This window comes from Gloeomargarita sp. SRBZ-1_bins_9 (assembly GCA_039794565.1).
In the GTDB taxonomy this organism is placed as follows: Bacteria; Cyanobacteriota; Cyanobacteriia; order Gloeomargaritales; family Gloeomargaritaceae; genus Gloeomargarita.
On sequence record JAUQVX010000002.1, the window covers coordinates 192,126 to 246,659 of the forward strand.

Here is a 54,534-nt window from a genome sequence, read left to right on the forward strand (position 1 = left end):
AGCTAGGGGGGAAAATCCATGAAATTGCCCTATTGGCGCTTGCTATTGCCCTTACTGGTTCAAGTGGCTATCCCTTTGTCTTTGGTCGCTCCCTACTACGCGGTTATCACCAGTGGTCGGACGGTTTATTTGCGGGCTATACCTGTTGATCCCTACGACCCGTTGCGGGGTTATTCCCAGATTCTGGGCTATGAATTTGGGCAACGCCGTTACCTGGAATCTCTCCCTGGCGGAAAGAATCTTACAGCCGGTGAAACAGTTTACGTTGTTTTTAGCGCTCCTGTACAGCAAGAACGATCCTTGCCCTGGCAACCGGTACGGGTAAGTGCCACTTTGCCCCAGGATTTAGCTCCCCAGGAAGTTGTACTCAAGGGCCGTCTCAAAAACGGCAGGATTGACTATGGAATTGAGGAAATATACATCCCCGAAAACCAAAGGGACCGCATGAATGCCCAGATTGCTGAGGCCAGCCAAAGAGAGCAACTGCTGGTGGAGGTCAAGGTGGATGCAGGCGGTCGTGCTCTGGTGCGCGCGATCTGGCTCCAGGGTCAAAGGTATCAATTTTAGAGGGATTAGCAGTAGGGCTTCCCGGTGGCGCAGGGTGTTCATGGCCATTGCCCAGGTAAACACAAAAAGTTGATGGACACGGGGAAAGACGGTCTTGGTCGAGGTCCTCAATGACCCGGCGAAAGATGGTGAGCGACCAGGGGCAGGCGCCCTCCAATTTCTAAGGAGCGCACCCCGACGGTGGGTAAATCCTGGGGTGGCACCGGCGGACTGGCCTTGTACGTGCCCCTGGGGATCACGTTGGGTTCGGTTGCCGGATGGAAGATTCGAATGGCAGCGGCCTGGTCAATGGGCACAAGTCTGCCTTGGCTTTGGACGGCTATCCGCCCTGTCCCGACCGTTCCCCTGACCTACCATAGAAATAGGGCAGTACAGGGCAAAAAGCATATGTTCTACTGGGACCCGTTGTATTTTCTCTTGGCGTTGCCAGCGCTGGTACTGGGATTGTGGGCGCAAATGCGGGTGCAGTCGGCCTTTCAACGCTACTCCCAGGTGGCCACTCGCTTGACCGGTGCCCAGGCGGCGCGTTTGTTGCTGGACCGCTACGGACTGAAAGAGGTGCGGGTGGAACGGGCGCAAGGGTTTCTCACGGACCACTACAATCCCCTGACCCGGGAGTTGTGCCTGAGTCCGGCGGTGTATGACGCGCCCACGGTGGCAGCGGTTGGGGTGGCGGCCCACGAAGCGGGTCATGCCTTGCAACACGCCGAGGGCTATGCCCCCTTGCAATTTCGGTCGGCGATTGTGCCGGTGGTGGCCTTTGGCAGTTGGTTGGGGCCGATTCTGTTTATGGTGGGGTTTTTCTTTAGCGCCCTGCGGATACTGGCCTGGATCGGGGTGCTGGTCTTTGCCGCCTCGGCGGTGTTTGCCCTGGTGACCCTGCCGGTGGAGTTTGACGCCAGCCAGCGCGCTAAGAAGTTGTTGGTGGCCGAAGGGATTTTGGCGCCCCAGGAAATGGTGGGGGTGAATGCTGTTCTGGATGCAGCAGCTTTGACTTACGTGGCGGCGGCGATTCAAGCGATTGCTAACCTGCTGTACTACGTGCTGTTACTGCTGGGCAGCGACCGGCGACGCTAAAAGCCAGAGCAGCACCTGGGCAATGCCAGCCGCGCCCTCACCCCTGGCCACCCGCTCACTACCGTTTTCCCGGCAACGCTGGTGATAGGTTTCGTCGTCGAGAATCCGATCCACCCATTGGGCAGCTTGCTGGAGTTCCCGGTTACCCGCCGGCCCCCGCCCCACCGTCTGCACCGAGCACCCCAGCAGGCGCATTTGGGCTTCGGCAAAGCGATAGGTGAATTGGGGACCGCGCCCCGGAATCTGAATGACAGGTTTGCCCAGCCCTACAGCCTGCTCAATGGCGGTGCCGGCCATGCCCACAACCACCCGACTGGCGCTGACAATGTCGGCAAACCGCGACTGGCTGTAGTAAACCGTGCCCCTATCGCTTCGGAGTTGACCGTCCTGGTGTCCCCAGCCTGCCTGGTGGGCCAGTTCATCAAGGAGTGGCTTTGTGAATCCGGGTACTAGGGCTGCCCAGATGTGGACCTGGGGGCGCAGAGCAAACAGGCTATAACAAAAGCGCAGGAGCAACCGGAGGTTTTCGGCGGCCTCCGGGAAACGACTCCCCGGTAGGAGGGCAACGACGGGGTGGGGGTTCAGGGGTTGGCCACTGGGTTCCAGCCCGTCCAGGATGGGATAGCCAGCAAACCGGGCCTTGCTCATACCCCGCTGCTGGAGATGCTGGGCGGTGAGGGCATCGCGGGTGAACACCTGAAGACACCGGGGCGACTGCAATCCCCACCAGGTCAGGGCCGGGAGCTTCAACACGCCTTCGTAGTAACTGGAGGTGGAAACGATAAACGCCGCGTAGGGCCGCCCCGATAACCGCGCCAAGGTCAAGGGCACCCCATCTCCCACCGCCATGATGAGATCACAACTAGGAGCCACCCGCCGCACCGTTTGCCACTGTTGCCAGGTCAAGTGGGGCAATCCCGCCAGGACATCCCGCACCAGCAGCCAAGGATTCATGTACACCATACCCCCCGACGGCAGCGCCCGGGTCGGTCCAATGATGGGAATATCCAGCCGCCGGTAAGCCTGTCCCGTTCCCACCAAGGGCAGTGCCCACACCTCCACGCCCCCCAACCGACGACAGGCCGCCGCAATCAAGCTGGCGTTCAGGTCTTCCCCGTGTCCATTGCTGAGAAACAACAACCGCCCCATTTACTCCCAACCCGCCCAATCCGTCTGCATCCAGGTTTGCAGAATTTGCCACCAGGTCAGCACCTGCACCCGCCGGGTCTCAAAGGTGGCTGCAATCCACAGAAACAGGACTCCTGTTGCCAGCCCCAGCGCCCAGAGAAAAAAGCTGTAGGTCGTCACCAGAACCACCACCTGCACCAGCATTTGCCCCAGAAAAATCAACGTTCCCACCCACCAGTAGGCCCGCACCCGCCGCCCCAGCCCCCATCCCACCAGCCCTAACCCCAGGGCCATCACCAACAAGCCCGGCCCCCAGGCCCCCTGAGTTTCCCAAATGGCCGTTGCCCCTACTAATCCCGTCGCCCAACAGCGCAACCAATGCCGTTGCTGGCGGGTGTGGGTTTGCTGCCAGTAGTGGTCCACCTGCGCTATATACAGCAGCGACAGCCCCCCGATCAACCCATAGGCCAGAAACGACGACCAATTTTGCTCCCGCAGAAATTTCCACAGCCCCCAGTCCAGCAGTAATAAACTGACATAGCTCCAGCGCAGGTTATCCCGGGCTGCCCAGGCGTAAAACGCGGCGGTGACCAAAAGATTGGGCCATGTTACCCAGGCGCCACCCGCCACCCCGGCCAGCAGGAGTATCGTTCCCCCCGGCACCGTTAACCCCACCGCTCGCCAGGGGGCGTTTTCCGGCCATCCCCAGCGGTCCCAGGGCGCCCAGACCAGAAACCAACCCAGTCCACTGCCGATGACTCCAGCCCAAGCCGCCAACGTCGTCTCCGGCAAGACCACCATGAGCACATCCCCGACCGCCGCCAACCAGGTCGCCATCCCAGCCCACACCCAAACTCCCTGGCGCCGCCCATACCCCAGGGCGTAGCCGCTGCACAGGAGCAGGACCACCCCATGGCCCAGCACCCCGTTCCGACTAGTGGCAAAGCCGAAGCGCAGGGTCGCCAGCAACACCGCCAGACCCCAGTGACCATGCCCCAAGCCGCGAGCTACGGGGGAAGGAATGATATGCTGCCCCCAGCGCCCTAAACCGACATAAACAAAACTCAACAGCACCGCCAACCCCGCCAGGGTCGTCCAGCCATCCCCCGTCGGCAGCCGTTGTTGTTGGAGCTGATAGATCAGGAATTGGTACAAGCCCAGGGAAATAGCTCCCCAGCCGCCATAGGCCAACCAGGTTTCTAGGGACCGCCAGCGCTGCACCGTCAACACCACCAGGCCAAAGCCCACCGCCGTCCAGCCCGTCATCTCCATCAGCGGCACCCCCAGCCCGACTATCAGCCCCAGCGTGGCGTAGAACAGGGGAATAGCCATCACCCAACGCACCTGCAAATACCGCCGGAGCAACGCCAGCGCCCCCAGCCCCAACACCGTATTGCCCAACGCCAATACTAGCCAGCGGTCCTCTCCCGTCAGGACAGCCCCGGCGCCCAGAGCCACCTCCAGCCCAAAAACCAGTAGCCAACCCAACCAGCCCTGCACCCCTTGCCCCAACCGGTAGACCAGCCCCAGAAGCACCACCCCCAGGCTTGCCAAGATGTGCTTGACCGTTATTTCTGCCGGCAAAACACTCACTGTATAGGCTGGAGCAACCCGATAGGCCGCCATCAACACCAACCCCCCACTGATCCCCACCGCCCAATCATGGGCTATCCAGGCATAGAGGGGGCTGCGCCGGGCCAAGTAGTGGTAAGTCGCCCACACCAGGAGTAAAAAAGCCGTTTCCAGAACCGTCGTAGTGACACCTAGTCCATCCGGCATGAACCGCAGCCAGAGCCACCCCCCCAGGGACAGGGCCACCCACCCCGTTAATCCATTGGGCCAGCGCCCCGTGCCTACTGCCCCTACGACCACCGCTCCCCCCAGCGCCAACGTCCGCCAGGCCTCCGGTATCAACAACACCACCAACGCCGCCTTGACCGTCGCCAGCCCCACCCACCAGCGCGGTAACGGACACAGGGGTTGCCAGGCCAAAAGACTCAACGCCAAGGGGGGCAACAACCCACTCAAGGACCAGGCATTCTCCCCAGCGACCAGCCACTGCCCATAACCTAAGACGGCCAGCACCAGGCCCACCGGCCAGCCAGTCATCCGCCAGGGATGCGCCGTACAGCACCAACACCATTCCCCCGCCGCCGCCGTGAAGAGAAGCAGCGCCCAGATTTCTCTCGGCAGGTCGGGAGCGATGCGGTCAACGGCAAACAGCAGCGTACTCCAGACCAGCCCTTGCTCTAGGTAAACCCAACCCAGAGATATTCGTGATTGCCCCCGTCCCCACAGCCACCCATACAGCGCGCACCCCCCCCCCCCCCACCCCCCCCCCCCCCGACCCCCCCGGCCACCCACACAGCAGCCCCGCGCCCAGCCCCGAGAAAACCCACAACCCCCCATACAGCGCGCACCCCCCCCAGACCAACCCCCACCAGGTGGGATTGGCCAGGCTACCTAGGCATAAGCCCGTCCCCAGCGCCAGAGCAAACCAGCGACCATCCCGGGCTAAATCCCCATCCCCCCGGCGCTCCCACCAGCGGCTCACGGCTAAGGTCACCCCCACCGCCGGCAACCACAGCACATTCAGCAACACCGTCGGCATCCCCAGGGACCCCCCCACCCGTTGGGCCAGAGTCAGCAGGGCCTCACGCCCGGTTGCCGGTATCCCCGTCCACAGCAGCCACCAGGCTTGCAGTTGCAACAATCCCAATCCCCAAACCCCCAGCCGTTTCCGGGTTTGTCGTACCCAGCGATAGACTAATCCCCCCAGCACCAGCACCATACCGGCTGCCGACCAGGCCCAGGTCCAGCCCGCACTCGCCCATAGCCAACCAGCCACCACCAACGGCCATCCCACCCAAGCCGGCCCCAGCAGCACCAGCAACCCGCCACTTACCCCCACCGCCAGGGCCAACTCCCGGGCCGACCAGCCCAGCGTCCAGACCGCCCGCACCAGCAGGAAGCCCACCCCCCCCGCCACCGCCAGTTGGGGCCATTGCCAACGCCGTTGCCCCAGGAGCACCCCCGTCGCCAAGGCCCCACCCAAATACACCGCCCCGTAAATCAGCACCGGTTGTTGCCAGCCCAGGTGCAGCCAGGCCAAGGCCACCCCCGCCAGTCCATCACGCCCCAGGAGCCACAGCCCCACCCCACTCAACGTCACCCCGGCGCCGCTGACCAGCAACCAGGATTCCTGCTCCACCCCTAGCGCCGCCATCGCCCAGAAATTCAGGGGAATCAGCAGCACCGTCAATCCTTGGAGTAATCCCGCCGTCAGGGGCACCCGCTGGCTTTGCCGCAACCAACCCGCCAGCCCACCAAACGCCAGGGTATAGAGCCACAACAGTCCGTATTGCCCAACCCGACCCAGGGCATCCCAGGCGCTAAGGGCCAGTACCGCTGACGACACCACCACCAAAAACACCCCAACCAACCCCAGCCAGAGAATGCTCAACTCCGCCTGCAAGGATTGCACCAACACAGGTGGTTGGGTTGTCCCTGTTTCCGGTTCAGCCGGTATAGGCACCACACCCCGCTGCTGATTGGCTCTTGTTGTCAAGTAGGGAATCAGCAACCCATCCACCAACTGCCCAACGCCACACAAACCAAACGTGAACAACCACAGCCATCCCCAGACCCCTTGGCCCAGATACAGCCGGTGCAGGCCACATAAACCCACCCAACCCAGCGTCCACCACAGATAGGCCGTCCCTACCGACAGCGGTCGAGCACCCAGCGGGGATAGCACCGGCGCCGTTTTTTTGAGGGGTTGGCTGAGATACTCCTGGCAAAACAGGGCGACTGGTTGAGGGGACAACAACCCCAGTTCCACCCACCGGTCCAAGCCCGCCAGCAACGGTTCCGTTAGCCGGGAAAGCACCACCTTACCTTGAATGGGTGCAATGATTAAACCTAACTGTGCCCAGGTCTGTATCCCTTGGATCAACTGGGGAATCTGAGCGGCAGTGGTGATATTCAGCGTGAAATCCGTCGTTCCCGTTTTTTGTTGAGTAATCGTCAGGGTCAAGGTCGCCCCATCCCACAGTCCCCGCGCCTGCCAGTCCTGCAATCCCGCCACCAGAGCTGTTGCCGATGGACTAGAAAAACGCAACACATACCCTCGGGCTGAGGCCATGTCGCAGGGGGGAAACTGTTCTTACATATACCACATCGCTTCAGGTGAGGGGTTGATGCCGCTTCCAGGTCAATGGCTACCAATGTGGACCAGGTTCCTGTCCAGGTTAAGATGGATAGCCAGATGGCGTAAGGAATCTTTAGGCTTATGGAGTGGTTTAACCGCTGGGTAATGCCCCTGTTGCTGATTCTGGCCTTTGGCATGGCCCTGGTAGCCGTAACCGCCCGGTCATTTTTGCCGGGAGATATGGCTGCGCCAGCGCCCACAGGTACCATGCCTTTCTATGTTCAGCCTAGATTGACCACTTAAGCCTATCCAGCCGGCCGAATGACCTCAAATCTGACCCGCCCCTGCTGTACTGCTTGAGCAATTTTCTGCTGATGTTCTGAGAGGTCAGCACGACCGGTTTTAATGTCAACGAAAATGATTTCTAAATTTGCCCCATCATCCTGTCCATCCTTGACTGCTGTGTAGCCGTTGAACACAATATAGTCCACCGGGTTACCCAGGAAACGAGCATCGGATGGCAGGTAGGGAAAACCGGGCAGAAACGGGGCAAATTGTTCGGCAAGATGGCCCTTAATTACGGAACGGCTAGTGGCTAGGCTTTTAGTTTTTGCCTGCTTTATTTTTTCTTGATACTCCCGTTGCATGGAACGAATTTGGTCTTCATAACTTTTGATGTCGTTTTTATGCTGCTGTTCCAGAGACTGAATTCTCCGCTCATAACTGTTAATAATGTTTTGTATCTCCTTCTTTCGCAATAGCAGATAGGTTGTCCCTGCACCAACAATAATCCCCGCTAGGAAGCCCAAGAAGAATGATATCATGGCCTACCCCTTCACCACCTTAACTTGCCCACGGTCCTAGCCCGAACCTAGCAGATCAACATAAACCGCTCCCCCAGATGATGATTATGGTAGGGTGAAGGGAGTCTTCCAGTCAAGAAAAAGGCAGTGCCATGCAAGCAATGATTCATAAGTACTGATAGATTTCTCCTCACCAAGCGACCAATTTATTTAAGCGTATTATGGAATCGCTCAATCTAGCCCTCGTTTCGTTCCCCTGCCCAGGGACAATCTGGGTGCACAACTATGCTGTCTTCGGGAAAAACAAAATAGGGGCAGCTCAACTGACTACCCCCTCTGGCTAAACCGATACTTAACCTAGCTCAGCGCACTCGGACCATGGTCGTAATCAATCCGAAACGTGGGCTGTACCTTCCCTTGAATGTGGCCGAAGTAACCAGGCAGTTGATGTACCCCGGCTTCCGCCGCCGTCCGACCCAGCAGGCTTTGTTGCCGATTGCGAATCTGGGCCGTGCGCTGCACCATCAGTAACCGTGCCCGTTGTTGCGTATCCATGGTTCCTGTCCCTCCTTCTGACGTCGTCGGTGTGGTCGCCGCTCACCCAGACCCTCTGGGTAAACTCCTTGGCTTTCTGTATCTAATGATACAGAAATTTTCGGGGATTTGTCCATGAGTCTGGTCAAAAAACGTTACAAAGGGTGAGGGGGCCGGATTTCCCCACTCCAGGTGGCTACTGGCAGGGGTTAAGGTGAAAGAAGAGGGTGTTGACAAGGGTTCTAGGGTATGAGCTTTTTTGATTCGGAGATTGTGCAAGCGGAAGCCCGGCAAATTTTCCAGGACTATCAGAACCTCTTGCAACTGGGCAGTAACTACGGCAAGTTCGACCGGGAAGGGAAACGTTTGTATATCGAGCAGATGGAGGGGCTGCTGGAGCGCTACCGCATTTTTATGAAGCGGGTGGAGTTGTCGGACGACTTTATGGCCAAGCTAACCTACAAGCAGTTAGAGACGTTTTTGGAACGCTTTGGCCTGACCCCCCAGCAGATGTTTGACCAGATGGAACAGGCCCTGGAGCGGATGAAGCGGGAAATTGAGCCGTAGGGTGGTCATTGGTGTCATGGGGCCCGGGGAAGCAGCCAGTCCCGAGGTGTGTGTGGTGGCTATGGCCCTGGGGGAAAAAATCGCCCGAGCCGGTTGGGTGTTGCTCACCGGTGGTCGGAATGTGGGGGTCATGCGGGCGGCTACCTTAGGGGCGCGGCAGGCTGGAGGACTCACCATTGGTATCCTGCCGGAGGCAACCGACACCGCTGCCATCCCTGAACTGGACCTTGTGATTCCCACTGGTCTGGGGCAGGCCCGCAATGTGGTCAATGTGTTAGCCAGTCATGTGGTGGTGGGCTGCGGCTGGGGGGCTGGTACTACATCCGAAATTGCCCTGGCCATCAAATACGGTAAACCTGTGGTCCTGCTAGAGATGCCCCTGGTGGCTCAAACCTTTTTCCAACACCTGTCGCCGGCGGTACGCATCGCCCAAACGCCTGATGAAGCGATTAGCCTTGTGGGTCAGCTTCTCACTATGGGCCACCAAGCAACCTAAGCTAGTACCCCTCGCTGCCGGCATGGTATCGCTACAGACGGCAAAGAATGACTTAGGCGCATACCCAAGGTATGGCTTCGCTCCTACTTTACCCAGCGGGTCTGCTATTGGTCGTGAAAGCCAAAGAAAATTTCCCGGCGCCGGGGGTATTGGTTGAGGTAGCGGCGGAACTTTTGCCAATCGAAACTGCGGGGGTCTATGCGCGTGCCGGAGGTGTCCACCGCTTTATGGGTGGTGATGCGTTCCCAGGGCACACAGGTTTTGGCAATGAGCCAGGCCAGCGACCGATACTGAGCGTCGGTGTAACCGCTGTGAACCGTGGGATTGGCTGGAGGTGGGGGTGTAGGCACAGGTTTGGATACCGGCGTTGCGGTTGTCTCCCCGGCGGGTTGCGGCGGGCGATAGTAACCATCCACCGGCGATTCCAGGGAAATGTGATAGGCAAAGTTGTTGACGGAAAACACGCCTTTGGGGTTGGTTTTGACCGCTTCCCCCCGAAAGGACGAAGGTGCCGCGCCAAATGCCCGCAGATGGGGAGGGACCAGATACACCACCGTTCCGTCGCGCCGGATGATTACGTGGTAGCTGACTTGCAGCTCATCCCGACCTGTATGGTCTTTTTGAAACAAACTAATTGCGGCATCGGCAGGGCCGGCAGTTTCATGCAGGACAATCAGCGGCGCATAGTCAATCGGTTGCCCCCACACATCCACCTGGTGCCGTAAGCCGTAGTTGCTGGGGTGGACAAAGACTGTTTCTTCCCGGGGTTGATACTTAGGCCAGGATTGGGCTGCGGATAAACCCTCGGGACACAAGCCAGGCCCTGCCGGTAAGGGAGACAACTGGCTAATCACAATTGTTTCCGCCGGTCGTCGCCACCATCCCCAGGCTTGCGTCGTGGCCAAGCAGACCATAACCAGAATTGCCCATAGCAGCCAACGCCACCACCGCCGCATCACGGTGCCACCTCACACGCCGTTTTATAACATTTTGTAGCGATTGAACTGGCTGTAACCCACTTCTCCTAAAATGACTGGGTGTTTGTCTGGGAGGGAGCTTATGTCTGCGCTGCTGGAGAACTGGGAAACCTTGGTACAGCTACTGGTCGTGGCGCTGGTAATTCTGGCCGGGCCGGCGGTGATTTTCCTACTGGTGGCGCGCAACGGCAACCTGTGAAAACCACATCTCCGGGGGCAATTCCGGCTGATCCGGGCGGGTAATGATTTCAAAAATGCCATTGCGGGCCGCCGGTTGAGACAGGGCCTCGACACAGACCTGGGCTACCCGTTGTCGGGGAATCCGCCCCTCGAATAACGTATCCGGCCCCTGAATCACCAACCCCCCTGGGACATTCTCATTCAATAATCCCCCCGGTCGCACAATCGTATAGGTCAAGCCGCTGTTTTGCAAATACAATTCCGCCTGCTTTTTCCAGTACAAAATAAACCAAAACAGGTTGAGGGGGTGGAAAAGCTGGGAAACACACAGGGACGACACCAGTACAAAATGCTGTACCCGGTGCAACTTGGCTACATCCACCAGGTTTTGCGTGCCGCAGCAGTCCACCGCCCAGGGTTCGGTGACCTTCCAGGACGGTCGTGCCCCTGTCGCACATAGCACCACATCACAGTTGGCCACCGCTGCCGGTAAGGTGGCTGGTTCGGTAACATTCAGGGTCACCAGTTCAACATCCTGGGGCAGGATTTGCCGCGCCCGCTCCCAATCCCGTACCCCTGCCCGCACGGTAACCCCCCGCCGAATCAGCTCCTGGACAATCCGCCGACCCGTCTGCCCCGTCGCTCCTGCAACTAAGGCTCGCATGGGAACCCCGCTCGGTACTTTCTCCAGTTTACAGCTCAGCCGCAGGGGGTGACTGGTCTCCCTACTCCGAAGGACCCACCGGCAGATATCCGCTGACTAGAGCAAGGATGCAATGCCTTTGCCAGCTCCGTTCAACTCAGGGTCAACGGTAACGAATACCCGCCTGCCGCATCCGTTCGATGGCCAATTGCATCCGTTGTTCCGGCACCGTGAGGGCAATGCGGAAAAAGCCTTCGCCGGCAGCGCCATAGCCATTCCCCGGCGGCACAATGATCCCGCACTTTTCCAACAACAAAGTGGCGAATTCGGTGGAGGTATAGCCCGCCGGCACCGGTGCCCACACATACAAGGTGGCTTTCGGGGCAGTAATGGGCCAGCCCAGGGACTGCAACCCCGCCACAATTAAATCCCGTCGCCGCTGGTAGACCTGCATCAGGGCCTGTAACTGCGCTTCCGTAGTCTGGAAAGCGGCCATAGCGGCCCGTTGGATGGCCTTGAACACCCCCGAATCCACATTGGTCTTCACCTGCCCCAGGGCCTTTACCCCCTCCGCCGCGCCGCAGACAAAGCCCACCCGCCAGCCGGTCATGTTGTAGGACTTGGAAAGGCTGTGAAACTCAATGGTGATTTCCTTCGCGCCCGGTACCTGCAGCGCGCTGGGGGGCTTGTAGCCATCGTAGGCCATTTCCGAATAGGCGTGGTCATGGCACAGCAGAATATCAAACTCCCGGCAGAAGGCCACCGCCTCCGCAAAAAAGTCCAGGTCGGCAATCGCCCCCGTAGGATTGTTGGGGTAATTCAGCCAGAGCAACTTGGCCCGCCGCGCCACCTCCGTGGGAATCGCCGTAAAATCCGGCAAAAACCCCCGTTCGGGCTTAAGAGGCATGGTGTAGGGTTCCCCACCGGCAAACAGCGTCGAGGTGCGATAGACCGGATAGGCCGGATCCGGAATTAACGCCACATCGCCAGGGTCCACAAAAGCCAAAAACGTGTTGTGGATCGCTTCTTTTGAGCCAATAGATGACACCACCTCCCGGTCCGGGTCCAGAGTTACCCCAAACCGCCGTTGCATCCAAGCCGCCGCCGCTTGCCGGTATTCCTTTGTGCCCTGGTAGGGGGGGTAATTGTGGGTGCTGGGGTCATCAATCGCCCGGTGCATCGCCTGGACCACATGGTCCGGGGTGGGCTGGTCCGGGTCCCCAATGCCCATATTGATCACATCCACCCCCTGGGCCACCAGAGCGTCCCGCTTGCGGTCAATTTCGGCAAACAAATAAGGGGGAATCTGCTGCAAACGACGGGCCGGTCGCATCACTGCCTCACGCAAACGTATGTTGTTCCATCATAAGGCATCAGCGCTTAGGCAAAAACCACACCGCCAGTCCAATCCCCCCCAGATACAAACCCGCCATGGCACCCGCCAGTAGGATTTGGGTCAGGGGGTCAGTTGAGGGCGTCAAAATGGCCGCCACCACCACTGCAATCAGCACCACATAGCGCCAGCCTGAGAGCATCTGCCGGGGGGACACCAGTCCTAGGGCGCTCAGGACAAACTGCACCACCGGAATTTGAAACGCCAGCCCCGTGCCCAACAGCAGGAGCAACACGAACTCGAAATAGCGCTCGATGGACCACAGGGGTTCAACGACCTCCGCCCCGTAGTTTAGGAAAAACCGCAGGGCCGCCGGAATCAACACCCCATAGGCAAAGGCCATCCCGGCCACAAACAGCACACTCGACCCCAGCACCACCGGCCCCAGCAACCGCCGCTCCCGCCGCGTCAACCCCGGCAGTACAAAGGCAATGATCTGGTACAGAATCAGGGGGCTACTGAGGATCAAGCCGCTGTAGGCCGCCACCTTCAGGGAAACGAAAAAAAACTCTCCCGGCGCCATCTGCAAGAATTTCACTTCCCCCGCCGGTGCCTCTAAAAACTGTACGATGGGTTTGACGCCGATAAAACACAGTACCGTGGCCACGGCAAAGGAACCAATGGCCCACCATAGCCGCTGTCGCAACTCCTCCAAGTGGTCAAACAGCGACATTTCCACATCATCAGGCGTTTCATCCAGAGGGTCGCGCTCCGGCGTCAAAACAGGGGTGGGTGGCTCCGCCGTCATAGCAACCGCAAATCAGGTTTTTACGATTCTACCAACCAGGGTCGGGTCGCCGGTTGCCAGGAAACCAGTTCATCCGGGGCAAACCACAGGGCAATTTCCCGTTGGGCCGTTTCAATGGCGTCTGAGCCGTGGATGAGGTTCCGCCCGATACTGATGCCAAAATCGCCGCGAATCGTTCCCGGTTCGGCATTCAGGGGGTTCGTCGCTCCAATAATTTTACGGGCAGCGGCCACCACCCCCTCCCCTTCCCAGACCATGGCCACCACCGGCCCGGAGGTAATGAATTCCACCAGGGACGGAAAAAAAGGGCGCTCCCGGTGCACGTCGTAATGTTTTTCCGCCAGCTCCCGGGAAACCCACAGCATTTTCAACCCCACCAGCGTAAAGCCTTTGGCCTCAAAGCGGCGGATGATTTCCCCCACCAGGCCCCGCTGCACCCCGTCCGGTTTAATAGCAATAAACGTCCGTTCCATCGGTTCCCTACCCAAACTCCTACTGAATTGTAGCCAAGCCTGCGCTAGATTAAGACAGATGAGGTCAAGGCCATGAACCCGAAAACCCTCCTGCAAGCAATCGACGTGCCAGCGGACTGGGTTGGGCTGCGGCTGGTGCGGGAAAAAGCCACCCACTACCACTACCGTGATGGTCACCCGGAACACCAGGGGCGCACGGACACCTGGGGCGCAATGGTGGAGGTGAGTGTCCAGGGTCGGCACTACTACAGCGCTACGAATGATATCACTCCCAGTGGCCTGCAACGGGCTGCCCAATGCGCCTATGCCTACGCCGCCAACCCACAGCTCCCCCGCACCCATGCCTTCCCCACACCGCCAGCGGTGACGGGTCGTTACAGTAGCCCGCTACGCCAGCCCTGGTGGGAACTCCAGCCCAGTGACCTAGCAGAACTTCTGGTTAAGGTGTGTCACACGCTCAAAGTCAGCGAGGCCATTATCTGTAGCCGGGCGGCCCTCTCCCTGACGGAAACGGAAACCTGGTGGGTAACCAGCAACGGGGCGGAAGTGTATCAGCACTTCTACTACACGGCCAATCATTTTGCGGCGACGGCCCAGCGGGGCACGGAAACCCAAACCCGCACGGACCACGGCACCCTGGCGCGGTGTTACCAAGGGGGGCTGGAATGGCTACTCACTGATGACCTGTGGGCGCGGGTAGAGCGCATCGGCCGGCAGGCGGTAGAACTGGTGGAGGCCGAAAACTGTCCCACCCTGCGCACCCACCTGGTGTTGGCCCCCGACCAGATGCTGTTGCAAATCCACGAGAGCGTGGGCCATCCCTTGGAGCTGGACCGGATTTTGGGGGACGAGCGCAACTATGCCGGCTGGAGCTTTGTGCGGTTGGCGGACTTTGGCCAGTTGCAGTACGGGTCGCCTTTGATGAACATCACTTTTGACCCCACCGTGCCGGGGGAATTTGCCACCTATGCCTATGACGACACCGGGGAACCGGCCCAGCGGGAGTATCTGATTAAAGAAGGCAAACTCCTGCGGGGGTTAGGCAGTCGCGAAAGCCAAGGGCGTTCAGGGGTTTCCGGTGTGGCCTGTGGACGCGCTTGTTCCTGGAACCGTCCCCCCATTGACCGCATGGCCAATCTCAACCTAGAACCCGGCAGCGGCGACCTGCAAGCCGTCATCAGTGACATCGAGCAGGGGATTTATATGGAATCCAACCGTTCCTGGTCCATTGACGACTACCGGCGCAAGTTTCAGTTTGGGTGCGAATACGCCCGGCTGATCGAAAACGGTCAGTTCACCAAAACCCTGAAAAACCCCAACTACCGCGGTGTAACGTTGGATTTCTGGCGGAATTTGGTGCGAGTAGGCGGCCCAGAGACCTGGGAAATGTACGGCTCGCCCTACTGCGGCAAAGGGGAACCCAACCAGGCAATTCGGGTAGGGCATGGGTCGCCGGTAGCCGTGTTTGCCGATGTGGAGGTTTTTGGGGGCGGCTGACCCATGTGGCAAGGGGTAATTCACCATTTTGGGGAATACTTACCCGTCAGTGACCGGACGCCCGTGGTCACCTTGTATGAGGGCAACACCCCCTTGATTCCCGTCCCCCGCATCAGCAGTTACCTGGGCAAAAAAAACGTGCAGGTCTGGGTGAAATTTGACGGTCTCAATCCCACCGGCAGTTTTAAAGACCGGGGCATGACGGTAGCCATTAGCAAGGCCAAGGAGCAGGGGGCGGAAGCGGTGATCTGCGCCAGTACGGGAAATACCTCCGCCTCTGCCGCTGCCTATGCCCGCCGGGCCGGCATGAAAGCCTTTGTCCTCATTCCCGATGGCTATGTGGCCCTGGGGAAATTGGCCCAAGCGTTGATGTACGGGGCGCAGGTGTTGGCGATTCAGGGCAACTTTGACCAGGCCTTAGCCCTGGTGCGGGAGCTGGCGGAGCACTACCCTATTACCCTGGTGAATTCCCTCAACCCCTATCGCCTGGAGGGGCAGAAAACAGCGGCCTTTGAGGTGGTGGACCAACTAGGACGGGCACCGGACTGGCTGTGTATTCCAGTGGGCAACGCCGGCAACATCACCGCCTACTGGATGGGCTTTTGCCAATACCTGCAACGGGGCAAGTGTCATCATTTACCCCGGATGTTGGGGTTTCAGGCCGCTGGGTCAGCGCCCCTGGTGCAAGGAGCGCCAGTGGACCATCCCGAAACCATTGCCACTGCCATTCGCATCGGCAACCCCGTCAACTGGCAGAGTGCCTTAGCCGTACGGGACGCCAGCCAAGGAGGGTTTTACGCCGTTAGCGACCAAGAAATTTTGCAAGCTTACCACCTGTTAGCCCGGGAGGAGGGCATCTTTTGTGAACCGGCCAGCGCCGCCGCCGTCGCCGGTTTATTTCATCTACAGGACCAAATTCCCGAGGACGCTACCATTGTCTGTGTATTAACGGGCAACGGCCTCAAGGACCCGGACAACGCCCTGCAGGGTCACCCGTTCACCCAGGGGATTCCCCCACAGCGGGAGGCGCTGGCGCGGGCGATGGGATTTTAGTCAAACAACCGCAGATAGGGATAGCGCACCGGCGTCCCCGGCTCCTTATCCAGGACAAAATTAATCACTTCCCAACAGGGGTCTTCGCTGGGGTGGGGGCTAAAGGCCACCGGCAACCCGTACAGGCGATAGCGGCAGCCATCTTCACCGGGGCGGCTGGTTTTTTCCAGATAGCCCGTCATCAAGTCCTGATAGCGCTGGGCAATCGTGACCTTGGTTGCTCGGTAACCCTGGCTGTAGAGCTGGTCCAGAGCCTCGTGAATCTCAAAGCGAATCCCATCCGGGTGCGTGTGTTGGCGGTACCACTGTTGTTGCCAACGGCGCCAGCGGCGTCCCGACTGCAAATGCACCAACTCCCCCGTCTCCGGGTTGGCTTCAAAGGCCCCGTGGCGGGGACACAGATAGGTATCCGTCAATGTCAAGGCCGGAATCATCTGCCGGCAATGGGGACAGGGAATCTCCGGGCCGAAGATCGGATACTGCCAGCTCGGTGACACCAAGGGAAGCACTCCCACGCATCTACTGCCATTGTAACGGCCTATGGGGGTGGGATGGTGATCAACTGGCGGGCAATCCCCAGGGTGCGATAGCGGTTACCAAACAAATCCGTCGTGTAAATGCTGAACACCAGGTAATTCTGTACCTTGGTGTTGCGCCGGAGAAATTCCTTGGTGGGTTCCTTCAGCGCCAGCAGCAGTTCACTACAGGATTGTTGGAGATAGGGCGCCAGCATCCTCAAAAAATCGTCCGTCTGCTGGGTTTCCCTGAGCAACTCCGGCAGGCGCGGGCAAAGTTCCTGGCGCAGGGTGCTGTAGGCATACTCCAGATACTGCCGCTCAGGGGGATTCGTAACCGTCAACCCCACCACCGCCACACCCACCACCGCTGCTAGACCCCAACCCAGCTTCATGTCCCTTGCCTGACCCCATCCTCCAGTATGATAGAGACGCCGCGTGGAGGTCACAAGTGCCTTTAGTTGGGATCATCATGGGCAGTGATTCGGATTTGCCGGTGATGCAGCAGGCGGCCCAGGTGTGCGCCGAATTCGCTGTGCCCTACGAACTGGCCATTGTCTCGGCCCATCGCACCCCCCATCGCATGGTCAGCTACGCCGAATCGGCCCACCAACGGGGACTGCGGGTGATCATTGCGGGCGCCGGTGGGGCAGCTCATTTGCCTGGCATGGTGGCCTCCCTGACCCCTTTACCGGTCATTGGCGTGCCCATTCCCACCGCTCATCTCCAGGGGTTGGACTCCCTCTACTCTATCGTGCAAATGCCCAAAGGGATTCCCGTTGCCACCGTCGCCATCGGCAATGCCACCAATGCCGGTTTACTCGCCGTACAGATCCTGGCCAGCCACGACCCCGAACTCCTACAGCGGGTGCAGGCCTATCGGCAAAACCTGAGTCAACAGGTACTGGCTAAACAGGCGCAACTGGAGCAACAGGGCTGGCCGTAACCCCCTTGATGGCCAAGATTTTCTCGATCACATCCGCCACCACCTTATCCGGCGTTGACGCCCCTGACGTGACCCCTACCGTGATCGGCCCCTCCGGCAGCCAGGGTTCGGCGATGGCCAGGTGGTGCAAATCAGGGCTTAGGGGTTTGTGCTGCACCCGGTTGCCCGGCCCGATCCGGTCAGCGCTGTCAATGTGGTAGGAGGGAATCCCATGTTCGACGGCAATCTCCTGTAGGTGGGTGGTGTTGGAGGAGTTAAACCCACCGATGACCACCATTAAATCCAGGGGGTGTTTCACCAGTTCAAACATGGCGTCTTGCCGTTCCTGGGTGGCATCGCAAATGGTGTTAAAACTCAGAAAATGCTCGTGCAATTTGACCGGCCCGTATTTCTGTAACATGGTGTGTTCAAAGAGCTTGCCGATGGCTTCCGTTTCCCCCTTGAGCATGGTGGTCTGGTTGGCAATGCCGATCCGCTCCAGGTGCCGATCGGGGTCAAAGCCCGGCGAACAGGCGCTGCGGAATTTGGCTAAAAATTCCTCCTTGTCTCCCCCATGCAGAATGTAGTTGGCCACATAGCGAGCCTCCTCCAGGTTCAACACCACCAGGTAACGTTCGGCGTGAGAGCTGGTAGCGATGGTTTCTTCATGTTTATATTTGCCGTGAATGATAGAAGTATAGCCGCCTTTGCGGTGCTTGCCCACCCGGTTCCAAACCTTGGAGACCCAGGGACAGGTGGTATCCACAATGATGCACTCCCGCGCATACAACAGTTCCATTTCCTGGACGCTAGCCCCAAAGGCCGGCAGGATGACCACCGCCCCCCGTTCGATAACGCTGAAGTCCTTTTTGCCGTCAGGCCCCACCGGCACGAATTCGATCTGCATCTGGCGCAGGTTTTCGTTCACCGAGGGGTTGTGGATGATTTCGTTGGTAATCCAGATGTGGGCGTCGGGAAACTGGCGGCGGGTTTCGTAGGCCATGGCAATCGCCCGTTCCACCCCCCAGCAAAATCCAAAGGCCTCCGCCAGGCGAATGGTCACGTTCCCCAGGGTCAAGACGTTGTTATGGCTGCGGATGCGCTGGATCAGGGTACTCTGGTATTCCTTCTGGAGGACGGGTTCCACTTCCGCTTCCCGCCCAAAGCCCATGCGATAGTAGCGGTCGGAGTTGCGCAACGTCTGCCGGAGGGTGCGGGGGTCCATGGATCCAGGCCAACAACTACACTCTGCATGATAATGGAGTTCTTCTGCTTTGGGTAGGCTATAATGATTTATTGCCTGCCGGGATAGCTCAGTCGGTAGAGCAGGGGACTGAAAATCCCCGTGTCGCCAGTTCAAGTCTGGCTCCTGGCACTTCAGCGCGTCTGCCGTCTCCAAAAGTTCAGCGTCTCACCAGGGCTGGACCGCTGTTCTTCGGCCTCCTGCTCCCGACGCCAGGCGTTGCGTGGTGCGGCGCTGAATTTGACAAGTACCGGCTGCTGGCGAATAGCAAACCAGTTGGGGGTCTAGGCCGACCAAGGTTAACCGGTTAAGGGGTCCCCGAGCGCAGCCCCGCTGTGATAATCAGCTCGTTTCCCCCCGCAACAACTGACCCGGCACAAAGAACTCACAGGGGAGCAACACCGGTTTGCGGGAGAAGATCAAGGTGGTGTGGTAGGTGTCGCAGTTAACCGCTACGCCCACCAGGGGCCTGTGCCGATAGCGGGCCTGGTAGTCCCGATAGACGCTGCGGGCAGCTTTGAGGGCCTCTGGTTCCAGTAAAACCGGCGGTTCCGTGGTGTCTGGAGACATGGGCCAACCTCCTGCAGCGCGTACCTCCAGTTTAGCCATCCGTATCAATTCCAGGCTAAGCCGGGGTTAAATTTTTGTAAAAGTCTGGTCCATCAGGCCAAGGCCGCGGCTACTTGCGCCCCCATTTCCCGGCAGCCTACCCGCTTTGTCCCCTCGGTGTAAATATCGCCGGTGCGGTACCCCTGTTGCAACACCTGGGACACCGCAGCCTCCAGGGCATCGGCCGCCTCCAGCTCGTTGAGTCCGTAGCGCAACAGCATGGCCGCACTCAGGATTTGCGCCAGGGGATTGGCCACATCTTTGCCGGCAATATCCGGGGCGCTGCCATGCACCGGCTCAAACACCCCTGGCCCCCCCTCCCCCAAACTGGCCGACGGCAACATGCCAATACTGCCGGTCAACATGGCCGCCTCGTCCGACAGAATATCGCCAAACAAGTTGCTGGTGACGATCACATCAAATTGTTTGGGCCAGCGAATCAGTTGCATGGCGGCGTTGTCCACATACAAGTGGGTTAAGGTCACGTCGGGGTAATCCTGGGCTAGGGCATTCATGCGCTGGCGCCAAAGTTGGGAGACCTCCAGGACGTTGGCTTTGTCCACCGAGCAGAGCTGTTGGCGGCGCTTTTGGGCAGCCTGAAACGCCACCCGTCCGATGCGGTCAATTTCACTGGCCCGATAGGTCATGGTGTTGACCGCCCGTTGCTCCCCGGTTTCGGTGGTGAAAATGCCCTTGGGTTGGCCAAAATAAATCCCGCCGGTGAGTTCCCGCACCACCAGAATATCTACACCGCTGACGATGTCGGGTTTCAGGGGCGAGGCCGCCACCAGTTCGGGAAACACCTTGGCCGGACGTAGGTTGGCAAAAAGACCCAATCCCGCGCGCAACCCCAACAGAGCCTGTTCCGGGCGCAGATGGCTGGGCAACTCATCCCACTGGGGTCCCCCCACCGCCCCCAATAGCACCCCATCGCTGGTGCGGCACAACTCTAGGGTCTCCGGCGGCAAAGGTTGGCCCGTTTGGTCAAGGGCAGCACCCCCGATCAGCGCCTCCTGGAACACAAAATCCAAGCCAAACTTTTGCCCCACCTTTTCCAGCACCGTCAAAGTCACGGCCATGATTTCCGGCCCGATGCCATCCCCCGGCAGTACAGCAATCCTATAGCAACGACGGGTCATGCCCCCTCCGGCAATACCAGCACAGGGATTGTATCAGAAAACTAGCGATAGTCCCGCACGGTGGGTTGGACCGCCGTAAACGTTAGGGGTTCGGTATGGCGCACCGGTGGACCATCTGGTCGCCATTCCCACAACGCCACATGGCTAAAGCGCTCATCATCCCGCAGCGGTTCCCCTGCCGGTGTCTGGTACTCCTCCCGGAAATGGGCGCCGCAGGATTCCTCCCGCGTCAGGGCATCCCACACCATCACTTCCGCCAACTCCAGGTAATCTGCCACCCGTCCGGCGTACTCCAGCGCCTGGTTCCAGCCCTCTAGGGTCCCCGGCACCCGCACCTCCTGCCAAAACCGTTGACGCAAATCCCGGATTTGTGCCAAGGCCGTTTTCAACCCCTGGGCCGAGCGGCTCATGCCCACCTGGTCCCACAACAGTAGCCCCAACTCCCGGTGAAACGTGCGGGCCGACGTGGGTCCTTGGATGGCCAGCAAGGTGGTCAGCTGCTCCCGCACCTGCTGTTCCGCCTGGACAAACTCGGGGGTGTCGGTGCGCAACGGTTCCGGTGGCCTCCCCGCCAAAAAATGCCCCAGGGTATAAGGCAGGATGAAATAGCCGTCCGCCAAGCCCTGCAGCAAAGCGCTGGCCCCCAACCGATTGGCCCCGTGATCGGCAAAATTGGCCTCCCCCAGGACAAACAGCCCCGGTAGGTTGCTCATCAGGCCGTAGTCCACCCACAGCCCCCCCATGACGTAATGCACCGCCGGGTAGATGCGCATGGGGGTCCGGTAGGGGTCTTCCCCCGTAATCCGCTGGTACATGGCAAAGATATTGCCGTACTTGCGCTCGATGTCTGCCCGGTCCTGGGCTACTTTGTCCTGGAAATCCAAATACACCGCCTGCCCCACCCCATAGCCGGCATCGCACAGGCGTTTAATCGCCCGCGCCCCAATGTCCCGAGGGACCAAATTCCCGTAGCGGGGATACAGCCGCTCCAAAAAGTAGTCCCGTTCCTCCGGGGGAATCAGGTGCGGCGGACGGGGATCACCGGGCATTTTCGGCACCCACACCCGCCCGTCGTTGCGCAAGCTCTCGCTCATTAGCGTCAGCTTGGATTGCCCCTCCCCAGCAGCGGGAATGCAGGTTGGGTGAATTTGTACAAAGCTGGGATTGGCCAAGAAAGCCCCCCGTTTGTGGCAGCGCCAGAGGGCGGACGCATTGGCACTTTTGGCATTGGTGGACAGGTAATAAATGTTGCCATAGCCCCCCGTGGCCAGAACCACCGCATGCCCGGCGTAGCGCTCCAAATCACCCGTCAGCAAATTGCGCACCAAAATACCCCGCGCCTGGCCCCCTATCACCACCAAATCCAGCATTTCCCGGCGCGGCAACAGGGTCACCGTTCCCCGCTGCACCTGGCGCAACAAGGCCCCGTAGGCCGCCAGCAACAACTGCTGCCCCGTTTGTCCCCGGGCGTAAAAGGTGCGGGACACCTGGGTACCCCCAAAGGAACGATTGGCCAGCAATCCCCCATACTCCCGGGCAAATGGCACCCCCTGGGCCACACAGTGGTCAATGATCTGGGTGCTGACTTGGGCCAGGCGATAGACATTGGCCTCCCGCGCCCGAAAATCTCCCCCCTTGAGCGTCTCGTAAAACAAACGCCAGACGCTGTCCCCGTCGTTTTGGTAGTTTTTGGCGGCGTTAATTCCCCCCTGGGCAGCAATGCTATGGGCGCGGCGGGGACTATCCTGCAAGCAAAACACCAGCACCCGATAGCCCAGTTCCCCTAGGGTTGCTGCCGCCGAAGCCCCCGCCAGTCCCGTCCCCACCACCAAAACCGTGTACTGGCCCCGGTTGGCTGGACTTACCAGGCGACAGTAGCTTTTGAAGGTCTCCCACTTTTGGGGCAATGGGTCGCTGGGGATAGGAATGCTCTGGGGAAACATCAGCGGGATTGCAAATAGAGCGCCAAGGGAATCAGGGCATAACCGGCCATCAGCAATAGGCTCAAGGCGGCGCTCCAGGTCGGCAGATGGGGCGTCCACCGAGGATGACCCACCCCCAGCGATTGCAAACTGCTGCCGATGCCGTGGGCCAAATGCAACCCCAACGGAATGAGCGCCAGCTCATAAAACCCTAGCCAGACCGGCGATTGAAACTGGTGTTTCACCAAAAACTCCAAATCCCGGTTAGGCTGCAGGCGAAAATTTTGCAGATGCACCGCCAAAAACACCAGCACCAGAGGACCCGTCACCACCATCCAACGGGATGTCCAGGAGACCAACCAGCGGCGGTGGTGAGGACGGTGAAAACGCCGTTGCGACCGAGCAATCGCCATTGCCAAAGCCCCATGCACCACCAGCGCCGCCAATAACAGGATTTCGACGGCATGGAACAGCCAGCCCCAGCCCGTCAGGGTCGCCGCCAAACGGTTATATTTCCCCGGCGTATCCAACAGCAGCCAGTTCCCCGCCAAATGAAACAGCAAAAACCCCACCCACAGCAGCCCCGCCAGGGCGATTACCCCCTTTTGTACCAGCGTGTTGAAGGGGAGCTTCAGCGTGACCATGCCCTCATTCCGGCGCGTACCCACCAGCCGACAGCCACCACCGCCAGAGCAAACGCCCATCCCACCACCGCCAACCATCGCCGGTAAGGAAAGCCGGACGGTCGCTGCGGTTTGGGGCGCATGGGCCAAGCGGCTAGGGTTTCCAAGAGCATTTTAGCCCGATCGGCTTGCTCCTGGTGGTGTCGCTAGGGCACAATAACTTGCCGAGTCGGATGGGTAAAGTTCTATGCAGGATCACCGGACAGGAATTGTCACGGAGCTGGTCAAGGCTTGGCGATGGGTGGTATTCATGGTGCAATTGCTGGGGCAGATGGGGGGGCCTGGCGGTATCCTCCGTGCCCTCGCTCGGACCATCACCATCCTACTGGAGCGGGCGCTGCGGGGATAGGGGGTCATGTTCAAGAACAAGGAAGATTTTCCCTTTACGGCTGTGTTGGAAACCCACTGGCAGGTGATTCGTGATGAAGCCCTGGCGGTGGAGCAAAAACGCTTCTTGGCCTGGCCGGAAAAGCATCTCTACGACCAAGGGTGGGAGGTGTTTGGCCTGTTTGCTTTTGGGGTGGAAATTGCCGGCAATACGCGCCTGTGTCCCCAGACCACCCGCCTGGTGCGGGACATCCCCGGTTTAGTGACTGCGGGTTTTTCGGCCCTGCAACCCGGCACCCATATTGCTCCCCACCGGGGTCATGAGGATGGCGTTTTGCGATGTCACCTGGCTTTGGCCGGTTGTGCCGGTTGCACGATTCGGGTGGGGGACCAGGTGCGCGCCTGGCAGGAGGGGCAGTGTCTGGTCTTTGACGATACAACCGAGCATGAGGTCTGGCACCGGGGGAGCGAACGGCGTCTGGTGCTGTTGTTGGATTTTTATCCCCAACCCCGGCCACCCCAGCGGCTAAGCTGGTGGAAATGGTGGCAACGGTGAGAAAATAAAGCCTATGGACTTTGATTTGGTGATTATTGGCGCCGGTGTGGGTGGACATGGGGCGGCCCTGCGGGCGGTGGAATTGGGCCTGAGGACGGCCGTTGTGGAAGCAGCGGACATGGGGGGCACCTGCGTCAACCGGGGTTGCATCCCTTCTAAGGCGTTGCTGGCGGCAGCGGGCCGTCTCCGGCAGTTGCAGGATACCCAAACGCTCCAGGCCTTGGGGATTTCCGTACCCCCAGCGCAGGCCGACCGAGCTGCTATGGCCCAACACGCCCAGACCATCGTGACCAAAATTCGCGGGGATTTGACCCGGTCCCTGGAGCGACTGGGGGTGACCATCCTGCAGGGGTGGGGGAAAGTTTTAGAGCCGCAAAAAGTGAGCATTACCCGGGACGGTCAAGAGACGGTGGTGATGGCTCGCCATATCCTGCTGGCCACGGGTTCCTACCCTTGGGTGCCCCCCGGCATTGAGATTGACCACGAAACGGTTTTCACCAGCGATGATGCCCTGAAGCTGCAGTGGTTGCCCCCCTGGGTGGCCATCATCGGCAGTGGTTACATTGGCTTGGAATTCAGCGACATCTACACGGCCCTGGGGTGCGAAGTGACCATGATTGAGGCCCTGGATCGGTTGATGCCCACCTTTGACCCGGACATTGCCCGACTGGCGCAACGGGTGCTACTGGAGGCGCGGGATGTGGAAACCAAGGTGGGGCTGATTGCCCAAAAAATCACGCCCGGCCGTCCGGTGGTGGTGGAACTGGCCGACGCCCAGACCAAGGAACTGAAGGAGGTGCTGGAGGTGGATGCGGCCTTGGTGGCGACGGGACGTTTGCCGGCAACGGATAACCTGGGGCTGGAAAACCTGGGGGTGGAGCGGCACCGGCGGGGCTTTATTCCGGTGGATGACTACTTCCGTGTGCTGAAAAATGGGGAGCCGATTCCCACCCTGTGGGCCATTGGGGATGCCATTGGCACGATGATGCTGGCCCATGCGGCGGCGGCCCAAGGACGGGTGGCGGTGGAGAATATGCTGGGGGCCAACAAAACCGTGAACTATCGGGCGATTCCGGCGGCGGCCTTTACCCATCCGGAAATCAGTTTTGTGGGTTTGACGGAACCCCAGGCCCAAGAGCTCGGGCAACGGGAGCAGTTTCCGGTGGCAGCGGTGCGCAGCTATTTCAAGGCCAATTCCAAGGCCATTGCCGAGGGGGAAGCGGAGGGCTTGGCGAAGGTGATTTACCGGCCGGATACGGGGGAGCTGTTGGGTGTGCACATCATCGGCCCCCACGCGGCGGATTTGATCCAGGAGGCGGCAGCGGCTATCGCCACCCATACGCCGGTGCAGCAATTGGCCGAGGTGGTCCACACCCATCCCACCCTGACGGAGGTATTAGACGAGGCGTTCAAGCGTGCCCGTTTACAGGTACAGTTATGACTCAGGTTCGTCGGAATGCCCCCTTTTCCCAACAATTGGCTCGCCTGGGGTATCAGTTGAACGATCCAACGGCCCGCGCCCAAAACCTTCTCGAGAGCATTCTCTGGGCCAAGGAGGCCGAGGTTGATAAGCTGCGGGAGCAAATGCCCCTGCCGGAGTTGCAAAAGCAGGTGCTGACGGCGCCTCCACCTCGGGATTTTCTGGCTGCCCTGAAAGCCCCTCCCCATCCGGCCCTGATTGCGGAGGTGAAAAAGGCGTCCCCCAGCAAAGGGGTGATCCGCCCGGATTTTGACCCGGTGGCCATTGCCCAGGCCTATGCCCGCGCCGGTGCCCGTTGCCTGTCGGTGCTGACGGACCAGGAGTTTTTCCAGGGCAGTTGGGAGTATTTGCGCCAAATTCGCCAGGCGGTGTCGTTGCCCCTGTTGTGCAAGGAGTTCATTCTTTACCCCTATCAGATCTATTTGGCTCGCTGGTACGGGGCGGATGCGGTGCTGTTGATTGCTGCTATCCTGTCCCACCAGGATTTGCCGTATTTCCTGCGGATTGTGCAGGGTTTGGGGATGACGGCGCTGGTGGAGGTGCATACCTTGGGGGAACTGGAGCGGGTGTTGCAAATCCCTAATGTGCGCCTGGTGGGGATCAACAACCGCAACCTGCAGGATTTCCACACGGATGTGCAGGTAACAGAAAGGCTGCTGGCCCAGAAGTTGCCGGAGCTACAGCAGCGGGAAATTGTCATTGTCAGTGAGTCGGGGATTGCCACGCCGGCGGATGTGCAGCGGGTCCGACAAGCGGGTGCCCACGCCATCTTGGTGGGGGAGTCGTTGATGCGCCAACCGGATGTGGAACAGGGGGTGTGGGATTTATTAGCGGGTGTCTATCCGGCGGAGGCATCTTGAGGGGGAGACCCATGCCATCGGTGGAAACCCGGCTGCGGCAGGTTTCGGAGGCGGTTTGGCGGCAGTTACAGCGGGCGGAACGGGCCTGGGGGGCCTTGCGCCAAGGACAGGGGTTACCGGTCACGCCGGTTGGGGGAGCGGGCCGGGGCATTTGGCAGGAAGGGGGGACGGGGATGCAGGTCACCCGGACGACTCAGGCCCTGGGGCCGGTGGATTGGGATGTGGTAGTCGCCGGGGGGACGCTGGGGCTGCTGTTGGCCTGGGGATTGCGGCGGCGGGGCTATCGGGTGCTGGTGCTGGAGCGGGGACCCGTGCAGGGCCGACGGCAGGAATGGAATACGTCCCGGGCGGAGTTGCAGGTGCTGCTGGAGGAGGAGTTGCTCACACCGGCGGAATTGGCCCAGGTGGTGGTGACGGAATACAACCCGGTACGGATCGCCCTGCACCAAGTGGGGGAGTGGTGGACGCGGGATGTGCTCAATGTGGGGGTGCGACCGGATGTGCTGCTGGCGCTTTGTAAGCAGAAGTTTTTAGAAAGTGGGGGGGTTATCGGCGAGCAGCAGGCGATGCAGGGGATAGTCATTGGCCCTGATGGGCTGCAAATCCGCACCACCCAAGCCCACTACACCAGCCGGCTGTTGCTGGACGCTATGGGTCACTTTTCGCCCCTGACTCAACTGGCACGCCAGGGGGAAAAACCGGAGGGCGTTTGTCTGGTGGTGGGCGGCTGTGCCCAGGGATTTCCCCCCAGCGAACACGGAGATTTGCTCGCCACCACCCTGCCCATCCGGGACCATTGCCAGTATTTTTGGGAGGCGTTTCCGGCCCAGGACGGTCGCACCACCTATTTGTTTACCTATGTGGATACCCATCCCCGGCGCCCGACTCTGACGGATTTGTTTGCCACTTACTTTGCCGAGCTGCCGGCCTATCAGGGGGTGGCTGTCGAACAACTGACCTGGCAGCGGTTCGTCTTCGGGTTTTTCCCCAGTTACCGCCGCAGTCCCTTGGGGAGCCATTGGCCGCGCCTGTTACCGGTGGGGGATAGCAGTGGCCTGCAGTCGCCCTTGAGCTTTGGGGGATTTGGCACCTTTTTGCGCCATTTGCCCCGGTTGCTGACCGGCATCAGCGAGGCCCTGGCCTGGGACGCCCTCGACCGCCAGAGTTTGTCCCTGCTCCAGCCCTATCAACCCAACCTGTCGGTGACGTGGCTGTTTCAGCAGGTAATGCGGGTGCCAGTGGATAGGGATATTCCCCCTAACGAAGTCAATGAAATCTTGGGGGCGGCGTTGGCGGCGATGGCTGCTGCTGGCGATGGGGTCATGCAACCTTTTTTGCAGGATGTGGTGCAGTGGGAGGGGTTGAACCAGATGCTCTGGGGGATGGTGCGGCAAAATCCCGGTCTTGTCCTCCGGGTGATGGGTCGGTTGGGGTTGGATTCCCTGCTAGCCTGGGCCGGACACTACGGGATGCTGGCGCTGTATACCTTCCTGGCGCAACGGTCACTCCCGAATAAACCCAGCAACTACTGGCAGGCGCGACGACAGGAGCAATATCGCTACGGCAGTGGGTTGGATAGGCGGCCTTAGCCATGCCCGTGTATTACTACTGGGGGGAGGACGAGTACCAGCTCAAGCGGGCCGTCGAGCGCCTTCGACAAACCGTAGTGGACCCGGCTTGGGCAAGTTTCAATTACCAAAAGCTGGCGGGGGATGCCCTCGAGGCGGTGGAAAATGCCTTGGCGGAAAGTCGTACTTTGCCCTTTGGCAGTGGGGGTCGGCTCACCTGGATTACCGACGCGCCCATCGGCAAGCAATGCCCAGAAGAGTGGATGGAACTACTGTTGGCGACGATTCCCCAGTTGCCGGAAAGCTCCCATGTGCTGTTTACTGGGACGGAGCGGCTTGCGGCTTCATCGCCCCTGGGTCAGTTGTTCCAAAAGTACGGTGTGATTAGGGAGTTCAACCCAATTCCCCCTTGGCGGACGGAGGAACTGGCAGCGCTGGTGCGGGAGATGGCCCAAGAGATTCCGGTGGCCTTGAGCCAGGAGGCGGTGGCGTATCTGGTGGCGGCCATCGGCAACGACCGCTATCGCCTAGAGCAGGAGTTGCACAAAATCGCCCTGTTGCGCCCCGAGGACCCCCGTCCTTTGCAAGTGGCGGAAATTCAACCCCTGGTGCCCCCTACTACCCAAACCAGCCTGGCGCTGGCCCAAGCCATTCGGCAAGGTCAGGTGGACCAGGCGTTGCACCTATGGCAGGACTTACTGGGGATGGGCGAACCGCCATTGCGCATCACGGCGACGTTGGTGAGCCAATTTCGCCTGTGGTTGTGGGTAAAACTGGCGCAAATGGACCGCCAGGTGACACCGGAAAAGGTGGTGGCCATGACGAACCTGGGCAACCCTAAACGGCTGTATTTTTTGAGCAAGGAGGTGCAAGGCATTCCCCTGGCGGCTCTGGCTGAGACTCTAGAGCGGCTTTTGGCGCTGGAATGGGGTCTCAAGCAGGGGGCGCCGGCGACGGTGATTGGGCCGAGCACACTCATTTCCCTGAGTCGGCTGTACAGTCGGGGGCGTTTCCCGGCACAATAGAAGCAGTGGCATCGTATGCAAATACAGGAGGTTGGTGCGATGGCTGGTAGCACGGGAGAGCGTCCCTTTGCGGACATTCTCACCAGCGTCCGTTATTGGGTGATCCACAGCATTACAATTCCGGCGCTGTTTATTGCTGGCTGGTTGTTTGTGAGTACGGGGTTGGCCTATGACGTGTTTGGGACGCCGCGCCCGAACAGTTACTTTGCCCCCGACCAGGACAAACCGCCGGTGATCACCCAACGGTACGAAGCGCGGCAGCAGATCGAAGCCTTTGAGCAGAAAGTAGGAGTGCAGTGATGACGACCAATCGCCAAAACGAGCCGGTCACCTACCCTGTGTTTACGGTGCGGTGGTTAGCTGTGCATACCCTAGCTATCCCCACGGTGTTTTTCCTGGGGGCCATCGCTGCCATGCAATTTATCCGCCGCTAGCGAGGTGACACCATGACCGGCAAAAATCCCAATACCCAACCGGTAGAACTGAACCGCACGTCCCTGTTTTTAGGACTGCTGCTGATTTTTGTGCTGGCGATTCTGTTCTCGAGTTACTTCTTCAATTAAGCCGTTGACGCTGTTGTTGGGAGGTGAAGATAGGATGAACATGTCGTCGGGCCGCATTCCCCTGTGGCTGGTAGGAACGGTCGTCGGTATCGCAGTGATTGCCCTGGTGGGCCTATTCTTCTGGGGGTCCTACGTGGGGGTGGGTTCATCCCTGTAGCTCCCCTAAAACTTGCACCAGGCGGGTGAGTTCCTCCTGGCTGGTCAAATAGTGGATGGAGGCCCGCACACAATGACCTGCGGCTACCGAACGCACCAAAATGTTGTGGTGCTCCAGTTCCTGGGCCAGGGTCTCCGGCGCTAGGGTGGTATGACGAAAACTCACCAGACCGCATTGGGGCGGTTCGGGGAGGAGACGGGTGATTTGGGGAAATTGGCCCAATTGCCGCCAGAGTTCTTGGGCTAAGTGTACGAGGCGGGTGTAACGCTGTTGGGTTGTTCCCCAGGCGTCGTGAAGCGCCAGGCTGGCCCGTAATCCGGCACCCAATTCCCAGGCGGTGGTGGCGATTTCATGGCGTTGACCATCGGAGGACCAGCGGGGATGTTGATCGTGGAACCCCTGTAAACCTCGCCAGCCGCAGTGGGTGGGTTGAACCACATCGCGGTACTGGGGGTGGATGTATAGAACACCGAGGCCCGCCGGTCCACACAGCCACTTATGCCCGGTGGCGGCATAGAAATCAACCCCGGTCAAATCCAAGGGCAACACCCCCAGGGATTGGGCGCCGTCCACTAGCAGGCGCAGGTTGTGTTCTTGGCAAAAACGGGCAATTGCCGGCAAGGGCAACACCTGTCCTGTATGCCAGAGGACATGACTGAGTACCAGCATCTGCGTCTGGGGTTGCAGGTGGCGTTCGAGTATCTCTAGGGGGTCGGCGGTGGGGTTGCTCAGGGGACAGGTGCTCCAGGTGAGGCCAAAGCGGCGGGCCAGTTGGGCAACCGTGGCCACTACTCCTGGGTGCTCCCCATCGCTGAGCAATAGGTGTTCGCCCCCGCGCCAGGGCCATCCCCACAGGACAATGGCACAGCCTTGGGTAGTGGAACTGGTCAGGGTAATGTCAGCGACAGAAACTCCTAGCCAACGGGCAAAGGCTTGGCGCGTCAGATGTTCCTGTTCTTCTACCCAGACCAAGGCTTGTCGGCTGAAAGGTCCCTTGCGCTGCTCCTGTTCGTACACCTCCCACATAGCCCTCAAGGCGGGGGTGGGCAAGGGTCCCTGTCCCCCGTAGTTGAGATAGGTTTTGTGGGCCAGAGCTGGAAAATGTTGCCGTTGCTCCTGAATGTCCATGCACCCCATTGGTTTAACCCTTTCTATCCTGCGGCAAACGAAGACGGCTTAACCACCAACCACCACCGATGCCCAGCAGTACCGGTGTTAACCAATCCCCGTAGCGCCCGTAGAGGGTTTGGGAACGGCGACGGTAGAGCCGCACAAGCTGGATATGGTCTTGCTGGGGCGGTGCCTGCCAAAGGATGCGACCCCGGGGACTGATCAGGCCCGAAATGCCCGTGTTGGTAGCCCGTACCAGCCAGCGGTCGGTTTCGATTGCCCGCAATACATCCTGGGCCTGGTGTTGGCGCATCATGCGGGGAGGGTAGGGGTCGTTGTTGGCCGCCGTGATAATCCATTCCCCCCCTCGGCGCGCTTGCTCCCGAAACACCGCCGCAAACGCCGAGTCATAACAAATGCCTGCGATCACTGGCCCCCAAGGCGTTTGCACGGATTGGGTGAGGGAACCCGGCGTTTGGGACTCGGGTAGGGCAGAAATCCGCCGTACCCATGGCCCCAGCCAGCGCTCCAGCGGGATAAACTCCCCCAAGGGCACCAAGCTCACCTTGTCGTAGCGGCTGACCACCTGCCCCTGCCCGTCTAGGACAAACAAGCTGTTGGTCAAACGGCCTGTCCGTCGCCCGTAGGCCCCTAAAACCACCGGTGTGCGCCAGCGTTGGATGAACGTGGCCAGGGGATGGTCAGGCGTCCATTCTTGTCCCAACGCCCCCTCCGGTGTGATCACGATATCGGCTCCCTGTTGGACCAAGGCGATGTAACCAGCCTGTAAGCGAGCGCTCATCTGTGCCCGCCCCTGGGGGGTAAACCGGACAGGGTTGGGGACATTCGGTTGGATCACCCCCACCGATAACGACGCCAAAATGGATTCCCCAGGTGCTGTGATCTGCAAAAACCATCCCAGACTTTGCCCCAGCACCCACAACCCCAGCGCCAACGGCAGGACAAGGCGCCCCGGATAAGACCTAGCCAAAGCCAGCACGCCATTGACAAGCAACAGCCAGGCCACCGGCGTCACCGGCCCAGCCAGTTGCCCCAGGTGTAACAAAGTCGGGTTACCGGGACTTTGGGTCAACGCCAGGGTGCTCCACCACAGGGACGTGTGATGGGCAAGGGTTTCGCCGGCGCACCACAGAGCAATCCCCACCGGCAGCCGTCGCCACGCTGGTTTGACTTGACTGGTCAGGGCTGCCCATATCCCCACCCCTAATGCGCCCCACAGGGTAACAAACAACCAAATGGCCAAAGCCACGGCCAGGCTGAGGCCCCAAGGAATACCCAGCCAGGTCAAAGGATGCAGATGGAGCAGCCAGGACAGGGCGGCGCCGTGATAGCAGGCCCCCCAGAGAGCACCTCCCCACCCGGCCTGGCGTTGTTCTGTGACCCACCACAGAGGGACCAAGGCCACCCACGCCAGGGGCCATGCCCAACTTTCCCCCAGGCTGCCCCCCAGTACTAGACCCGACAGTACCACCAGCAGCCATAGTCCTAGCCGACCCATCCCTGGTTGACATCCTCACCGAACCTGTCTATTGTAAAGGTGTCGGACTGGCGGGATTCTTCGCTCCTTGTAGGTAAAACTAGTTTGCGGTGCAACAGTTGCCGGTCTTCTTAACCAGCTATTACGGCAAGACACGCTCAGACCTTTTTCCCCATAGCGCGCTGAGGAGTTAGGTTTATGCGGCACACACTAAGCAGTTTGGGTTTGCTGGTGACCCTGTGGAGCACACCGGCTTTGGCCCAGTTGGGTACCCAACTCCCGCCCCCTGCTGATTGGCAGCAACGCCGACAACAGCGCGCGATTCCTGCCCCCCAGCGCCTGCCCGTGCCTGGTCCTGCCCCCATCGGCCAAGGGAGTCCCTTACCTCCCGCCCCCGGCCCCCTGGTTAACCCTGAACAGTCCTATCAGGTTCTGGTAGTTGGCCTGCACCCGGTGCGGTTGCCGGTGTTGCGGCAGTTAGTACCCCAGGCGTTTCCGGTACAGCACCAGGGACAAATTGCCATGCAAACCGGGGTATTTTCTTCCCTGGCGGAAGCAGAAAAGTTTGCTTTACAACTGCGGCAGCAGGGGTTGCCGGCGCAGGTCGTCGGACCCGTGAACCCCCAGCGGGAGGCGCGCGCCGAAATTGTGTTGAGTCCCCCAAGCCAGGGCAGTGATTTAGAACGCTTGGCCACCTGGCAACAACTGCGTCCAAGCCCCTTGCCCAGCCAGCGGCCTACGGTGCGGGTTTTGGTGCGACCGGCAACCCCCACCCAGCTTGAGGAGGTGTTGAAACTGATTCCCGAGGCCTTTCGTGCCAATTATCGGGGGCAAATCCTGTGGCAGGTGGGGCGTTTTCAGGACCAGAGCCGCGCTGAACAACTGGTCCAATACCTGCGTTCCCGGGGTTTCCAGGTGGTAGTGGAGTCCCAGTGATGCACGAATTGGATACGGGCTTGCCTAGTGTACGGCAGGTACAGATGTTTATCAAAGACAAGACCGGGGTGGAGGTGAAATTGACCACCGGAGACCTCCTACACGGTCAGATTGTTTGGCAAGACCCCTACTACTTCCGTCTGGTCACGGGTCAGCAGGAGGGCTTTTTACTGCACCGCTCCCACGTGGTCTATATCAAGGGCTAAACCTTTTCCTGGCGCCGGGGGGCTGATCACGGTACAACGGAAAGGGAAACCCCGTTAGGACAGCGGCATGACGTCCCCCGGTTTTGACCACCACCATCCCCCGTCCCAAGCCATCATTGACACCTGTGTTCACTGCGGGTTTTGTTTGACTACCTGCCCCAGTTACCGGGTGCTGGGGACGGAGATGGATTCCCCGCGGGGGCGCATTTACCAGATGAACGCCATCCTTCAGGGGGACATCGGTTTGGCAGCCACGACGGTCCGTCATTTCGACAGTTGTCTGGGGTGTTTAGCCTGTGTAACGGCCTGTCCCTCGGGAGTGCGCTACGACCAATTAATTGCGGCCACCCGCGCCCAAATCCAGCGGCAGTACCGGCGGCCCTGGGCGGAACAACTGGTGCGCACTGTGCTCTTTCAACTGCTGCCTTATCCGGAACGGCTACGGTTGGTGGCCCCGGTCCTGTGGTTGTACCAACGCGCGGGACTCAACCGTTGGCTGCTGCCGATGTTGCGGCGGTTTTTCCCTTCCCTGGCGGCGATGGCCGAACTTCTGCCCCCCCTAACGCTCCAGCAACTGTTGCCTCGCCCCTGGCCCACCGTATTACCGGCGCAGGGGGAACGGCGTTACCGGGTGGGGGTGATCCTGGGGTGCGTCCAGCGCCTGTTCAACCCCGATGTGAATGCCGCGACGGTGCGGGTGCTGCGGGCGGTGGGGTGTGAGGTGGTGATTCCGCCCCAACAGGGGTGTTGTGGGGCCTTGCCCTGTCACCAGGGGGAAACCCACCAAGCCCAGGCCCTAGCCCGCTGGATGATTGACTGCTTCCGGTTTACTGAACTGGACGCCATTGTCATCAACGCCTCCGGGTGCGGCCATACCCTCAAGGAGTACGGGCACCTGCTGGCCGAGGACGCAGAATATCGGGACCTGGCCGTTGCTTTCAGTCAGCGGGTCCGAGATGTCCAAGAATTTCTAGCGGCTATCGAATTTCCGGTACCCCTGCACCCCCTGCGGGACCGGCCCCTTACCCTGGTCTATCAGGACGCCTGTCACCTACTCCATGGTCAAAACATCAGTTGGCAGCCCCGGCAATTGCTGCGCCGGATTCCGGGGGTGGAACTGCGCGACCCGATCGATGCCGCCCTGTGTTGTGGCAGCGCCGGCGTGTACAACTTCTTGCAACCGGAAACGGCGGCGGAACTGGGCCGGCAGAAAGTGACCCATTTACTCAATACCGGTGCCCAGGTGATTGCCTCCGCCAACATCGGCTGTACGGTACAAATCCAGCACTACCTGCGGGAGCGGGGGACCGCCGTCCCTGTCTATCATCCGGTACAGTTGCTGGACCGTTCCCTGCGCCACCTACCGCTGGAGGATGTCCCGGGGCCGTGCCAGGGTGATCTGGTTCGACGGTAGTTGGAGGGAATAACCCAGTTGTCTGGCTTTGCGGGCCAAATCCGGTTCCCGCTGGGGGTTCACCCCATGGCAGACCTGCCAGTACAGGTTATGGGAAGCCTGGTTGTAGCCAAAGGTGGCACCGCCAGGGTTCAGCAGATGGGCAATGTAACCCTTACCGCCAGGGTCGGCAAAGATATAGGCTGGGCGCGTGCGCGAGCAATAGACATAGTCTTGGGTGCGTTCCGAAAAACCGGCGGGGGGTTGGCTACCCTCCATCCAGGACCGCCGGCCCATCGTGAGCCGATAGAGCTGTCCCTGGCGAGTTTGTTGCTCCAAACGTTTGGCCAGCACCCGCGCTTCCCAGCATTCCCCCTGGCGACACCCGGAGATGATAATGGGCTGGCCACCACCCCCCTGGACTTGCGCAAGGACAGGTGCAACATAACCCAACACACCAGCTATTACCATTGCTGTACTCCCTATTCCTTCCGGTTTGATTATCGCCGATTTGGACCAGGGTAGATGCTAGGGCCGGTAGGTCCTGACCGAAAAATGACGAAATTAAAGCAATTAAAAACCCTCTGCCCGCACGTGACCAGCCGAGAAGTTCCCCAAGTAATTTTGAGAGTACCAATCCTGCTGGGTGAGGACTCCGCGGTGCCGTTTTACCTCAGTTTTGGACCGCAACAACAATAGGTGGGTACCTCTAGCCTCTGACTTAAAGTTTCTGGGTACAACGCCCAGTCTACTGCCGCCAGAGTTTCGGTTCCCTCATGCGTTGGGTGTAGATCGCAAAACATTATTGGCAGTCACCAACACCGCAGAAGAACCTCTGGATTTACTGTACCAAATTTAGGGCAGGCCGACCACCGGACCACACCTCCTCCACCCGTTCCACCCACTGGGCAATGGCCGTTGGCGCCACATCTAACAGGGTTATATGCCCCAATTTCCGCCCCGGTCGCGCCTGGCTTTTCCCGTACCAATAAACCCGACCCCATTGGGCCAGTTGTTCCCGTTGCTGCCGATAATCACAGGTGGCCGTTTCATAGCCCAGCAGGTTGACCATCAACGCCCCAGCTGTCTGCATTGCCGTACTGCCCAGGGGTTGTCCGGTAATCGCCCGCAGGTGTTGGTGGAATTGGGACGTCACACAGGCCTCCAGCGTATAATGCCCTGAGTTGTGGGTGCGGGGAGCAATTTCATTAAGCAGCACACGCCCATCCGCCAGATAAAACCACTCCGTCGCCAACACCCCCTGATAGTCCAAGGCCGTAAGCAGGGTTTGGGTGTAGTGGGCAATGGCCGTGGTCACCGCAGCGGGCACCGGCGCCGGCGCATAGACCCAGCGACACACCTGGTTGACCTGCTGTGTCCAAGCCAGGGGATAAAAGGCCACCTCCCCCTGCCGATTGCGGGCCGCCACCATCGCCAACTCCTGGACAAAAGGCACGTAAGCTTCCGCCAACACATCCGTTACCGGCCACGCCCGCCAGAGTGGTTCCAGTTCCGCCGCCGTATGAACCATGCGGGTACCCAAACCGTCGTAGCCATAGCGGCGCGCCTTGACCACCAGGGGCAATACAGGCGGAGGTTCTCCCGGCCTCAAACACCAAAAATCCGGCATGGGAATCCCTAACTCCTGGGCGTAGCAACGCTGGCGGTATTTGTCCAACAGGGGCGCCAAACTGTCTAAACGGGGGCAAAAACGGGTCGTGGGCAGAGCCACCTCCGCCAGCACTTCCAGGTTGATGAATTCATTTTCAAACGTAATGACATTACACTGCTGAAAGAGCCGGGTTAGACCACTGCGGTCCTCCAGGGGGGCAATGATGGCCCCAGCCGCCAAAGGAATCGCCGGCGCTTGCGGGTCCGGGGTTTGCACCCACAGAGGTAGATGTAAATCCCGCGCTGCCTGGGCCAGCATCCACGCCAGTTGGCCTCCGCCTAAGACCCCAACCGTTGTTGCCATCGGTTATTTCCGACCAAAGTCCGCAGGTATTTGCCCCCAGCGCTCCGTATCCCATTTATACAGGGGGTTGGGATAGGTATGGGTTTGTAGCCACTGTTCCGCCGCCTGGATCTCCTGGCGCAGGGGATGGTCTCCCGGCAGGGGCAACTGACTCCCACAGCGTTTGCGCCGCACCCAGTTCAGGGCAATTTGCGAGTCGGAATAAATCGGCCAGTCACACCCCTGTTTGGCACACCACTGCAGGGCCGTGACCAAGGCCAAAAATTCGGCAATGTTGTTGGTCCCCCAGGGGTATGGCCCACGCCGGAAAATTTCTTCCCCCGTGACCGTATTGATCCCCCGGTACTCCATCACCCCCGGATTGCCGGAACAGGCCCCGTCCACCGCGTAACTGGGTTGGATGTACGTAGCCGCTGGTTGCGCCTCCGGTCCCTGCTGAAACGCCTGCAGCGCCCTTTCCCAATCGGGATAACTCTTGTACTGGGCACCGCTATAGCCCGCCACCTGCGCCCAACACTCATCCCAGCACCGGTAGATTCCCGGTTGTCGCCCCTGCCACACCACGTACACCTTATGGCGCGTCATGGCTGCTCCACAAAGGGGGCCAACGTTGCCCGCAGTTCCGGGTGTTGCTCGTAGAGATAACGCAGAGTCGCCTGCAAACGGGGCCGTTCCTCCGGCGGCGCCAAGCGGGACAACCGCTCGACCGTGGGACCATCCCACACCTGCTGACCCGTGAGCAATTGCGTCAGGGTTTGGTCAAAGAGCACCCGCTGCCGTTCGGGACGGGCCAACCCCTGCCATGCCACCAGCCCCCCCAAAGCAAAAGCTCCGGCACCCGCAATAGCCCCCGGCGCACTCAGCCCCGTTTCCCACCAGAGACCCACCGCGGTCAAGGACGCCAATCCCACCGTGACCGTCCACACCCGGTAGTGGGACGCCCGTTGCCATTCCTGTAACCAGGGCAGGACGAATCCCATCGCCACCATCAGCCCCGCCAAGGTTATCAACGCGTTGACCATTGCTGCTCCATCACCCCCCCCTACCGTATTCTATCGAACTTGGGGTCCGATCCAGGGCAAAGCCCCGGTGCACCAATTGCAGCGCCTGTTTCCCCTGGGAGCGGCTCACCAGGCAGCTAATTTTAATCTCCGACGTGGCGATCATCTGGATATTGATCCCCGCCTGGCCCAGGCTGGCAAACATTCGTGCCGCCACCCCCGGTTGCCGCACCATGCCGCTGCCCACGACGCTGACTTTGGCAATGTTTTCATCCACCAGGAGTTCCGTGCAATTGAGCTTAGCTAAAGCCGGTGCCAGGGCCGCCTTTGCCCGCTCCACCTCCTCCTGGTGAATGGTGAAGGCGATGTCTTTTGTGGGCTGGCCATCAATCCAGGTCACCCGCTCCGACTGGATGATCATATCCACACTCACCCGCGCCTGGGCCAAGGCCAAAAAAATACACGCCGCCGAGCCGGGCCGATCCGGCACCCGACGAATGCCTAACCGCGCCTGCTGGTCATCCAGGGCAGCCCCCCGCACCGGCGTTGGGTCCTTGGTTTCCTGGGGCGGCGGCAGGACCGGCACCTTGAAACTGCTGCTGAGCACTCGTACTGCCTGGGTCGCGTTGGCCAACTCCACCAGACAACTCACCTTGATTTCGGATGTGGAGATCAAATCAATGTTGATGCCGGCTTCCCCCAGGGCACTGAACATGGCTGCCGCCACCCCCGGTCGGCCCACCATCCCCGCCCCCACAATACTCACCTTGGCCATGGCCGCCGCGATATGACAGGTCACCGGGTCCCCCCAAGCCTGGATCAACCGGCGCACTACCCGTTCGGCCTGGTCAATATCCGCCCGCTGCACCGTAAAGGCAATATCATTAGTCTCCCCCGCCTGGATGGACTGGATGATCAAATCCACGTTAATCTCCGCCTCCGCCAGCGCCCCAAACAACTGGGCGGCAATTCCCGGTCGGTCCGGCACATTGCACAGGGCCACTTTAGCCTGCTGGTCATCCAGTTCGACCCCATCCACCAGACGGGCCACCTCCAAATCCCGGTGGGGAATGGTGCGGCGTTCCGGCGTGAGCAGGCGGGTTCCCGGTTCCTCCGTCCAACTGGAGCGCACCACCACTGGCACCCCAAAATTGCGGGCAATTTCCACCGCGCGCGGGTGCAACACCTTGGCCCCCAGACTGGCCAACTCCAACATCTCTTCACAGGTCACCTGGGGCAGCACCTGGGCCTCCGGGACAATGCGCGGGTCGGTGGTCAAAATCCCCGGCACATCCGTGTAAATCTCGCACACATCCGCCCCCATGGCCGCCGCGATGGCCACCGCTGACGTATCCGACCCCCCCCGCCCCAGCGTCGTGATTTCCAAAGTGCGGCTGCTGCTGATGCCCTGGAACCCGGCCACCACCACCACCTTGCCCTGGTCCAATTCCTGGCGAATTCGGTCGGTGGGGATGTGCAAGATGCGGGCGCGGCCATGGTCAGCTTCGGTGATGATACCCACCTGGGTTCCTGTCAAGGAAATCGCCGGTTGCCCCAACGCCTCCAACGCCATCGCCACCAGAGCAATACTGACCTGCTCCCCGGTCGAGAGCAACATGTCCATCTCCCGGGGGGACGGCTGGGGATTCACCGCCTTGGCCAGGGCGATCAATTCATCCGTGGTGTGGCCCATGGCCGAGACCACCACCACCACCTGGTGCCCCCCTTCCACCGTCTGGAGAATCCGCCGGGCCACCGCCTGGATACGCTCAATGTTCGCAACGGACGTGCCGCCGTACTTTTGCACGATCAATCCCATAGATTTCTAGGGTAGGGCATCAGGGGACGGGTTCAATGCGTAACAGTTGACCGTTCTCCTCATCGGTGAGCACATAAACCAGGCCGTCTGGTCCTACCCGCACATCCCGCACCCGCCGACCGATGGCAATTCGTTCTCGCTCCTGCACCCTACCGTCTGCCTGCACTTCCAAGCGATGCACCGCCCGGGACTGCAAGCCCCCCGCCAGCAACTGCCCCTGCCACTGGGGAAACTGTTCACCCCGGTAAATGGCCAACCCGGACGGGGCCACCGTTCCCGGCCAGACCCAGGCGGGGTCCACCATCCCCGGCAGCGACCGGTGGGGGGTAATTTCCTCCCCGCTGTACTCGCGGCTGTGGGTCACCAGGGGCCAGCCATAGTTTTTCCCCGCCTCCAGGCGATTGACCTCATCCCCCCCTTTGGCCCCATGTTCTGTAGCCCACACCTGCCCCGTTACGATATCCACCGCCAACCCCTGGATATTCCGGTTACCCAGGGTCCAGACCTCCGGCGCCGCTTTGGCTCCCAAGGGATTATCCGTCGGTGCTGTGCCATCGGGCCGCAGACGTAAAACCTTGCCCAGGTGACTGCGAGGGTTTTGGGCCTGCTGGCGGATCAACTGCCCCCTGTAACTGATGGGTGGGTTGCCCCCGTCCCCAATACTCACCAGCAGCGTCAAATCCGGCAGCCAGGCCAGACGGGAACCGAAATGTTGGGTGCGTTCCTTGGTCTGGGCCACCCGAAAAATCTCCCGCACCTGGGTCAAACGCCCATTTTGCCAGGTCCCCCGCCCCACGACCGTGCGATTGGCCTGGGGGGTGCCTTGGGCATAGGTGAAATACACCCAGGCGGGATTGGGGAAACAAGGGTGCAAAGCGATGTCCAGCAATCCCCCCTGACCCAGGTTCAACACCGGCGGTATCCCCGGCACCGGTTCCGGTCGCAAAACCCCCCCTTGCACCCAGCGCAAACGCCCTGGTCGCTCCGTAATCAACATATCCCCATTGGGCAACCAGACCATCCCCCAGGGACGCTCTAGCCCCCCAAGCAGGGGAACCACCCGGTAACGAGGCGGCACCGGCGATGGCGAAGGTTCCGGTTGGGAATGCACCTGACACCCCAGCAAACCGGCTGCCAGCAACCCCGCCACCCAGCGATACCGCATCTATCCCCAAAACGTCAGCGCCTTTTGCACCAGCCACTGCTGCCAGCTTTGTACCGGCGACCAGCGGTCTAGCCCCATCCCCAGCGACAGCAGCAGCAAGTACAAGATAGAGTACTTGAATACACCTCGCGCCCGTTGGACATCCTGGGGCTGGTCAAACAATTGCAGAACTCGGTACAGAAAAATACCCCCCAGCAACAGGGCCACCAGGGCATACAGCCCCCCCACCGCCCCGCAGGGATACACCAGCAGCAGACTGGTGGGCACCAGCAGCAGCGTGTAAAGCAGAATCTGTTGGGCTGTGGATTCAGCACCCGCCACTACCGGCAACATGGGCACCCCCACCTGAGCGTAATCCTTCTGGAGCATCAGCGCCAAGGCCCAGAAATGGGGCGGCGTCCAAATAAACACGATGGCAAACAAAATCCAGGCACAGGGGGCTAAGGTACCCGTGACCGCCGCCCAGCCCACCAGGGGGGGAATCGCCCCTGCCGCCCCGCCAATGACGATGTTTTGGGGACTGGAGCGCTTCAACCAGTGGGTGTAGACCAGCACATACACCCCGATGCCGGCCCATTCCAGAAGCGCACTGACCCAGTTAACCCGCCAGCCCTGCATCAGGAGCGCCCCCACCGCCAGCACCACGGCAAAGACCAACGCCTGGGTAGGGGTAATCCGCCCAGCCGGCAGGGGACGGTTTTGCGTGCGGGTCATCACTTGGTCAATGTCCCGGTCGTATAGGCAATTGATAGTATTCGCTGCCCCCGCCGCCATCGCTCCCGTAACCAAGGTGGTTAGCAGGATGTTCGGGTCCGGGTGCCCTTGGGATGCCAGCCAGATGGCCCCGGCGGTCGTGACCAATAGCAGCAGAATAATCCGGGGTTTGGTCAGTTGCAGATAATCCCGCACACGCCCCCAGCCCTTTGTATCTCCGGCTATTTGCATCGCCACTCCCTAACGCAGTTTCAGGGTGACCGCCAGGCGTTGGGTCCAGACCGTCAAAACCACCAACGTTCCCAACAGCAAGGCCCCCACCGCCTGGTGCGTGACCGTCAACGGTTCCATTTGCAACCGCAACCGGTACGTTCCCCAACCCACCAGGATTTGCAACACCAGCAGCGCCAGCACCCCTTGCCCCAGCCGTCGCACCGACGCCAAAGACTGTCGCCCAGCCAAGATGCCCACCGCCACCGTCAAACCCATAGCCGGCAGCAGTCCCAGCAAATGGGCATAGAACACCTGGCACAATTCTTGACCGGCCAGACATTGGTGGGCCGCCCAGCGGGAAGCCACCAAACCCCCCAGCAGGCTTTGGCCATAGACCGCCAGCGCCGCCGCCAGGGACAACCCAGGTAAGTAGGCCGGCAAAGGTGGCGACCCTGCAGACGCCTCCAGCAACGCCACCCCCAAACTCAGCAACAGACTAAAAAAAACCAACCCCGTCCCCAGGTGCGCTGTGACGATGTCAAAGCGGAGCAGTTCCGTCACCGTCAGGCCGCCGAGTACCCCTTGCCAGACCACCAACCCCAAGGCCGCCGTCATCCCCCAGGGCAACCAACGGGGCAATTGGTCGCGCCATCGCCAGGTCAAGACCGTTAACCCCAGCGTCCCCAAGCCCACTATAGCCGCCACCAGCCGGTGAAACCACTCCAAAAACACCTGCAGGTCCATCTGTTGCGCCGGCACCACCTGCCCAAAACACAGGGGCCAATCGGGACAGGCCAAACCCGCTTCCATCACCCGCGTCGCACTTCCCAAGGCCATCAACCCCCACGTCGCCAGCGCCAAACCCCAGAGTGCTCGCCGCACCCACACCCGGGGATGGACGCTTCTGACCTGCACCGGCGCACCTGTGGTCGTCATGGATTCCCCCAACCTGACATTCCTGTTCCGTTGTAGATAATGCCGAGCGGGTCATGGCCCAGGTTTAAGGATTTTTTCGGGAGTTGCCCAGCTTCGGCTTGGGGAAGTGCGCGGGGCGCTACACTGCTATATTGAGCGTTCTAGACAACGACTGGGCCATGGCCGGGCACAGCAAGTGGGCCAACATCAAGCGGCAAAAGGCGCGGGTGGATGCCCTCAAAGGCCAAACCTTTGCTAAGCTTTCCCGGGAGATCATCGTGGCAGCGCGCCTGGGACTCCCGGACCCTGCGGGCAATTTTCGGTTGCGCACGGCGATTGCTAAAGCCAAAGCCGCCGGCATGTCCCAGGAAAACATTGAGCGGGCCATTGCTAAGGGTGCCGGTCGCCTGGGTCCCGATACGGAAAACCTGGAATCCGTGCGCTACGAAGGCTATGCCCCCGGTGGTGTGGCCGTTTTGATTGAAGCCCTGACCGACAACCGCAACCGGACAGCCGGCGAAATCCGGGCGGCCTTTAACAAGCACGGCGGCAATTTGGGGGAAACTGGCTGCGTCGGCTGGATGTTTACCCAGGTGGGCTGGATTCCCGTGACCGGCATCACCACAGAAGAAGACCTGCTGGCTGTAGCGTTAGAGGTAGGGGCTACCAGCTACGAGTGGGACGCTCAGACCCCAGCCCTGGTGACGGCGCCTGAGGACCTGGACCGGGTCGCAGCAGCAGTCCAAGCCAAGGGTTATGGCGTTGAGGGGGCGACGACCCGCTGGCAGCCCACCACGACGGTGACCATCACCGACCCAGACCAAGCCCGCAAAGTTCTGCGCCTGCTCGATGTACTGGAGGATTTGGACGATGTACAGAGTGTGACGGCCAATTTTGAAATGGACGACGCCCTACTGGGGGCCACGATGGGACTTTGAACCGGCCATGGATGCCAACGCCTTACTTGCTCGCTATGCCGATGGGGAACGGGATTTCCGCCAGGTCAATCTGAGCGGCGCCGATTTATCGCTGGCCATCCTGCGAGACATCAACTTAAGTTGCGCCAAGTTAGCCGGCACTAGCCTCAATCAGGCCAATTTAACCCGCGCCGATATGAGCCGGGCCATTCTCCGGGAAGCGGATTTGAGCCGAACGATTCTCCGGGAAGCCAACTTGATGTCGGCCAAGCTGGTGGGGGCCTATTTACACCAGGTGGACCTGCAGGAGGCCAATTTGAGCAAGGCCAAGCTCACGGAAGCGGATTTGGTGGGGGCCAATTTGCGGGGGGCCAAGCTGGTGGGGGCCAATCTCAGTCGGGCAGTGCTTATCGAAGCGGACCTGAGCGGTGCCGATTTGAGTGGAGCAGATTTAACCGGCGCTAATTTAAACGATGCCCGGTTGGTGGGGACGAATCTGGCGCGGGCGGATTTGACCCGGGCGGCCTTGCGCAACAGTGACCTGAGCCAGGCCAATTTTTTTGAAGCGGATTTAAGCCGGGCCGTTTTGACCGGTGCCAAGTTGGTGCGGGCGGGATTGAGTGACGCCATCTTGAGCGAAGCCAACCTAGGCAACGCTGACCTGACCGAAGCCCAGTGTATCAATGCTGACTTAGGCCGGACCAATTTGCGGGGGGCCAACCTAACCGGTGCCAACTTAGGCGGAGCCATCCTGGAGCGGGTGGATTTGGGCCATGCCGATTTGACGAGGGCGGATTTGACCGGGGCGGACTTGAGCGGAGTAGATTTACGTCGCACCAATCTCACGGGTGCCCAACTGCGGGGGGCCAGGCTTTGCCGGAGCAATTTAGAGCAGGCCACGCTTCAGGATGCCGACCTCACCGCCGCCGATTTAACCGATGCGCGCCTGATACGGGCAGGGATGCAGAGAGTGCAGCTGGCCCAGAGCAATCTAACGGGGGTAGATTTAACCGGCGCGATTTTGACCGAGGCTGACCTAAGGGGGGCTGTTTTGGTAGGGGCGATTCTCAATCAGGCGGATTTGACCAACGCCAAGTTAGTAGCGGCCGACTTGACGGGGGCGTCTTTGTATGAGGTGCTGGTGCAGGGCGCCGATTTGACCCAGGCTTGTCTGGCCGATGCCTATCTGGAGGCTACTAACCTGGCGGGGGCTTTGTTGACGGAAACAGTGCTACCGGGTTAAGGGGATGGCCCCTGAATAACCAACTCGTAGGGGGGAGATGACTCGTGAGTTGGTGTTCCCACAAACACCCGGTACATGCCTGCGGGCCAATAGCCGGAAATTTGGGGGGGACGGTCCCCAATGGGCGTGGCGCAAAAAGCACCGTCGGGGCCTTGGACGAACACGGTAACGGGAGAGGGACTGTTGACCTGAATCTTGAGATAATCCATCGCTTGGGGTAGGTGCAATTGATGGTGAGGATGCCGGGCAAGGTAACCGCACACGCCACTTTCTACCGGTCCACCCGCTCGCCCCCGCAGCGTTAGCCGCTGGACGGACTGGCTGATTTCTACTGGCCGGGACTGACAGCTACCCAAAATAACCGCGCCGCCCAGTATTCCCAGTAGCCCCCCTTGTCTACCCATGGATGCGACGGTCAGCCCACCGACGAGTGCCCCAGGCGACGGTTGCCATGGCGACAAATCCCAAGGGACTGGCCAGGGGATTGGTCTCCACAGCCGTGAGCCACGGGGGTAGCTCGGGATTGACCCCTAACCAATGCCCCACCCGCACCCAGTAGTAGGCGGTCACTAAACCGGCATGGAAGCCTATGGGCCAGCCCAAGCGCCCCCCACAGGCCAGCCGTCCCCAGGCCAGCGCCAGCCCCAGCACCCATAACCCGGGAAATTGGGGCCAGATGCGTACCAGCACCTCCGGCGGATGAAAAAAATGGGCCAAGGCAAATATCCCGCTACTGCCCCACACCGCACCGCTGACGCCGTAGTCCTGGTATAGCTCCTGCCACAGCCACCCGCGAAAGAGCAGTTCCTCCGCCAGGGCCACCCCCACCCCCAGCGCCAGCCCCTCGCCAACCACGCGCCATGACGGTGGACTCTGCCAGTACAACCACCCCCAACTCGCCTGCAATGTCAGCAACCCGAACAGTGCCCCCACCCCAAGACTCCAGCCCAGCAGCACCTCCTGCCCCCAACGCCGGTTGCATTGCAAACCGTAGAGGCGCCAGGGATCCGGTTCTCCCCGTACAGCCCGACCCCAGAAGTATAAAACACCGACAAATTGCAGATAGAGAATGCCCGTCGCCAGGGAGCGGATAGACCCATCACCGTCCAAAAATGGCCGAAGGAAAGCCACGACGGGCAACCAGACCAGGAGCACCAACCCGACAAAGGCCAACAATCGCCCCGGCAAGGGCCACCGGGTCAGCCGCTTCAGCATTCCGGCTCGATGGTGCTGGTTAAACCCTTACGGCGCAACCCTTCACAGTAAAATTCCGCCGGCTCCAAAGGGCAGATAATGACCAGGGCAACACCGGTGTTGTGGGCCTCCAGCATGATGTTGACCGCTTCTGTCCAGGAAAGACTCGGCACCACCTTCATCAAACACTCCACCACATACTCCATCGTGTTGTGGTCATCGTTGTGGAGCAGCACCTTGTACTGGGGTGCGTGCTGGCGCTGTTGACCGGTTTTCGGTTTTTCCAGGACTTCAGTCGCCATGGCAATCTCCCTCCCTCTTCCCTGTATTTTAACCGGGTGGCCTGCTGACTACCGTTTTACCTGTACGCCCCGCCAAAACGCCACATAGCCCTTGATATTTTGCGCTGCCGGTTTGGGGTCGGGGTAGTACCAAGCCGCGTCGGGGTTCTCTTTGCCGTTGACAACAAGGGTGTAGTAGTGGGCGACGCCCTTCCAACCACAAGTGGTTTGGGTGGTACTGGGGCGGAAATACTCCATCTTGAGGGTCTCCGGTGGGAAATACACATTGCCCTCGACCACCTCGTACCGGTCACTCTCGGCCAAAACTACCCCTTCCCAAATTGCTTGCGCCATCCCTGTCCCGCTGAGTCCACAGTCATTTACATATCTTAACAGTTTAACAGTTAGGATGGTCCCGGGGAAAGTCTGAGTCCGTCTTAGCGGATAGGCAGGGACCTGTCCCCCAAGATCCCCAACCAAGAAGGATGGGAATTATCCCCGCCGCTGGAGATGCTGTTCAATGACTGTAATACAATCGGCTACCGATTTCCCCTGACCCATGGCCGCCACCAACGCCCAATAGGCAGCAGCATGGGTTTGCAACAGTTGTTGCGCTTCCCGTTGGGCCAGTCGGAGTCGCCAGGGCCGTTCCGCCGCCGGAAAGGACTCTAAATGCTGCAGTGCCTGTTGTACATCCATGGCTCCCCCCCGGGCGTCCCCGTAAATCCATTCCTCCGCCGCCACTCCGGCCATCCACATCACCGGGCAGCGGGGCCACAGGGACAAGGGCACCGCCCCCAAACGCACCCCTGCTTCCGTAGGGGGATAACCGCGCTGCCAACTGCTCCAGGGGTCTAGGGTGTAGTCTTCGATGGGAATTCCCAGCAAGTAGGCGACGAGGAAATGCCCCGCTTCGTGATGTAGCACCCGTTCCGACCGCCACAGGCCCAATAGCAGGGTCAACCCCTGGGAGCGCCACAGCCAAGCGTCCGCCGTGGCCAGGCCCAGCAGCACCACCGTTGTCCCGGCAATCCAACTGGGGGAAAAGGGCAGCCATGGACTCAGCAGAGTTGCCAAGCTTAACCCAAACACGACCACCGCTACCCCGTTGACCCAGCGTTCTTCAATCATCGTCCAGCATCGCCTTACCGAACACCGGGGTCATCAGTTCCCCTACCAGCACCGCTGCCAACCACCCATCATCCAGCCAACCCAGTAGGGGGAATACAGCGGGCGAGAGATCCACCGAGCTAGGTAGATACAGCAGCGACCTCGGCACCAGCCACCAGCGATAGGGGGTGCAGGGTATCTCGATACCGGCGTGCGTGAGATGCATATATAAAAAGGAATGGCAGACTCTTCTAGTCTAGTCCGCTGAACTCGGCGATGGCCTATCCCCCCTGGCTACACTGGTTAGCCACCTGCCCCAGCACCAACACCTGGGCGCGGCAATCCCTGGCCCACTTGGCCCATGGGGACGTAGTGTGCACGCCACGACAAACCGCCGGACGGGGACGGGATGGCCGTCGCTGGTATGCCCCACCGGGGGTGCTGACCGCTTCTTTTGTCCTGCAACCGGTGACTGCCTCCCAAATCCCCTGGTTGAGCCTAGCAGCGGGTTTGGCGGTTATTTATGCGGTGGAGGATACGGTTTCCCTGGCACCAGGTACTTTAGGGCTTAAGTGGCCGAACGATGTGGTGCTCCAGGGCCGGAAGTTAGCCGGGGTGCTCTGCGAAGCGTCCCTACCCTGGGCGGTGGTGGGTATTGGTCTCAACCGGGCGGTGGATTGGGCTAAGGTTTTGACGGACCCAACCAGTGGTCTGTCCCCCTCTCAGGTGGCGAGTCTGCTGGAAGTGACGCCCCACCCACCGGACGTGATCACCCTGCTGACCCGGTTACGGCGCTATCTCCTGGAAGCCCACAGTCTCATCCAGCAGGGCAAAGAAGGAAATTTATTGCCCCCATTGCGCCAGCGGGATGTGCTCGATGGCTGTCCCCTCACCATCCGTAGCGGGGAGACCACCATCAGCGGCATTGGATTAGGGCTAGATGACCAGGGGCGGTTACGGGTCCAAGGAGCCGACGGAACGTTGCATGCTTTCACCGCCGGCCATGTAGTGTGCTGGGAACCGTCACGTTTCGTCGGGAATTAACGTCAACACCGCCTGTCCTGCCGTCACCGGTTGCCCCGGTTGGCGCAGGATTTGGGCGACGGTTCCCCCACAGGGCGCTAAAACCTCAATTTCCGTTTTCATGGCTTCAATCACCGCCACCCTATCGCCCTGGTTGACCCGCGCTTGGGGTTGGACATGCACCCGCCAGACCATGCCGCTCACTTCTGTACACACGGCCACCCGTCCTGCGGGAATGTCGGTTTCCGCCGCCGCGTCCTCCACTAGGTCTACCGTCTCGTTGGTGCGGTCAAATTCCCCTGCTGCCACCCAGCGCTCCCGTTCAGCTTGAAAGGCCTGCTGCTGCCGGGTTTTGAAAGCCTGAATCTCGGCGGCATGCTGCTGCAAGAAGGCCAGGTAGTCCCGCAGACGAAACGTTTGTTCGTGGATGTCCAGCTTAACCCGCCCGTAAATGACGTCCTCCCGATAGCGCAGCAACTCGTCGGCGGTGACCGGGAAAAAGCGAATCTGGTCGAAAAACCTTAGCAGCCAGGGGCGAGAAAAGTTGCTGTTGCGCCGGTAGCGGTTCCATACGGGTACGGTGCGGCCCACCAACTGATAGCCCCCCGGCCCCTCCATGCCGTAGATACAGAGATAGGCCCCGCCAATCCCCACCGCATTCTCCGGCGTCCAGGTGCGGGCCGGGTTGTACTTGGTGGTCACCAGGCGATGGCGCGGGTCTAATGGCGTCGCCACCGGTGCCCCCAAATACACATCCCCCAACCCCAGCACCAAATAACTCGCCGCAAAGACGATGTCATAGACCTGCTGGAGGTCCGCCAGGCCGTTGATGCGCCGGATGAACTCCAAATTGCTGGGGCACCAGGGGGCGTCGGCCCGCACCGATTGCCCGTATTTCTCAATGGCCAACTGAATCGCCGGGTCGTTCCAGGACAGGGGCAAATACACGATGCGCGTCGGCACCTCCAGGTCCTGCACGTTGGGTAACTCCCGCTCCGCCTGGGCCAGCAGGGACAACAGTTCCGTCCGGGGCAACTGCCGGTTGTCGTAATGCACTTGCAGTGAACGAATCCCCGGCGTCAGGTCAAGAATTCCCGGTATCCGTTGCGCTTGCAGCCAGGTCATCAGGGCCTGGACCCGAAACCGTAGGGTCAAATCCAGGGTCAAGGGGCCGTATTCAATCAGCAAGTACTTGTCCCCCGCCTGGCGGTAGGTGACTCCCACCGGATGGGTCTCTGGGGTCTCCTGGCGCAGGATTGGGTCGCCCCCGACCGTCAGCGGTTGGGACCGGGGCCGGGGCTGCAACGTGGCCAGTTCCTCCTCCTGCTGCTGTTCCCAGGCCCGGGCTGTGGCCTCGTCAATAGGGACAAACCGCACTGTATCACCTGGTTTGAGTTGCCCGATTTTCCACAACTCCGCCTGCACGATGGTGGCCGGGCAAACAAATCCCCCCAGGCTCGGGCCGTCGCACCCCAGGATGATGGGCATATCGCCGGTAAAATCAATCGTGCCGATGGCGTAGGCGTTGTCGTGGATATTAGACGGGTGCAGTCCCGCTTCCCCCCCATCCGGTCTGGCCCAGGTGGGCTTGGGGCCGATCAGGCGAATCCCCGTGCGGTTGGAATTGTGATGCACCACCCAGGCGTGGCTGAACAACAGGGCCATGTCGTCCGGGGTGAAAAAGTCGGGAGCGGCGTGGGGACCGACCATCACAGCAATCTCCCAGGTGTGGGTGTAGGTGGGGATAAGCGCTGGGGGTAACGCCTGGGGCACATCTTCCCCGAACCAGGGGGTCAAAGGCAGGACATCGCCCGTGCGCAAGGCCCGTCCCCCGTGCCCGCCCAATTGCCCCAGGGTAAAGGTGGATCGGCTCCCCAGGTACATCGGCACCGGCAATCCCCCCTGAATGGCGATATAGGTGCGGCAACCGGGGCCTTGGACGGCCTGAAGTTCCAGCACGCTCCCTGCCGGCACCACCACCGTCTGCCAATAGGGAACCTCCTGACCGTTTAACCGGGCGGGCATGTAGGCCCCCGTCAGACAAATCCGCGTGGGTGCGTTAAACCGCAGGGTCGGCCCCACCAGAGTGCACTCCAGCCCCGCCGCCTCCGGGGGATTCCCCAACAAACGGTTACCCCAGCGAAAAGCCAGGTGGTCCATTGGTCCCGACGGCGGCACCCCCACGTCCCAATAGCCCAACCGTCCTGGGTAATCCTGCACGGTGGTCAGGGTCCCCGGCGTCAGGACGTCTATGGTTTGGGGGCGATAGACCACCTCCGCCAGCCAGCGGGTGTGCACCTCCCCCTGTTGCATCGCCGGTGTCCCCAGCACCTGTTGCAGGTACTCGCAATTGGTGACGATGCCGGCTAAAGTGGTTTGCGCCAAAGCTGCCTGTAACCTGTGCAGGGCCTCGGTTCGGTTGGCTCCGTAGGCAATGGCTTTGGCCAGTAGGGGGTCATAGAAGGGCGTCACCTCCGTCCCCGTTTCCAGCCAATGGTCCCAACGAATCCCTAGCCCCAGGGTCACTTCCGTCAACACCCCCGCGCTGGGCTGGAAATTTTTGTGGGGGTCTTCGGCGTAGATACGAGCTTGGATGGCATGTCCCCGGGGGTTGGGGGTCCAGGTGTCGAAAAAACTCCGGTCCCCGGCCGCCAGACGCACCATCCACTCCACCAAATCCACCCCCCAGACCAGCTCCGTGACCCCGTGCTCCACCTGCAGGCGCGTGTTCACCTCCAGGAAATAGAACTGCGCCGTCTGCACGTCATAGATAAATTCCACCGTGCCTGCGGACTGGTACTGCACCGCTTCCCCCAACCGTTGGGCCGCCTGGGCCAAGGCTTGACGAACCGCCTCAGGTAATCCCGGCGCTGGGGTTTCTTCGATCACCTTCTGGTGGCGGCGTTGGGTGGAGCAGTCCCGTTCCCCCAGCGTCAGGACACGCCCCTGGCCATCCCCAAAAATCTGCACCTCCAGATGGCGCGCCCGGGGAATGTACTTTTCCAAAAACACCCCAGCGTCCCGGAAATGGGCCTGGCTGAGCCGTTGCACCTGGTCGTAGGCCGCCGCCAGTTCCTCCGGGTTGTGGCAACAGCGCATCCCAATGCCCCCGCCGCCGGCGGTACTTTTAAGCATCACCGGGTAGCCGATGGCCGCCGCCGCCTCTTGCGCCTCCTGTAGATCCTTTAATAAAGACGTGCCAGGTACCAGGGGGATACCGCAGGCTTGGGCTAGGGAGCGGGCCACGTGCTTAAGACCGAATTGGTGCACCTGCTCGGGTTTGGGGCCGATGAAAACGATCCCCTGTCGGGTGCAGGCTTCGGCAAAATCCGCATTTTCACTGAGGAACCCATACCCCGGGTGAATCCCCTGGGCGCCGCTGGCCTGGGCGATGGCCAAAATCCGCTCCCCCTGCAGATAGCTCTCACTGGCCAGGGTGCCCCCTAGGGGATAGGCTTCGGTGGCCATTTGCACTGGGAGACTATGGCGGTCCGGCTCAGAATAAACGGCAACGCTGGCTATCCCCAACCGGTTGAGCGTACGGATGAGGCGACAGGCGATCTCCCCCCGGTTAGCCACCAAAACCTTGCGCAACACTAGGCCGCGTCCCAAATCAACAGCCGAATAGGGGTGGGGTTATAGGCGTTACAGGGGTTGTTGATCTGGGGGCAGTTGGAAATCAGCACCAACACGTCCATCTCCGCCCGCAGGTCCACATATTTCCCCGGCGCCGAAATCCCATCTACGATTTCCAGACGCCCGTCCGCCGCCACCGGCACATTCATAAAGAAATTGATATTGCTCACCAGGTCCCGCTTGTGCAGGCCGTACTTGCTTAGCTCCAGCAGGTAGTTCTCCACGCAGGCGTGCAGGTGCTTTTTGTGCAGGCCATAGCGCACCGAATTGCTCTCCATGCTGCAGGCCCCCCCCAGGGTGTCGTGACGACCGCAGGTATCGGCCACCACCGTCATCAATACATTCCCCAGGTTAGAAAGCAGTTGTGTACCGGCAGTGATAAAGATATTCCCCTGGCGCACAATGGTATCAGGGGCACTGTAGCGCTCCGAGGGGTCGTGGGCGTTGTAGATCAACGTATCCACCGCCTGGTTCCCCTCCAGGTCCACGATGCGCAGGATTTGCCCCTTGGTCACCACCTTGGACCAGGGTTGTCGGGCCGGCAATTGGTAGTCGTAAACCGCTTGGGCCGGGTCTAACACACGCTCCGTTGTCGCCACCATCGTTACCAACCTCCTTGAGCAGACCGAGTTTACATCCCGTAGGTAGGCATGAGGGGTCGTTGCGCCCACCAGGTGTCCGTATTGATAAACGCCCGCTTCACCTCCTCATTGGCCGTGCGGCACAGGTCCTCCGGTCCCGGCGCGGGGGAACGCCACACCGTCAACTGCACCGGCGGCGGGTTGTAGGTGGTTTCCGGGTGCAGTACATGGGGGCAATTGGCCACTACTACTAACACATTCATTTCCGCCCGCAGGTCCACGTAACTCCCCGGTTTAGCCGCCGTCCCATCGTAGTGCAGCTCACCGTTGGGGCCTACCGTCACCCGGCTAAACAAATTCACACAGGGCATCAAATCCCGACGGGTCATCCCCCACTTGCCCAGCGCCCGCAAAAACTGGTCCCGGGCGTTATGGAAATCCCGCCGACCCCATTTGTCATCGCCGCCTTCGCCGTACTTGGCGCGGTTACTCTCCGGCGTACTCCAGCCGCAAATCAGGTCATGGCCATTGGACGTATCCTCCGTGAGGGAAAACAACACCCGGCCCATATCCGAATACAGCACCATGCCCTTGCGCAAAAAGGCATTGAACTGAATCTTGGCCGTATCCGCCACATTCAAGCGCTCCATGGTCCGGTCTGCGTTGTAGGCAATCAGGGAAACCCCATGGGACCCACCCAAATCCGTGATGCGCAGCGTTTGCCAACGGGGGATAATGCCATGCCAGTAGGCGCCGCCAGGCAGCTTTTCCGACCAGACCACCAACTCCGGCGCCAGCGGGGGTGTTTCGACCGTTGCCACCATACCTGTCACCTCCTAAACCAAACAACGAAGCCCAGGAGTTCCGCCATCCAGCCTGTATCCAGACCTTCAGCACGTCCTCCCGGGCTTTTATCCCGCCGTGTGACCGCTACCGATTGCGGTAACGGCTTGCTTCTCTCGGACCAGTCACGGCTCTGGCCGCCGGAACCCTAGAAGCTCTCCTGCCTTATAGGCCCACCATAGCCCCACTCCCCTAACGAAACCGTCATCTACGCTACTTTTTACAAAAATTTACCCAGCGATCTGGGCTGGGGGATGACCGTGCAGATAAGCCAGCAGGAGTTTTTGCTGGTGGAGAATGCGAGCCTCCAGGGGGTGGACCGGTCCGGGTTGGTAAGCGCCGCTGGCGTAGCCCCGTTGCACCGATTCGGCAATCGCCACATCTTCGCCCACAAACGCTGCCAGTTCCGCCAGCACCTCCGCCAGAGGCGCGTCCGGTGATCCGTAGATGTCCGTCACCACTTGACACCGGTCTACTGCCACCGGGTCAATGCGCAGGGAAATGAACATGCCATCCGGCAGGGCCAGCAGGTGCCAATTGGGAAACACGCCGAAGGTGTAGAAATGGGTTTGGTTCTCGAGGGGCAAATCGCGACGCACCCGGCGGCGGGCCAACCAGGTCGGGGGCACCGGCGTCACCAGGGCATTGACATAGCTGCCGAAGCAATGCCGGTAATGGCGCACCGGCCCCTGCAACCGATGCAACGTCCGAGCATGGGCCACCGCCACGTGGTAATCGCAAAGGGTGTTGTCGTGATAAACCTTCCAGTTGCAGGCTACCGGGCGGGTATGGTGGTGTAACCAGCGCCATTCCCCCTGGGCATAGCCGGCCAAGACCTGGGCCATGGGGGCTAAATACACCGGCAGGGGGGGCACCTGGGGCTGGAAACTGACAAACAACAAC

Annotated in this window: 62 protein-coding genes, 1 tRNA gene, 1 other RNA gene and 1 riboswitch (1 of these 65 cut by a window edge); of the genes, 26 read left to right on the forward strand and 38 right to left on the reverse strand. The window is 60.4% G+C overall.

Features of this window, described 5'->3' with window-relative positions:
• The first annotated feature begins 18 nt into the window (after nt 1–18).
• On the forward strand, nt 19–567 hold the full coding sequence (locus tag Q6L55_03395; GenBank protein ID MEN9257760.1) for a GDYXXLXY domain-containing protein: 549 nt from the start codon (nt 19–21) through the stop codon (nt 565–567).
• Between the two features lie 387 nt (nt 568–954).
• Nucleotides 955–1,644 (forward strand): zinc metallopeptidase, encoded by a 690-nt coding sequence (locus Q6L55_03400; GenBank protein MEN9257761.1) that lies wholly within the window; start codon nt 955–957, stop codon nt 1,642–1,644.
• Here Q6L55_03400 and Q6L55_03405 read toward each other — a convergent pair.
• From Q6L55_03405 to Q6L55_03415, 3 genes are all read right to left on the reverse strand, one after another.
• Nucleotides 1,615–2,793, reverse strand: a complete 1,179-nt coding sequence (locus tag Q6L55_03405; GenBank protein MEN9257762.1) for a lipid-A-disaccharide synthase-related protein — start codon at nt 2,791–2,793, stop codon at nt 1,615–1,617. The two genes, Q6L55_03400 and Q6L55_03405, sit on opposite strands and share 30 nt — an antisense overlap.
• Complete coding sequence (locus tag Q6L55_03410) at nt 2,794–4,881, reverse strand: hypothetical protein (protein MEN9257763.1); 2,088 nt, start codon at nt 4,879–4,881, stop codon at nt 2,794–2,796.
• A gap of 100 nt (nt 4,882–4,981) precedes the next feature.
• Entirely contained in the window at nt 4,982–6,916 is a 1,935-nt protein-coding gene (locus tag Q6L55_03415; GenBank protein MEN9257764.1) for a TM2 domain-containing protein, read from the reverse strand.
• A gap of 147 nt (nt 6,917–7,063) precedes the next feature.
• Here Q6L55_03415 and Q6L55_03420 point away from each other — a divergent pair, with 147 nt between their 5' ends.
• Nucleotides 7,064–7,225: a hypothetical protein gene (locus tag Q6L55_03420; GenBank protein ID MEN9257765.1), complete on the forward strand. Its 162-nt coding sequence runs from the start codon at nt 7,064–7,066 to the stop codon at nt 7,223–7,225.
• A gap of 2 nt (nt 7,226–7,227) precedes the next feature.
• Here the strand turns inward: Q6L55_03420 and Q6L55_03425 are convergent, their stop codons facing one another.
• Together Q6L55_03425 and Q6L55_03430 are read right to left on the reverse strand one after the other, a co-directional pair.
• A complete protein-coding gene (locus Q6L55_03425; protein MEN9257766.1) occupies nt 7,228–7,731 on the reverse strand; it encodes a Holliday junction resolvase-like protein in 504 nt (167 codons plus the stop codon).
• Between the two features lie 351 nt (nt 7,732–8,082).
• The gene (locus tag Q6L55_03430) at nt 8,083–8,280 is read right to left on the reverse strand and encodes a hypothetical protein (GenBank protein ID MEN9257767.1); all 198 of its coding nucleotides are present in this window, start codon (nt 8,278–8,280) and stop codon (nt 8,083–8,085) included.
• A gap of 228 nt (nt 8,281–8,508) precedes the next feature.
• On the opposite strand from Q6L55_03430, the gene Q6L55_03435 reads away from it, so the two are divergent.
• Nucleotides 8,509–8,826 carry a DUF1825 family protein gene (locus tag Q6L55_03435; protein MEN9257768.1) on the forward strand — a complete coding sequence of 106 codons (318 nt, stop codon included), beginning with the start codon at nt 8,509–8,511 and terminating at the stop codon, nt 8,824–8,826.
• 1 nt (nt 8,827) lies between these two features.
• Entirely contained in the window at nt 8,828–9,322 is a 495-nt protein-coding gene (locus Q6L55_03440) for a hypothetical protein (protein ID MEN9257769.1), read from the forward strand.
• Nucleotides 9,323–9,426: 104 nt separating this feature from the next.
• Here Q6L55_03440 and Q6L55_03445 read toward each other — a convergent pair whose 3' ends face one another.
• Nucleotides 9,427–10,278, reverse strand: coding sequence for a peptidoglycan recognition family protein (locus tag Q6L55_03445; protein ID MEN9257770.1), 852 nt, complete (start codon nt 10,276–10,278; stop codon nt 9,427–9,429).
• A gap of 103 nt (nt 10,279–10,381) precedes the next feature.
• Here Q6L55_03445 and Q6L55_03450 point away from each other — a divergent pair, with 103 nt between their 5' ends.
• Nucleotides 10,382–10,498 (forward strand): photosystem II reaction center protein Ycf12, encoded by a 117-nt coding sequence (locus Q6L55_03450; GenBank protein ID MEN9257771.1) that lies wholly within the window; start codon nt 10,382–10,384, stop codon nt 10,496–10,498.
• Here Q6L55_03450 and Q6L55_03455 read toward each other — a convergent pair.
• The 4 genes from Q6L55_03455 to ndk form a co-directional block, all read right to left on the reverse strand.
• On the reverse strand, nt 10,469–11,143 hold the full coding sequence (locus Q6L55_03455) for an SDR family oxidoreductase (GenBank protein MEN9257772.1): 675 nt from the start codon (nt 11,141–11,143) through the stop codon (nt 10,469–10,471). The genes Q6L55_03450 and Q6L55_03455 overlap by 30 nt on opposite strands.
• A gap of 142 nt (nt 11,144–11,285) precedes the next feature.
• Nucleotides 11,286–12,455 carry a pyridoxal phosphate-dependent aminotransferase gene (locus tag Q6L55_03460; GenBank protein MEN9257773.1) on the reverse strand — a complete coding sequence of 390 codons (1,170 nt, stop codon included), beginning with the start codon at nt 12,453–12,455 and terminating at the stop codon, nt 11,286–11,288.
• 40 nt (nt 12,456–12,495) lie between these two features.
• On the reverse strand, nt 12,496–13,263 hold the full coding sequence (gene tatC, locus Q6L55_03465) for a twin-arginine translocase subunit TatC (GenBank protein ID MEN9257774.1): 768 nt from the start codon (nt 13,261–13,263) through the stop codon (nt 12,496–12,498).
• Between the two features lie 20 nt (nt 13,264–13,283).
• A complete protein-coding gene (gene ndk, locus Q6L55_03470; protein MEN9257775.1) occupies nt 13,284–13,736 on the reverse strand; it encodes a nucleoside-diphosphate kinase in 453 nt (150 codons plus the stop codon).
• A gap of 72 nt (nt 13,737–13,808) precedes the next feature.
• Here ndk and Q6L55_03475 point away from each other — a divergent pair, with 72 nt between their 5' ends.
• Nucleotides 13,809–15,233: a TldD/PmbA family protein gene (locus Q6L55_03475; GenBank protein MEN9257776.1), complete on the forward strand. Its 1,425-nt coding sequence runs from the start codon at nt 13,809–13,811 to the stop codon at nt 15,231–15,233.
• Between the two features lie 3 nt (nt 15,234–15,236).
• The gene (gene thrC, locus Q6L55_03480) at nt 15,237–16,286 is read left to right on the forward strand and encodes a threonine synthase (protein MEN9257777.1); all 1,050 of its coding nucleotides are present in this window, start codon (nt 15,237–15,239) and stop codon (nt 16,284–16,286) included.
• Here the strand turns inward: thrC and Q6L55_03485 are convergent.
• Entirely contained in the window at nt 16,283–16,783 is a 501-nt protein-coding gene (locus tag Q6L55_03485) for a TIGR02652 family protein (protein ID MEN9257778.1), read from the reverse strand. The genes thrC and Q6L55_03485 overlap by 4 nt on opposite strands.
• Before the next feature lie 41 nt (nt 16,784–16,824).
• Nucleotides 16,825–17,196, reverse strand: a complete 372-nt coding sequence (locus Q6L55_03490) for a DUF4359 domain-containing protein (protein MEN9257779.1) — start codon at nt 17,194–17,196, stop codon at nt 16,825–16,827.
• Between the two features lie 77 nt (nt 17,197–17,273).
• On the opposite strand from Q6L55_03490, the gene purE reads away from it, so the two are divergent.
• The gene (gene purE, locus Q6L55_03495) at nt 17,274–17,747 is read left to right on the forward strand and encodes a 5-(carboxyamino)imidazole ribonucleotide mutase (protein MEN9257780.1); all 474 of its coding nucleotides are present in this window, start codon (nt 17,274–17,276) and stop codon (nt 17,745–17,747) included.
• Here purE and Q6L55_03500 read toward each other — a convergent pair.
• Nucleotides 17,710–18,951: a 4-hydroxy-3-methylbut-2-enyl diphosphate reductase gene (locus Q6L55_03500; protein ID MEN9257781.1), complete on the reverse strand. Its 1,242-nt coding sequence runs from the start codon at nt 18,949–18,951 to the stop codon at nt 17,710–17,712. The genes purE and Q6L55_03500 overlap by 38 nt on opposite strands.
• Nucleotides 18,952–19,028: 77 nt before the next feature.
• Here Q6L55_03500 and Q6L55_03505 point away from each other — a divergent pair.
• Nucleotides 19,029–19,101, forward strand: a tRNA-Phe gene (locus tag Q6L55_03505).
• Nucleotides 19,102–19,311: 210 nt separating this feature from the next.
• On the opposite strand, the gene Q6L55_03510 is transcribed toward Q6L55_03505, so the two are convergent.
• The 4 genes from Q6L55_03510 to Q6L55_03525 all read right to left on the reverse strand — a co-directional run bounded on the left by Q6L55_03510 (nt 19,312) and on the right by Q6L55_03525 (nt 23,343).
• Complete coding sequence (locus Q6L55_03510; protein MEN9257782.1) at nt 19,312–19,539, reverse strand: hypothetical protein; 228 nt, start codon at nt 19,537–19,539, stop codon at nt 19,312–19,314.
• A gap of 92 nt (nt 19,540–19,631) precedes the next feature.
• Nucleotides 19,632–20,717 carry a 3-isopropylmalate dehydrogenase gene (gene leuB / locus Q6L55_03515; GenBank protein MEN9257783.1) on the reverse strand — a complete coding sequence of 362 codons (1,086 nt, stop codon included), beginning with the start codon at nt 20,715–20,717 and terminating at the stop codon, nt 19,632–19,634.
• Nucleotides 20,718–20,758: 41 nt separating this feature from the next.
• Nucleotides 20,759–22,660: a fumarate reductase/succinate dehydrogenase flavoprotein subunit gene (locus tag Q6L55_03520; protein ID MEN9257784.1), complete on the reverse strand. Its 1,902-nt coding sequence runs from the start codon at nt 22,658–22,660 to the stop codon at nt 20,759–20,761.
• A complete protein-coding gene (locus tag Q6L55_03525; GenBank protein MEN9257785.1) occupies nt 22,660–23,343 on the reverse strand; it encodes a hypothetical protein in 684 nt (227 codons plus the stop codon). Before Q6L55_03525 ends, Q6L55_03520 begins: the two co-directional genes overlap by 1 nt.
• Nucleotides 23,344–23,509: 166 nt before the next feature.
• Here Q6L55_03525 and Q6L55_03530 point away from each other — a divergent pair, with 166 nt between their 5' ends.
• From Q6L55_03530 to Q6L55_03575, 10 genes are read left to right on the forward strand one after another with little or no spacing between them, the layout of a single operon-like run.
• Nucleotides 23,510–23,671 carry a hypothetical protein gene (locus Q6L55_03530; protein ID MEN9257786.1) on the forward strand — a complete coding sequence of 54 codons (162 nt, stop codon included), beginning with the start codon at nt 23,510–23,512 and terminating at the stop codon, nt 23,669–23,671.
• A 6-nt stretch (nt 23,672–23,677) separates the two neighbouring features.
• Complete coding sequence (locus Q6L55_03535; protein ID MEN9257787.1) at nt 23,678–24,205, forward strand: aspartyl/asparaginyl beta-hydroxylase domain-containing protein; 528 nt, start codon at nt 23,678–23,680, stop codon at nt 24,203–24,205.
• 13 nt (nt 24,206–24,218) lie between these two features.
• Nucleotides 24,219–25,646, forward strand: a complete 1,428-nt coding sequence (gene lpdA, locus Q6L55_03540; GenBank protein ID MEN9257788.1) for a dihydrolipoyl dehydrogenase — start codon at nt 24,219–24,221, stop codon at nt 25,644–25,646.
• Nucleotides 25,643–26,545: an indole-3-glycerol phosphate synthase TrpC gene (trpC, locus tag Q6L55_03545; protein ID MEN9257789.1), complete on the forward strand. Its 903-nt coding sequence runs from the start codon at nt 25,643–25,645 to the stop codon at nt 26,543–26,545. Before lpdA ends, trpC begins: the two co-directional genes overlap by 4 nt.
• An 11-nt stretch (nt 26,546–26,556) precedes the next feature.
• Entirely contained in the window at nt 26,557–28,134 is a 1,578-nt protein-coding gene (locus Q6L55_03550) for a hypothetical protein (protein ID MEN9257790.1), read from the forward strand.
• Nucleotides 28,135–28,136: 2 nt separating this feature from the next.
• On the forward strand, nt 28,137–29,138 hold the full coding sequence (gene holA / locus Q6L55_03555) for a DNA polymerase III subunit delta (protein ID MEN9257791.1): 1,002 nt from the start codon (nt 28,137–28,139) through the stop codon (nt 29,136–29,138).
• Between the two features lie 39 nt (nt 29,139–29,177).
• On the forward strand, nt 29,178–29,438 hold the full coding sequence (gene psbE, locus Q6L55_03560; GenBank protein MEN9257792.1) for a cytochrome b559 subunit alpha: 261 nt from the start codon (nt 29,178–29,180) through the stop codon (nt 29,436–29,438).
• Entirely contained in the window at nt 29,438–29,572 is a 135-nt protein-coding gene (gene psbF / locus Q6L55_03565; GenBank protein MEN9257793.1) for a cytochrome b559 subunit beta, read from the forward strand. Before psbE ends, psbF begins: the two co-directional genes overlap by 1 nt.
• Before the next feature lie 12 nt (nt 29,573–29,584).
• Nucleotides 29,585–29,701 (forward strand): photosystem II reaction center protein L, encoded by a 117-nt coding sequence (locus Q6L55_03570; protein MEN9257794.1) that lies wholly within the window; start codon nt 29,585–29,587, stop codon nt 29,699–29,701.
• A 34-nt stretch (nt 29,702–29,735) separates the two neighbouring features.
• Nucleotides 29,736–29,858: a photosystem II reaction center protein J gene (locus Q6L55_03575; protein MEN9257795.1), complete on the forward strand. Its 123-nt coding sequence runs from the start codon at nt 29,736–29,738 to the stop codon at nt 29,856–29,858.
• Here Q6L55_03575 and Q6L55_03580 read toward each other — a convergent pair.
• Nucleotides 29,847–30,986, reverse strand: a complete 1,140-nt coding sequence (locus tag Q6L55_03580) for an aminotransferase class V-fold PLP-dependent enzyme (GenBank protein ID MEN9257796.1) — start codon at nt 30,984–30,986, stop codon at nt 29,847–29,849. The two genes, Q6L55_03575 and Q6L55_03580, sit on opposite strands and share 12 nt — an antisense overlap.
• 13 nt (nt 30,987–30,999) lie before the next feature.
• Nucleotides 31,000–32,487, reverse strand: a complete 1,488-nt coding sequence (gene lnt / locus Q6L55_03585) for an apolipoprotein N-acyltransferase (GenBank protein ID MEN9257797.1) — start codon at nt 32,485–32,487, stop codon at nt 31,000–31,002.
• A 177-nt stretch (nt 32,488–32,664) separates the two neighbouring features.
• Here lnt and Q6L55_03590 point away from each other — a divergent pair, with 177 nt between their 5' ends.
• The 3 genes from Q6L55_03590 (at nt 32,665) to Q6L55_03600 (ending at nt 35,022) form a co-directional block, all read left to right on the forward strand.
• Nucleotides 32,665–33,402 (forward strand): hypothetical protein, encoded by a 738-nt coding sequence (locus Q6L55_03590; protein ID MEN9257798.1) that lies wholly within the window; start codon nt 32,665–32,667, stop codon nt 33,400–33,402.
• Entirely contained in the window at nt 33,402–33,608 is a 207-nt protein-coding gene (locus tag Q6L55_03595; GenBank protein ID MEN9257799.1) for an RNA-binding protein hfq, read from the forward strand. Before Q6L55_03590 ends, Q6L55_03595 begins: the two co-directional genes overlap by 1 nt.
• Before the next feature lie 67 nt (nt 33,609–33,675).
• Nucleotides 33,676–35,022 (forward strand): heterodisulfide reductase-related iron-sulfur binding cluster, encoded by a 1,347-nt coding sequence (locus tag Q6L55_03600; protein ID MEN9257800.1) that lies wholly within the window; start codon nt 33,676–33,678, stop codon nt 35,020–35,022.
• Here Q6L55_03600 and Q6L55_03605 read toward each other — a convergent pair.
• The 9 genes from Q6L55_03605 to Q6L55_03645 all read right to left on the reverse strand — a co-directional run bounded on the left by Q6L55_03605 (nt 34,969) and on the right by Q6L55_03645 (nt 42,824).
• A complete protein-coding gene (locus Q6L55_03605; GenBank protein MEN9257801.1) occupies nt 34,969–35,472 on the reverse strand; it encodes a hypothetical protein in 504 nt (167 codons plus the stop codon). The two genes, Q6L55_03600 and Q6L55_03605, sit on opposite strands and share 54 nt — an antisense overlap.
• A 177-nt stretch (nt 35,473–35,649) precedes the next feature.
• Nucleotides 35,650–35,834: non-coding RNA, 6S RNA (gene ssrS / locus Q6L55_03610), on the reverse strand.
• 8 nt (nt 35,835–35,842) lie between these two features.
• A complete protein-coding gene (locus Q6L55_03615; protein ID MEN9257802.1) occupies nt 35,843–36,976 on the reverse strand; it encodes a 5-(carboxyamino)imidazole ribonucleotide synthase in 1,134 nt (377 codons plus the stop codon).
• Nucleotides 36,977–36,979: 3 nt separating this feature from the next.
• Complete coding sequence (locus Q6L55_03620; GenBank protein MEN9257803.1) at nt 36,980–37,561, reverse strand: ribonuclease H family protein; 582 nt, start codon at nt 37,559–37,561, stop codon at nt 36,980–36,982.
• Nucleotides 37,558–37,998 carry a hypothetical protein gene (locus tag Q6L55_03625; protein ID MEN9257804.1) on the reverse strand — a complete coding sequence of 147 codons (441 nt, stop codon included), beginning with the start codon at nt 37,996–37,998 and terminating at the stop codon, nt 37,558–37,560. The genes Q6L55_03620 and Q6L55_03625 overlap by 4 nt, the downstream gene beginning before the upstream one ends.
• A gap of 10 nt (nt 37,999–38,008) precedes the next feature.
• Nucleotides 38,009–39,796, reverse strand: coding sequence for an aspartate kinase (locus tag Q6L55_03630; protein MEN9257805.1), 1,788 nt, complete (start codon nt 39,794–39,796; stop codon nt 38,009–38,011).
• 19 nt (nt 39,797–39,815) lie between these two features.
• Nucleotides 39,816–40,961 (reverse strand): PQQ-dependent sugar dehydrogenase, encoded by a 1,146-nt coding sequence (locus Q6L55_03635; GenBank protein MEN9257806.1) that lies wholly within the window; start codon nt 40,959–40,961, stop codon nt 39,816–39,818.
• A complete protein-coding gene (locus Q6L55_03640) occupies nt 40,962–41,906 on the reverse strand; it encodes a heme o synthase (protein ID MEN9257807.1) in 945 nt (314 codons plus the stop codon). It lies immediately after the preceding gene.
• Between the two features lie 9 nt (nt 41,907–41,915).
• On the reverse strand, nt 41,916–42,824 hold the full coding sequence (locus Q6L55_03645) for a COX15/CtaA family protein (GenBank protein MEN9257808.1): 909 nt from the start codon (nt 42,822–42,824) through the stop codon (nt 41,916–41,918).
• Between the two features lie 158 nt (nt 42,825–42,982).
• On the opposite strand from Q6L55_03645, the gene Q6L55_03650 reads away from it, so the two are divergent.
• On the forward strand, nt 42,983–43,741 hold the full coding sequence (locus Q6L55_03650; GenBank protein MEN9257809.1) for a YebC/PmpR family DNA-binding transcriptional regulator: 759 nt from the start codon (nt 42,983–42,985) through the stop codon (nt 43,739–43,741).
• The gene (locus Q6L55_03655) at nt 43,698–44,963 is read left to right on the forward strand and encodes a pentapeptide repeat-containing protein (GenBank protein ID MEN9257810.1); all 1,266 of its coding nucleotides are present in this window, start codon (nt 43,698–43,700) and stop codon (nt 44,961–44,963) included. Before Q6L55_03650 ends, Q6L55_03655 begins: the two co-directional genes overlap by 44 nt.
• Here the strand turns inward: Q6L55_03655 and Q6L55_03660 are convergent.
• From Q6L55_03660 to Q6L55_03685, 6 genes are all read right to left on the reverse strand, one after another.
• Nucleotides 44,960–45,319 carry a hypothetical protein gene (locus Q6L55_03660; GenBank protein MEN9257811.1) on the reverse strand — a complete coding sequence of 120 codons (360 nt, stop codon included), beginning with the start codon at nt 45,317–45,319 and terminating at the stop codon, nt 44,960–44,962. The two genes, Q6L55_03655 and Q6L55_03660, sit on opposite strands and share 4 nt — an antisense overlap.
• 40 nt (nt 45,320–45,359) lie before the next feature.
• A complete protein-coding gene (locus tag Q6L55_03665) occupies nt 45,360–46,178 on the reverse strand; it encodes a CPBP family intramembrane metalloprotease (protein MEN9257812.1) in 819 nt (272 codons plus the stop codon).
• On the reverse strand, nt 46,172–46,459 hold the full coding sequence (gene clpS / locus Q6L55_03670) for an ATP-dependent Clp protease adapter ClpS (GenBank protein MEN9257813.1): 288 nt from the start codon (nt 46,457–46,459) through the stop codon (nt 46,172–46,174). The genes Q6L55_03665 and clpS overlap by 7 nt, the downstream gene beginning before the upstream one ends.
• Nucleotides 46,460–46,507: 48 nt before the next feature.
• On the reverse strand, nt 46,508–46,792 hold the full coding sequence (locus Q6L55_03675; protein MEN9257814.1) for a DUF427 domain-containing protein: 285 nt from the start codon (nt 46,790–46,792) through the stop codon (nt 46,508–46,510).
• A 138-nt stretch (nt 46,793–46,930) separates the two neighbouring features.
• Nucleotides 46,931–47,569, reverse strand: a complete 639-nt coding sequence (locus Q6L55_03680) for a hypothetical protein (GenBank protein MEN9257815.1) — start codon at nt 47,567–47,569, stop codon at nt 46,931–46,933.
• A complete protein-coding gene (locus Q6L55_03685) occupies nt 47,562–47,774 on the reverse strand; it encodes a DUF1232 domain-containing protein (GenBank protein ID MEN9257816.1) in 213 nt (70 codons plus the stop codon). The genes Q6L55_03680 and Q6L55_03685 overlap by 8 nt, the downstream gene beginning before the upstream one ends.
• A 50-nt stretch (nt 47,775–47,824) precedes the next feature.
• On the opposite strand from Q6L55_03685, the gene Q6L55_03690 reads away from it, so the two are divergent.
• A complete protein-coding gene (locus Q6L55_03690) occupies nt 47,825–48,592 on the forward strand; it encodes a biotin--[acetyl-CoA-carboxylase] ligase (GenBank protein MEN9257817.1) in 768 nt (255 codons plus the stop codon).
• Here the strand turns inward: Q6L55_03690 and uca are convergent.
• The 4 genes from uca to Q6L55_03710 form a co-directional block, all read right to left on the reverse strand.
• Nucleotides 48,572–52,183: an urea carboxylase gene (uca, locus tag Q6L55_03695; protein MEN9257818.1), complete on the reverse strand. Its 3,612-nt coding sequence runs from the start codon at nt 52,181–52,183 to the stop codon at nt 48,572–48,574. The two genes, Q6L55_03690 and uca, sit on opposite strands and share 21 nt — an antisense overlap.
• On the reverse strand, nt 52,168–52,809 hold the full coding sequence (locus Q6L55_03700) for an urea carboxylase-associated family protein (protein MEN9257819.1): 642 nt from the start codon (nt 52,807–52,809) through the stop codon (nt 52,168–52,170). Before Q6L55_03700 ends, uca begins: the two co-directional genes overlap by 16 nt.
• Before the next feature lie 29 nt (nt 52,810–52,838).
• Nucleotides 52,839–53,612 (reverse strand): urea carboxylase-associated family protein, encoded by a 774-nt coding sequence (locus Q6L55_03705; GenBank protein MEN9257820.1) that lies wholly within the window; start codon nt 53,610–53,612, stop codon nt 52,839–52,841.
• A gap of 74 nt (nt 53,613–53,686) precedes the next feature.
• Nucleotides 53,687–53,794: riboswitch (guanidine-I (ykkC/yxkD leader) on the reverse strand.
• Between the two features lie 67 nt (nt 53,795–53,861).
• On the reverse strand, nt 53,862–54,534 hold the 3' portion of the coding sequence (locus tag Q6L55_03710) for an aromatic ring-hydroxylating dioxygenase subunit alpha (protein ID MEN9257821.1). It continues 482 nt past the right edge of the window; the window shows 673 of its 1,155 coding nt (coding positions 483–1,155); its start codon lies beyond the right edge, outside the window — the gene reads right to left on this strand; its stop codon occupies nt 53,862–53,864.

Coding starts and splice junctions, on each gene's coding strand:
- Q6L55_03395 (MEN9257760.1), top strand. CDS start 19: ATGAAATTGCCCTATTGGCGCTTGCTATTGCCCTTACTGGTTCAAGTG.
- Q6L55_03400 (MEN9257761.1), top strand. CDS start 955: ATGTTCTACTGGGACCCGTTGTATTTTCTCTTGGCGTTGCCAGCGCTG.
- Q6L55_03405 (MEN9257762.1), bottom strand. CDS start 2,793: ATGGGGCGGTTGTTGTTTCTCAGCAATGGACACGGGGAAGACCTGAAC.
- Q6L55_03410 (MEN9257763.1), bottom strand. CDS start 4,881: ATGACTGGCTGGCCGGTGGGCCTGGTGCTGGCCGTCTTAGGTTATGGG.
- Q6L55_03415 (MEN9257764.1), bottom strand. CDS start 6,916: ATGGCCTCAGCCCGAGGGTATGTGTTGCGTTTTTCTAGTCCATCGGCA.
- Q6L55_03420 (MEN9257765.1), top strand. CDS start 7,064: ATGGAGTGGTTTAACCGCTGGGTAATGCCCCTGTTGCTGATTCTGGCC.
- Q6L55_03430 (MEN9257767.1), bottom strand. CDS start 8,280: ATGGATACGCAACAACGGGCACGGTTACTGATGGTGCAGCGCACGGCC.
- Q6L55_03435 (MEN9257768.1), top strand. CDS start 8,509: ATGAGCTTTTTTGATTCGGAGATTGTGCAAGCGGAAGCCCGGCAAATT.
- Q6L55_03445 (MEN9257770.1), bottom strand. CDS start 10,278: ATGCGGCGGTGGTGGCGTTGGCTGCTATGGGCAATTCTGGTTATGGTC.
- Q6L55_03450 (MEN9257771.1), top strand. CDS start 10,382: ATGTCTGCGCTGCTGGAGAACTGGGAAACCTTGGTACAGCTACTGGTC.
- Q6L55_03455 (MEN9257772.1), bottom strand. CDS start 11,143: ATGCGAGCCTTAGTTGCAGGAGCGACGGGGCAGACGGGTCGGCGGATT.
- Q6L55_03460 (MEN9257773.1), bottom strand. CDS start 12,455: ATGCGACCGGCCCGTCGTTTGCAGCAGATTCCCCCTTATTTGTTTGCC.
- tatC (MEN9257774.1), bottom strand. CDS start 13,263: ATGACGGCGGAGCCACCCACCCCTGTTTTGACGCCGGAGCGCGACCCT.
- ndk (MEN9257775.1), bottom strand. CDS start 13,736: ATGGAACGGACGTTTATTGCTATTAAACCGGACGGGGTGCAGCGGGGC.
- Q6L55_03475 (MEN9257776.1), top strand. CDS start 13,809: ATGAACCCGAAAACCCTCCTGCAAGCAATCGACGTGCCAGCGGACTGG.
- thrC (MEN9257777.1), top strand. CDS start 15,237: ATGTGGCAAGGGGTAATTCACCATTTTGGGGAATACTTACCCGTCAGT.
- Q6L55_03490 (MEN9257779.1), bottom strand. CDS start 17,196: ATGAAGCTGGGTTGGGGTCTAGCAGCGGTGGTGGGTGTGGCGGTGGTG.
- purE (MEN9257780.1), top strand. CDS start 17,274: ATGGGCAGTGATTCGGATTTGCCGGTGATGCAGCAGGCGGCCCAGGTG.
- Q6L55_03500 (MEN9257781.1), bottom strand. CDS start 18,951: ATGGACCCCCGCACCCTCCGGCAGACGTTGCGCAACTCCGACCGCTAC.
- Q6L55_03510 (MEN9257782.1), bottom strand. CDS start 19,539: ATGTCTCCAGACACCACGGAACCGCCGGTTTTACTGGAACCAGAGGCC.
- leuB (MEN9257783.1), bottom strand. CDS start 20,717: ATGACCCGTCGTTGCTATAGGATTGCTGTACTGCCGGGGGATGGCATC.
- Q6L55_03520 (MEN9257784.1), bottom strand. CDS start 22,660: ATGTTTCCCCAGAGCATTCCTATCCCCAGCGACCCATTGCCCCAAAAG.
- Q6L55_03525 (MEN9257785.1), bottom strand. CDS start 23,343: ATGGGCGTTTGCTCTGGCGGTGGTGGCTGTCGGCTGGTGGGTACGCGC.
- Q6L55_03530 (MEN9257786.1), top strand. CDS start 23,510: ATGCAGGATCACCGGACAGGAATTGTCACGGAGCTGGTCAAGGCTTGG.
- Q6L55_03535 (MEN9257787.1), top strand. CDS start 23,678: ATGTTCAAGAACAAGGAAGATTTTCCCTTTACGGCTGTGTTGGAAACC.
- lpdA (MEN9257788.1), top strand. CDS start 24,219: ATGGACTTTGATTTGGTGATTATTGGCGCCGGTGTGGGTGGACATGGG.
- trpC (MEN9257789.1), top strand. CDS start 25,643: ATGACTCAGGTTCGTCGGAATGCCCCCTTTTCCCAACAATTGGCTCGC.
- Q6L55_03550 (MEN9257790.1), top strand. CDS start 26,557: ATGCCATCGGTGGAAACCCGGCTGCGGCAGGTTTCGGAGGCGGTTTGG.
- holA (MEN9257791.1), top strand. CDS start 28,137: ATGCCCGTGTATTACTACTGGGGGGAGGACGAGTACCAGCTCAAGCGG.
- psbE (MEN9257792.1), top strand. CDS start 29,178: ATGGCTGGTAGCACGGGAGAGCGTCCCTTTGCGGACATTCTCACCAGC.
- psbF (MEN9257793.1), top strand. CDS start 29,438: ATGACGACCAATCGCCAAAACGAGCCGGTCACCTACCCTGTGTTTACG.
- Q6L55_03570 (MEN9257794.1), top strand. CDS start 29,585: ATGACCGGCAAAAATCCCAATACCCAACCGGTAGAACTGAACCGCACG.
- Q6L55_03575 (MEN9257795.1), top strand. CDS start 29,736: ATGAACATGTCGTCGGGCCGCATTCCCCTGTGGCTGGTAGGAACGGTC.
- Q6L55_03580 (MEN9257796.1), bottom strand. CDS start 30,986: ATGGACATTCAGGAGCAACGGCAACATTTTCCAGCTCTGGCCCACAAA.
- lnt (MEN9257797.1), bottom strand. CDS start 32,487: ATGGGTCGGCTAGGACTATGGCTGCTGGTGGTACTGTCGGGTCTAGTA.
- Q6L55_03590 (MEN9257798.1), top strand. CDS start 32,665: ATGCGGCACACACTAAGCAGTTTGGGTTTGCTGGTGACCCTGTGGAGC.
- Q6L55_03595 (MEN9257799.1), top strand. CDS start 33,402: ATGCACGAATTGGATACGGGCTTGCCTAGTGTACGGCAGGTACAGATG.
- Q6L55_03600 (MEN9257800.1), top strand. CDS start 33,676: ATGACGTCCCCCGGTTTTGACCACCACCATCCCCCGTCCCAAGCCATC.
- Q6L55_03605 (MEN9257801.1), bottom strand. CDS start 35,472: ATGGTAATAGCTGGTGTGTTGGGTTATGTTGCACCTGTCCTTGCGCAA.
- Q6L55_03615 (MEN9257802.1), bottom strand. CDS start 36,976: ATGGCAACAACGGTTGGGGTCTTAGGCGGAGGCCAACTGGCGTGGATG.
- Q6L55_03620 (MEN9257803.1), bottom strand. CDS start 37,561: ATGACGCGCCATAAGGTGTACGTGGTGTGGCAGGGGCGACAACCGGGA.
- Q6L55_03625 (MEN9257804.1), bottom strand. CDS start 37,998: ATGGTCAACGCGTTGATAACCTTGGCGGGGCTGATGGTGGCGATGGGA.
- Q6L55_03630 (MEN9257805.1), bottom strand. CDS start 39,796: ATGGGATTGATCGTGCAAAAGTACGGCGGCACGTCCGTTGCGAACATT.
- Q6L55_03635 (MEN9257806.1), bottom strand. CDS start 40,961: ATGCGGTATCGCTGGGTGGCGGGGTTGCTGGCAGCCGGTTTGCTGGGG.
- Q6L55_03640 (MEN9257807.1), bottom strand. CDS start 41,906: ATGCAAATAGCCGGAGATACAAAGGGCTGGGGGCGTGTGCGGGATTAT.
- Q6L55_03645 (MEN9257808.1), bottom strand. CDS start 42,824: ATGACGACCACAGGTGCGCCGGTGCAGGTCAGAAGCGTCCATCCCCGG.
- Q6L55_03650 (MEN9257809.1), top strand. CDS start 42,983: ATGGCCGGGCACAGCAAGTGGGCCAACATCAAGCGGCAAAAGGCGCGG.
- Q6L55_03665 (MEN9257812.1), bottom strand. CDS start 46,178: ATGCTGAAGCGGCTGACCCGGTGGCCCTTGCCGGGGCGATTGTTGGCC.
- clpS (MEN9257813.1), bottom strand. CDS start 46,459: ATGGCGACTGAAGTCCTGGAAAAACCGAAAACCGGTCAACAGCGCCAG.
- Q6L55_03675 (MEN9257814.1), bottom strand. CDS start 46,792: ATGGCGCAAGCAATTTGGGAAGGGGTAGTTTTGGCCGAGAGTGACCGG.
- Q6L55_03680 (MEN9257815.1), bottom strand. CDS start 47,569: ATGATTGAAGAACGCTGGGTCAACGGGGTAGCGGTGGTCGTGTTTGGG.
- Q6L55_03685 (MEN9257816.1), bottom strand. CDS start 47,774: ATGCATCTCACGCACGCCGGTATCGAGATACCCTGCACCCCCTATCGC.
- Q6L55_03690 (MEN9257817.1), top strand. CDS start 47,825: ATGGCCTATCCCCCCTGGCTACACTGGTTAGCCACCTGCCCCAGCACC.
- Q6L55_03700 (MEN9257819.1), bottom strand. CDS start 52,809: ATGGTGGCGACAACGGAGCGTGTGTTAGACCCGGCCCAAGCGGTTTAC.
- Q6L55_03705 (MEN9257820.1), bottom strand. CDS start 53,612: ATGGTGGCAACGGTCGAAACACCCCCGCTGGCGCCGGAGTTGGTGGTC.